Genomic DNA, 57,671 nt, shown 5'->3' on the forward strand with positions numbered 1-57,671 from the left:
GTTTCAAGATCTATTTAATAGACGAAGTACATATGCTCTCCCAACATAGTTTCAATGCACTATTAAAAACGCTGGAAGAGCCGCCAACCCATGTAAAATTCATTTTAGCGACAACTGATCCGCAAAAATTACCAGTTACCGTTTTATCGCGTTGCTTACAATTTAACCTCAAACATCTATCAGCAGAATTAATATGCCAACATTTGCAACTAATTCTCAAAGACGAGCAACTTGATTATGAAATCCAGGCCTTAAATATCCTGGCTCAAGCCGCTCATGGAAGTATGCGTGATGCATTAAGCTTGCTTGATCAAGCTATTACCAGCTGTGATGAACAATTGAAGGCCAATGATGTAAAAATGATTCTGGGATATACCCAACAAGATTATGCAATAAAACTCCTTCAGGCCCTGGCGGATCAAGACGCTGCTCTGTTATTAAGTCTAAGCCAGCAAATTGCCGTTGAAGGAGGGCACTTTCAATATGTTCTGGATGAACTGCTTAATTATTTTCATCAGATTACTGTCTATCAAAACATAGGGGATCACAATCCTTTAACTAGCCCGTCAGTAGAAATTAAATCCCTTGCAAATCAATTTTCAGCAGAAGATGTTCAATTATTCTATCAGTTTGCTTTGAAAGCCTGTGAAGAAATTCATCTTGCTCCCACATTAGATATAGGTTTTAACATGACCATTCTGCGTATGTTAACCTTTAGACCAGCACCTTGTGGAACCATACCTCCACTGGCTTTCCAAAAAAATAAGTCAGCAGGCCAAACTGTTATTCACGAGGCCTCTCAAGAGGAACCCATTGAAAAAGTAGTACATCCTCTCATTGATGATACCTATGAACATACAGCAGATACAAAGGAACAACGCGACAAGACAACCGCCTTTTTTATGGAGCAACCTACTCGTGCCAATAACAAAACAGACGATTGGGCCACAATTATACCTCAGCTGAAGCTAACGGGCTTGGCAATGAATGCAATTGAAAATGCCGAATTTATTTCTAAAGAGGGGCGCGATATTATTTTAAGGGTATCAAAAGGCCATCAGTCCTTATTTAGCCCAACAATCCACACTCGAATTGAAACTGCACTCGCTAGCTATTACAATGCTCCGGTAAAAATTATCCTGAACAGTGATGAAGCAGTGCAAGCAAGCCCCGCACAGCAAAAAGAAAGAGTAACTCAGGAAAAACAACAAAAAGCAGAGGACGCCTTATATAGCGATCCTTTATTTCAACAGCTTCAAAAAGAATTTTCGGCTGAATTGGTCAAAAATTCTATTGTACCACTCAAAGATGACTTATAATATTGTAGTTAACCCTAAATAAACGAGGCAGTAATGGATATTAATCAAAATCTTGGCAATCTGATGAAAGAAGCACAAAAAATGCAACAACGCATGCAAGAAGCCCAGGAACAGTTGAGTAAATTGGTAGTAAGTGGTCAATCTGGCGGTGGCATGGTAGAGATTGAAGTAAATGGTCGGCATGATGTGGTTAAGGTCAAAATCAAACCTACCTTGATGGATGAAGACGTAGAAATGTTAGAAGACTTAGTTGCTGCAGCATTCAATGATGCCGTACGAAAAATTGAAAAAGTCTCTAAAGATAAAATCAGCCAATTAACAGCTGGCCTTAATATTCCAACTGACTTAATGGGCGGCGATAAACAGGGGTAAGTCTGATCATGGATACTCTAAACCGTTTGGTAGAAGCACTTCGCTGCCTTCCGGGCGTAGGACCAAAATCAGCACAGCGTATGGTGTTTCATTTATTGCAACATCAAAGACAGCGAGGTTTAAACCTCGCGTCTTGTTTGGAGCAAGCAATGAACGATATACGCCATTGTGACCGATGTAATAATTTCACTGAAAAATCGCTATGCAATCTGTGTCAAAATTCAAATAGAGATCCTTCGGTACTTTGTGTGGTAGAAAGCCCTGCTGATGTATCAGCTATAGAACAAAGTAATGCCTTCCAGGGTAAGTATTTTGTTTTGATGGGAAAAATATCTCCTCTTGATGGACTCGGACCAGATGATATTGGCTTGCCCAGACTTAAAAATCTGATCCTTCAGGAAGAAATTAAAGAAGTTATCCTGGCTTTGAGTCCAGGCGTTGAGGGCCAAACTACTGTTCATTTTATTCATCAACTCTTGCGTGAAGAACCCATCAATATCAGTCAATTAGCTCATGGAATTCCTTCTGGGGGTGAGTTAGAGTTTTTAGATGGTAATACTATAGGAAGTGCACTCCGTAATAGAGCAACGATTAATGTTTAGAATAAGTTACTGGCATCATGCGATAAAGCACTTTGGCTTAATCCTGTTGGTTCTTTTTTTTACTGGATTGGCTCATGCTTCTTTTCATAAAAGTCTATGGCCAAAATGGGAAGTGAATAATCCACTCTCCAAGGAAGCCATTTCCCATCAAGCATGGCAAGACTTCCTCGATCGGTATGTAATCACCAATGAAGAAAAGATCAACTTAATTAATTATGCGCAATTAACTCGCCGGGATTTAGAGTCATTAAAAAATTATATAGAACAATTGTCGCAAATAAATATTGATAATTACAACCGTAACGAACAATTAGCATATTGGCTCAATTTCCATAATGCACTGACTGTACATACTGTTGCCAAATACTATACCGTTACTAATATCCAGGAAATCAATATCTCTCCAGGTTTATTTAGTGTGGGGCCTTGGGGAGCTAATCTGATAACCATTGATAATAGTGTTTTATCTCTTGATGACATTAATAATCGCATCATTCGCCCTATTTGGAACGACCCACGTACTCACTATGCATTGAATAATGCGACCATTGGCGCCCCTAATCTCAATAAACAAGCCTATCAAGGTAATTTAATAGAACAACAATTGAATGAAGCAGCTATTTCTTACATTAACTCACTCAGGGGTGTTCAAGTAATCGAAGGTCGGTTAATTATTTCTAAATTATACGATTGGTATGAAGAGGATTTTGGTGGCAGCAAACAAGACGTTATCACTCATTTACTACAATTTGCGCAGGAACCTCTGCTTAGTCAATTAAAACATACTAACAGCATTGATAGTTATATTTATAACTGGCATATAAACAGCCCTGCTATCAGTATTTCATGAAAAAAAAACATTCAGCCTCTTCTCACTTTTGTTTTTTTTTATTATGTAATGTATGTTTTTTTTTCTTACAGTTAATTTTAATTCATTCGCAAAATCGCGGATTTATTAGTGCAGTTAAACTCCCAATAAAGATTTATCTCGAAATTTTTGCGACAATAGGTATCCATCTCACTCTTTATATTCTCTTATCACTAGTCCAAACACTATTGCTGATTGGGGTACTCAAACGATCTTGGCATTATTTCTCTCCTGAGCAATGGCTAATTATTATCTGGACCTTATGTGTTTGTACCCTATTAAGTGCAAATGCTTATTTTTTCCCTCTTAGTGTATTCAGTAAATTACTATCACCACCGATTCCTGGGTTTTTAATTCTGACATTATTATTTCTCTCATTACTTGGCATAGTTATTTTAGTACTGAATAGTTTATTTTTTCGAGACAACCTGCGTGTACTTTTTTTATTTCTCCTGATTGTTTTTTGCCTTGTATTTCTAACCCACTCACCCCAACCCACTCGAAAACAAGCCCGCCACACTAAACCTAATGTTATTATCCTCGGTATTGATTCACTTAGCCCCGGGAGTATTAATACAAATAATATGCCTTTTCTAAATACATTATTAAATAACAGTACCCAATTTACTAATGCCATTAGCCCATTAGCTAGAACTTATCCTGCATGGACCAGTATGCTTACTGGCTTATATGCGGAACATCATCATGCAGGGGAAAATTTAGTTCCTAAACGCTTTATAAAGAGTAGGGCAAGTATTATTTGGACTTTGAATAAACTGGGTTATGACACTATTTATGCAACTGATGATCGAAGATTTAACAGTATAGATAAAGACTTAGGTTTTAAAAAAATTATTGGCCCCAGATTGGGAGTTAATGATTTTTTACTTGGTACCTTTAATGATTTCCCGCTAAGTAATTTACTCATCAATTCGAGGGTTGGAGCCCAGCTCTTTCCATACAATTACCTCAACCGAGCCAGCTTTTTTTCCTATTACCCGGAAACATTTAGTGGAAAATTGCAAAATGAATTATCGCAGCAGCAGCAGCAACAACACAATAAGCCTATTTTTTTAGCAGTACATTTTGCTCTTCCCCACTGGCCTTATGCGTGGGCCAGTACATCACCAGAAGAATTGAATAATGAGTTCAGTATTGAAAGGCGTGACCGTCTGTACCAGAATGCTCTGCAACGCGTAGACAAACAACTTTGCTCTTTATTTGAGTTTTTAAAACAACAACAATTTTTAGCCAATAGTTTGGTTATCCTATTAAGTGATCATGGCGAAACACTTTATTATCCTGATTCACGTCTGACAAATGCTCAAAACTACCAGGGATCCCCTCCAAGCAGGTTTGCTCAATACCTTAAAAAAAAGACGGCAACCGTATTAAATAAGAGCGCGGGGCATGGCTCAGATATCTTAAGTCCCGGTCAATATCATAGCGTACTGGCATTCAATATTTATGATAATGGGAAAATAATCACCTCAAATCATAAAATAAATCCGAGAGTTGCCCTGATTGATTTAGCGCCCACTATTCTGGATTTTCTTCATCTAAAAAATCAGCAGAATATGGATGGCATTTCACTATTACCAGCAATATTTAACTCACAACACAGCTTACCTGAACGAACCTTTTTTATAGAAAGTGGCATATATCCAAATCAAAAACCATCCAAAGAAAAAACCATGGAAATAGGAAAAGAGTTTTACGAAGTGAACCCCCATAGCGGAGAGCTTGAAATAAAAACTGATAAATTAAAATACTTTGACCAGCAAAAATTATATGGGATTATCGAGGGGAATTGGGTGCTGGCACTTTATCCAGATGATAAAACATATATCGCTGTTATCCAAAACCTGTCTACTGGCGAATGGACTGATGATTTGCATGACGCTTTTGCCAAAAAATCACCTGCAAATATATTGTATCAACAACTGCAACAGTTTTATGGTAAAAAACTCTTCCTTCCCCTGCCATAACTAAGCGCCTCCTTTGTTTCTTAGCGGTTGCAAGTTAGAGCCTAGCGGATTGAGTCTAAATGTAAGCACTCACTTTGTAGCCTCTTTAAACCCTTGAGTTGTATTTTCTATGTAGTTAAATAACTCTTCAACAGTATTGTTCAAGGTAACGGCTTCACTACCATAAAGGGCTATAATTCTAAAAACTGCGTCTCGGTTACGACGTCCTGTATGAATTTGCTGTTTCGCTGGGTCATAAGCATATGACTCTGCTGCTGCATGCCTGATTTTTAATGCCTCACGTAAGGCTTCCATAACACATTGTAATGCTTGAAATACACGAGTAATTGCATTCCTTTCAGTCGTATTGAGTGGAGGCAGCCAGTCGAACCCATTGCCTTTCTCAATAGAAAATAAAGTATATAGTAAATACCGGCTGTCATTATTGGCAAAATAACCATATAAATTGAGGCATTCAGTTGTGGGGAGCTGCTCATATAAAAGAACCATTTTCTGACGAAAAACGGACAGTTTATTATCTTCCGAAATATCATCTTTAACCAAGCGTTGCTGAAGCACCATTACTGCGTCAACTAATCGATTAGGATTAAACCAGAATTTATAGGCTCGTACCAGATCATGCAACCGCTCCATGGTTACCTGCTCTTCACTTTCATGAGTATATTGGACTTTTACCTTTTTAATTGCTGATTGAATGATCACTTTAAATTCTTCATCAACTTCTATCATTATCCCTTGAGGTAATTCCTCACCATGAAATAAGTAATCCACTTCGATAGTGTCGCTAAGCTCGTGATTGATTTTAGCCATCCATGGCTGAAATCGACTCGCAAACGCGACAAGTATGCCTCCGGCGGCCCTGGCCGTCCTGTGTCCGCTTGTTTTTTCACCCCATTCGGGGTTCAAAAACAACGCTACCCCAATGACTGACGCCTTTTCGGATGCCTTATATTTTGCCTGCGGCAAAACATCCGGCTCTAAGGCTACCAGGGACTACCAGCCTCGCTCGTTCCTCGCTTCCTTGGCTGGCAGCGCCGGTTTAAGTCCTTGTTGCAATGCGGTGCTGTATAAATTACTCTCTAATCGTTCAATGTAATGATGTAAGAGACCAACTCGCGCACGCACTGAAACCAACTTTTCCGGATGGATCAATTCGTTAAATAATTTATCGGGATACAATTTATAAAAAAACAGTGCATTTACTAAACTGACCAGGTCCGGTGCAGAAAAATAATCCAGAGCGCCTTGAAGCTGTTGCGGATTCCACTCATGAAATAAAGTCGATGGCTCCAGGCTTTGAACATTACTTTCATTCCAAAAATCAACAACTGCAATCAGCCATGACTGAAGCTCTTCTTGTCTGAATATTTTTTTAAAAAGTTCAGAGTTATTGCTGGTTGTAGATAGTAAAGGAGGGCGAGTTAATTGATTAAAATGATAGTAAAGAGAGGCAATTTCAGCTATTAATCGACATTCCTCTTCTAAAGAAGTCGTTCTGAATAATTGTTGCTTCAGATGCAAAATGAGCAGATATTGCTTATGCCAATTTAATGTTTTACCTGGCATGGGGAATTCGAAACAGGAATTATATTTACTCCCATCAATCAATTTTAAATATTCAAGATATTTATGAGCCAACGCATGGCATAGTGTATTTGCCTCAGGAGGACAAAATCCCTGCTCATTCTCAAGATTCAAATATTTATTGAGGTGGCTCTCCAATTTCTTCATTTGGAATTTAATTTCCGCGAGGCCTCGAAAATCATCTGTATCAAACCAATGTGATAAATCAGGTTTATTTTGAGTCATCCCTGTCTCCTCAAACAGCCCTTCTAATGAAAAAAACATACGCTCTAATTTAAACATATCATTAAAATAAAAATTTGCGCGATATTTATTGTTCAAAGTGGTCGAATATTTGAATATTCTGCAAAAATAGCCATACAAATAATTAAATTTATTTGCAACCATGAGTTAAACTTGGCAGAATTAAAAGTTTTTAGCTATAGGAGCAAATTTGATGTCGCAAGACCATTATTTGCTATTTATTGACGAAACACCTGTCAATGAAGACCTAAAGGATTATTTTTTAAAGTTTAATTTGGATATAGTACAGCAAAGTACTTTGCATCCTATTCATATCGAAAAAGGAATGCCATCAGCTATTTTGATTCATTGGTCCATTTTAAAAAAAGAACCTGAAACCATAAATCAATTTTATAATATTTATCCGGTTCCACTATTAATTATCAACGATATCCCAGATGAACATATTTGTATTTCCATGCTTGAAGCAGGTGCAGATGATTACCTCACCAAGCCCCTTTATGCTCGTGAATTACATGCTCGAATCAATGCAATTTCTCGTCGGGTTATTCGTGCTCAACAAAAAATAGAACATGGTAAAGATGTGATGATATTTACCAATTGGAGATTATATCCGGCATCTCGCCAGGTTTTTCGGGAAAACAATCAAGAATTACCATTAAGTGCGGGGGAGTATGACTTGCTGCTGACTTTTGTTCAACAGCCTCAACGGGTTTTAGACAGAGAATTTCTTTTACAAATAACGAAAAATAGTGACTTAAATCCCTTTGACAGAAGAATAGATGTACAAATAAGTCGTTTACGTCAAAAAATAGAACTTGATGCAAAAAAACCAGTATTAATTAGAACTATTCGTAATGGTGGTTATATGTTTACCGCCAGGGTAGTTACTCTTAAAGAAAGTGATACTGAATAGTGCGGATATTACAGGTAACTTTCAATTTGTAATTTTAATGCCAAATTGGTAAACTATTAACCTTGACAAATCACATCGCTGACGTAAACGAAGTTCATATGCCTAAAAAATTGAGAGTTGATATGGATCAGATGTTGTTTACATCTGATGAAGAAACAGTACTCATAACCAACGGGATTACTACCTGTATCGCTTTTATTGCTCAAGGATCTTTTTGGGATGAAGAAGAGGACGATATGGTTGACTTTTGTGGCTTATATCATTGGTCGGGCTTTAGACGTGTCGATACTCCTCTGGATCAGCAAGCTAAAAATGCCCTCCTTTATTTTTTTAAAACACTGACTTCCTATACAGGGATAGACCGTGGGGAAAAAATTACCATAGACACTCTTTGTTTTATTGGGGGTGAGAAAGAACAACGCGATAGTGATAACGGACTTATTGTTACAGGTACAGAAGCTGAAGTGTACCTCCTAAAACAAGCCGTTAGGGAATTTAATTTTGTAGCCCATCAATTTATAATAGCTAGTGAAAACATAAGCCATCACCATTTTTTAACTGAAGGCGAACAAAGTATTTCCATTAAGCTAACTCTGGATGCTATTAATTGCAAAGTAGAGAGCCCTGAACCTTACAACTCATCGGAGGAAGAGCTTCATCAAGAAAATTTAACAGGATCTAGTTCGCTATCCAGTACTTTAATGTAATGCAAACAGGCACCTATTACTTTTCAGAGGTCGGTTTCAATTTGGGCTATGCAGTAAATAAAAAATCAATAATTACAAGTTCTGTGATCGCCCCTGTGCAGGCTCTTCTTTTTAAGTTAACCAACCATTAACCACAACTTAAAATGCGCTATATTTATACAATTGAGGCGTTCTTGAAGTTAATAAAAATGATGACACAACGAAGGGGTTGGTTACCACCTAACACAACCAATATATTTCTAGTATAACGTTCTGATTATTTAATCAATTTTAGGACCTTGTTAAGGATGATTTATTATGATCGAAATAATATTGGTAATCCTATATTTACTTATATTAAAAAGAGATCTTACTCTATTAAACACCTACATCCAATTGACGACTACTAATATAATTAACGACTATTCTGTTGTTTTCTAAAACCTGGACTCTACAGTGGACCCCATTGTCAAGACAGCGATCCGTTTAATTTAAGATATAACTTTAATTGTATCCTGTCAGAATCGCCGGGTAAGTGTCTGCCACTGAGTCCGGATTAATCCGAGCCGCGCGCGTCAGCAAGCGGAATTCTTTAAAAATATTCAAAATACCTATTGACACGGTTTTTCTGTAAAACTGATGTTTTTCCATATCAAACGTAAGTCATGCAATATGCATGCCCTAAGATCCCCAAGATCACAATGTAGCCCCTTTCACTAATAAAACATCTCCCTCCTGAGGTCAGATTTTTTCTTAGCCCTTAGTGGCGTTAAAACTCGAAAAATGCGTTCAAAAAAAGTCATGTTATGATTGCCGTATCAGCATTAGTAACGCAGTGGTAGATGATGAAACGCCAAGAAATCAAACAAGTTTTAGATGAGTTAACAAAAGATATCGATAGTCTTGCCGACAAAAAGGCCGTGACTATCATTAAGGTATTGGTTAATTTGGTCGAAATGCTTGCCGAAGAAAATGCTTTGCTCAGAGAGGAAAACCAAGTATTACGTGATGAGATAAACCGCCTTAAGGGTGAACAGGGCAAACCTAATATTCGCGGTCAATCCAAAGGTAGCAATGGCGATAATACAGGCAATTCCAATCATTCATCTGAAGGAGATCGCAATAAACGTGGTAAAGGGAACAATAAAAACACAGGCAAAGACAAAAAAAACGTACGTATTGATAGACGTGTTACGATTGCTCTGGACAAAGCAACGCTGCCAGATGACGCCAAGTTCAAGGGTTTTGAGATTCGAATCATCCAGGATCTAAAAATCATCACGGATAATGTTGAATTCAAGCTGGAAACGTATTACTCACCATCTTTGAAAAAAACCTTTATTGCGCCGATTCCTGGCGAATATAAGGGCAGTGAATTTGGTCCTGGGGTTAAAGCGCTGGTCATCACATTATACCGTGATGCAGGGATGACGGAGAGCGCCATTGAGCGCTTTTTAAAAACATGTGGTATTCAAATATCACATGGTAAAATTGCTTCCATGCTGACAGAAGGCAATGATATTTTTCATCAGGAAAAAGAAGATATTGTCGATGCCGGTAGCAACGCAGGCTTGTACCAGCAGATGGATGACACAGGCAGTCGTGTTAACGGCAAAAATCACTACACCCATGTTTTATGTAATGACTTTTTTACAGCATACTTCACTCGTCGTAAAAAAGATCGCTTGACCTTATTGGAGTTGCTGTGTCGAGACCAATTAAAGTTTATGTTTAATCAGGAGGCTTATGAGTTAATGGATGAGTTTGGTCTCGCAAAAAAATGGTTGGATCAAATTAAACCAATGCTGCATGCACAACCCCTCACACGTGAATCAATCGATAGTTTGATGGGAACACTTTTTCCAAATCCAAAAAAACACAGCACGAATCGACGCATAATTCTTGAGTCAGCAGCTCTTGCCTATTATCAGCACTCGAAATACTTCATCCATTATTTAATGACAGATGATGCGCCTCAGTTTAATAAATTGGCCCTACATCATGCGCTGTGCTGGATCCATGAAGGTCGTCATTATAAAAAACTCACTCCATTCTCAGATATGAATCAGAATATATTGGCTGTATTTCTTGAGCAATTATGGGATTTCTACCATGCATTATTGACTTACAAGACGGCTCCATCTCAATCAATGGCCCAACAACTATCAATGCAATTTGATACTTTGTTCGCAACCACGACAGGCTATGATGTTTTAGATCAACGCATTGCAAAGACACGTGCTAAAAAACAAGCGTTATTATTGGTGTTAGACCATCCATTTCTGCCATTGCACAACAATGCCTCTGAATTAGGGACACGGTTTCAAGCAAGGATACGCGACATCAATCTCCAAACGGTCTCCCAAAATGGCACCAAATCAAAGGATACGTTTGCCACGATTGTACAGACGGCCAGAAAACTGAAAGTTAACGTTTATCAGTATATTTACGATAGGGTGACTAAAAAATTTGAAATGCCATCATTGGCTGAATTAATCTTACTTAAAGTGCGGCAGGTTCCATGCACCACATAAGCATCTCGAGATAATTCCGCTTGCTGACGCGCGCGGCTCGGATTAGTCCGGGCTCAGTGGCAGACACTTACCCGGCGATTCTGACAGGATACATAAATTGTTTCTCTATGTTTGGCAATATATTCCATAACTAATAAAACAAAGGTTCTGAAATAGGGAAATTGATTGAAAACATCATTGGGAAACTTGGGCTAAAGCATATTCCTTTATCAGAACTGGGGATGCCTATCGGATAGAACCGTCTAATCACTCGTGTGATGATGAAGCTGGCATTTTTTTGCTAAGACAGCTCAGTTAGTTGGCAAAAAAACAATAAGGAACTATAGTTTATTTAGGGTAGGTATACTAAGGGACTAATTGTGAGAGCGTTAGTTCAAACATTGTTTTTAATCTTATCTGTTGGGTTTTCATTTACTGCATTGGCCGCGAATATTCCATCGGATTGTATGGGTGCTAAAAAATACGATGCCATAAAATGTGTTGCTGATGCAACGCAAAACTGTATTAACAGTGTTTGCCTTACATCAAGTGAAAGAAACTGTCAGGGAAGTTGTGAAAAAATGGCACAACAAAAATGTCGGCAACAAGCCAATGAATAGCATCGCTATGGGCAAAAAAAATTTCTAAAGACTTATTATTAACTGTCTTGCCTGAACGTATTTTATGTACAATTTTGTAAGCTTTTCTGGTAGATTTAATAGCATGAGATTATAATGAACAGTGCTTAAGTCCGATTTCCTTTCTAAAAGCATACACTTGAGAAACGACAATATGAAATATCTTTTTATTTTACTTATTACCTTATTAATAAGTCGTATGTCCTTTTCGCAGCAACCCAAAGCCTATCAACCTGACCTGGAGTCAGTAACAATTGAGTCAATTCTTAGTGCTATTCAAAATCATCAACTTACTTGCCTTGATTTAGTAACTGCATATATTAACCGTATAAAAAAATATAACCTGAGTGTCCAAGGCCAGGCGCCAATCAATGCATTGAGTGAGTTAAATCCCTCCGCTCTAGAGCATGCCTACCAATTGGATACCTCCTTTAAAAAAACCGGTAAGATTTCAGGACCTCTCCACTGTATTCCAATTATATTGAAAGATAATATTGATTCATTTGACACAACTACAACTTCTGGATCATATGCATTACTTGGGAGTCAACCCGTTCATGATGCTTTTTTAGTGCGAAAATTACGTAGTGCCGGTGCCATTATAATAGGAAAAGGTGGCATGGACGAATTTGCCTGGGGAATGTTTGGGATAAGCAGCCGGAGCGGGCGAATTGGTAATGCTTATGATCCTGGTAAAAATCCTGGTGGGTCTAGTGGCGGATCGGCAGCTGCCGTCAGTGCCAGTTTTGCTTTATTGGGCATTGGTACTGATAATAGCGGGTCAGTCAGAATTCCAGCAGCATTTCACGGCTTAGTTGGATTGCGCCCAAGCACCGGATTGATCAGTCAACAGGGTATTTTTCCTATGGGAAATCTGGACGGTACAGCAGGTCCTATTGCACGGACTACTAAAGACCTGGCCATTTTGCTGGATATCATAGCCAAACCCGATCCAAATGATCTTAAAACTCTCGATATTCCCAGAGTAAAAACGTATACGAAATTTCTGAATATAAATGGATTAACCAACAAGCGCATTGGCATCGTGCATCATGTCAATGGCATCAATACATTTGAAAAGATGCCGTCTCATATTAAAAAAATAATACAAAAAGCAACTAAAGATATGCAGAAAATGGGCGCTATTGTTATAGATACTAATCTCCCACTTTTTAACAATGATCGTCAAAGCAACCAAGCTGGGCAAATTCAAGACGTAAATGAGTATTTAGCTTCATTTCCATCAACGCGGAAAAATTTTCGTGACATTTGTGAATCCAATCGAACGAGAACCTTTGGCACAATGACAGATTGTCTACACTTTATTAACAGGTCAGCGAGCAAGATCAGCAAGTCTTATCAACAAGCTCAAACAACTTTTGACAAAAATAAAATCTATGTGCAAAAGATTATGGAACATAATAATCTTGATGCGTTGCTTATCCCAATAACCACACAAGGAACCGCTACATATGATGGCATGACCGTAAATACTTGGCGTGCCCCGGTCTCATCCAACTCAGGACTTCCTTCCGTTAATTTAAATGTTGGTTATAGTGCTGACACATATATGCCTATTGGAGTTGAACTGGTGGGTAAACAATTTCACGAAGGTACGTTGATTGAAATTGCTTATGCCTATGAGATGCAAGCAACTAAAAAAATCAATCCAACTATGCCAGAGGAAAATTCAGCCTTATTAAATTTATCAGTCCCAGAACTTAATAACCTGTTTACTCTACTGGGTAAAAATGCCTATGAAGAAGTACTGATACATCTTATGGACTCAAATAACCTGTTTGGTGAATTAACCCCCGAAAAATTCAGGAAAATCACGGGTGACACAATTGAGAAATTCAAGGCAAATCTGAAATCGAATATAAAATAGGTTCTTTTTCCACTAAGATCGCTGGCGGTCTATAAACGCTCGGGTTCAAACTGGTTAAATTACTTTCGGATCAGTCAGCTTTCGTGTTTTCAATTAAACTCAAATCAATCTTAAATGATCTCGTATTTATATAACCAGATGATTTTAATAACTAATTATATAAAGAGCAACATGGTTTAGTGATTATTTTAGGGAATAAAAGGATGATAAGTTTTTTCTTTAGAAACCATGCCTGCAGTGTCTTAAAAATAAATATTTGTTTTAATGTGCTAAATTTAACATAATAGCCCCTTTTTCAATCGAACATCCTATGCCATCATTGCTTAATATCAGTTTGTTAGAAGATCTAGTGCGTATTGCCGAGTTAAATAAAGAGGGTAAAACCGCAGATTATATTCCAGAATTATCTAATGTGAATCAGGAGTTGACAGCTATTGCTGTGCAACAACTAGGTGAGCGTCCGCTTTCCTATAGCAATTACCCCCTTCCTCCAGTGACTTTGCAAAGTACTGCCAAGCTAATCCCTTTGATTGGGCTCCTTGAAGAATTAGGTGCTGAACATTTGTTTAAATGGGTTAGGGTTGAACCTTCTGGTGATGATTTTGCCTCAATCACTCGCCTGGAACAGTTTGGCCCTAAACCGTCAAATCCCATGCTGAATGCTGGTGCCATCACCTTATGTTCACGCATCCCAGGGACAGGTGAGCAGCAATTTGGCTGGTTGGAACACTGGGTTCAAAAATTATTTAATCAACGTCTTAGCATTAATCCCTTGGTTTTTGCTTCTGAAAAAAGAACCGGTAATCGCAATCGCTCACTCGCGTATTTGCTAAAAAGCAGTAATAATCTGGGAACTGATGTTCACGAAACACTGGATTTGTATTTTGCACTATGCTCTTATGAAGCACGTTTAGAGCAGATGCTTTTCCTTCCTACTTTGTTGGCTAATGGGGGGCAGAATCCTGACAGCGGGGAACAAATCCTTTCTACTGAAACCTGTAAAATTACTTTAGCAATTATGGCAACTTGTGGATTATATGATGAAACAGGCACTCATATGGTTAAAACTGGAATGCCTGCTAAAAGTGGTGTTTCTGGCTACACCATTGCTGTTGTTCCCGGTAAATCAGGTATTGTAGTTTTGAGCCCAAGAGTTAATCCTAAAGGAAACAGCATACGAGGTGAGCTGATGCTGGAAGGTTTATCCAGGGCCATGAATTGGCATTTTGCATTGCCCTGATTTGTTAACGCTATTAATTTGGCAACGAACAAGTGTGTAAAAGCAACGTTAGATTTAACTGGATTTTGCAAAAGTTAGTTACATCTTTTATACAAATGCTCACGTTGCGGTCTAAACTAAAGAGAAAAGATTAATTGATAATTTAGTTATTTAAGGGACTAAAAATAATGCCTATTAAAAACTTATTATGCGCTCTGTGTTTGATCTTTTGTTCGTCAGGTTATGCTACGCTTAACATTGGTACTCTTGTTTTTAAACCCCCCTTTATTTCTTCTCCTGGGAACGGGTTTGACATTGATTTAGTGCATTTAATTTGCCAGCGGCTCCAAGAGCAATGCAATCTGTGGCCCATGGATATCGACCAACTTTATCAGAAACTACAAGATGGTAAAATTGATCTTGCAATTGGCGGAATCCCAATCTCCTATTCCCTTCAGATTAAGTTTATTTTTAGTTTGCCTTATATGTTAAGTAAAGGGCAGTTTTTAGTTCTGAAAAAAAATCAAATGAATTCAATAAACCAATTACAAGGGCTAACAGTGGGTATCTTACATAATCCGCTCAATGGTGGCGTGTTTTATAAGTATCTTCTCGACCATTATAAGGGGCAATTCACGATTAAATTGTACAATGATATCGAAGATGTGTTAGCTGATTTAAATAATCAAATATTAGCTGCGGCATTTCTTAATCGATCATCGGTAAATTATTGGATTCAACAAAGTGGTGAGGAATTTAAGTCACTAGGCCCCGTATCTATAATCGGTGACGGTATAGCAATCATGGCAATACCCAAGAATAAGCAATTGATTGAGCGTATCAATAAGTTTATTCAGGCTATAGAAAAAGATAATACTTATATGAAGTTATATGATGTTTATTTTGCCAACGAATAAGAGAGAAGAAGACAATGAAGTGCTTAGCAACCACCTATTTTTGAGAGATGCTCTAAAATACATGCACAATAGAAGTCAGAAGTAAATGAAACAGGCACCAAAATTTAGTATAACGCATTCAATAACCTTGATTAATCTATCGAAAAATCACCCTTTAATATTGTTTAAAATTTTTTGAAATTAAACTAAAGTGTATTAATTCAAATGGGGATTGGTGATGGGTAAATTTTTTAAGGACAAAAAAAATAAGATTAACCTGTCAGATGAAAATTATGAGATTTTGTGTAAAGCACTAAACTCTACCAAATCAGCGTGTATTGCCAGTACCTCTGCATTAGTTGTCAATGACTTAACCGCAAGAGTCCATCCAGATAGAATGACTCAATATATAGAAAATAGTTTAATTGCGGTGAATGGAATAGGTAAAATAAGAACTTTTTTGTTTAAGATTTCAAAACATCTTGAGGAAAAGAACCTCGATTTTCTGGATGCGAAAATGCCAATAAAAAATATACTGTTGGCGAGTGGGGCCGGAATGATATGGGTCCGCATGTCTGGAACAAAATTAAGGAAAAATAAGAGCTATTCATCCATCATTTATAGTTAAAAATTCACTCAAATTAACCTATTTAAACCTACTCAATACCGTATGAATAGTGATTGCTACTACGAATTGTCTTAGGTCATTTTACCACAACTCTATCAGAATGACTTATCCACAAGTCCACAGGTCAGGAGAGCTTCACTTTCTCGTATAGGCCTGTGGGCCTTGTGGGTAAGTCATGACGCTCTCATTTAGGGTTTATGGTCTTTTCCGGCCATAATACACCTCTGCGGGCGTTAAATAATTAAAGGACTGGTGAAGCCTTCGGTTATTATAATACTCAAAATACTCCGTTAAGGCCAGCTCAACCTCTTCAATTGTATCAAAATCATACCGGTAGATTTTTTCTTGCTTAACACTACGCCACAATCGCTCGATAAATATATTATCTAAATAACGTCCTCGCCCATCCATGCTGATAGAAATGTGGTGAGATTTTAGCGTATTTATCCAATCTTTTGAGGTAAATTGAGAACCCTGATCCGTGTTAAAGATCTCACAACGCGAATGCAGCAAAGCGTTTCTAAGCGCCTCAATACAAAATTCAGCCTCCATAGTAGGTGAAATAGCCCATCCAATCACATAACGACTATACCAGTCCATAATAGCTACTAAATACACATGCTTTCCTTTCATGCGGATGTAGGTGATATCTGCGGCCCAAACCTGATTTGGTTTGGTGATATCCACCTCTTTTAATAAATAAGGGAACACCTCATGCTCCTTATTGGGAACGCTTGTATTTGGCTTTGGGTAAACAGTCGATAACCCCATCATTTCCATCAACTTTTTTACTCGACGTTTACCAACAGGATAGCCTACTTCTTTTGACAGCCATCTTGCCCGCTTAATTTTACCTTCACATGGATACTGCAGATAGTGCTCATCAAGTAGCGCCATAAGCGCTTCATCTTCGACAGAAATGGGCTTGGCACTATAATAATAACTTGAAACAGGCAAGTCTAATAGCAAGCATTGTTCACGAATGGTGAGCTCGGCAAGAGGATCAATCATGACGCGCTTTTCATCCAGACTAAAGTTCATGCTTTTTTTTTAGCCAAGATAGCTGCGCTTGAAGTCGACCAATTTCTTGATATAATGCCTCAACAAGCTGCTCTTGGGACTTGGCTTCTTTTTCATTAGCCCCAGAGAATAAATCGTTAATGGCTTTGATGGCCGATTGCTTCCAAGTTTTTACCTGCGTTGCGTGAACACCGTATTCACTGGTAATTTGCGCTTGTGTGAGTTTCCCCTCAATCGCAGCTAGCGTTATTTTTGCCTTCTTGGCCGCCGTATAATAAGCTCGCTTTTTAGACATTTTATTCTCCTCTTTGTATTAAGAAGAATAGCTCTTAAAAAACCTTTTTTTGTGTCCAGAAAACCGCGCCTATATTAGAAATTGTGAACATCAATCATTTTATTTAGCCGCATTACTTAGACAGGAAAATATCCCCGCAACTGTTTATGATATAGAAGACATTAATCATACTGTAGTGGTGACAAAATATTTTTTAATTGATCCATGGATGGGTCGTATTTTTTCGCGTAGTGGAACAGATCTCTTTGAATTCTATAATTCGTCGCTAGATATGAAGGCTTCATGGTTGAATAAACTATTAAGTAACAAAGAGTTCACCTACTCTGAAAGACTGAGCAAAAGAATATTAAAATATGATCTTGCTCATCAAGAAACAGACACAATAGCAAATGTTGGTTGCTGTATCATTTTTTAAAAAATTAAAGCATATTTGCTCACCACCTTTGACGAGCACCTGTTTGTGGAAAATCGCATCCTTTGGCTATTAGAATTAATTTCAACAAAATCACAAACGCCCTGTCTAATCTGTAATAAGGATATGATGAGTTCTGTTAATTGGTCTGAAGTTATCGTCCAAAGAATTGTAAAACGCCACATCGACTCTTTTTTGTTTCTGTCTGGATTAATAAATTAATGAAAATAATTTTTTTTTTTGAGATACAGCATGTAGTATGTAGGAGGCTAAAATAGAAAATGTTGGGGAATAACGTGGCATGGGAACCTGAACTATATCTGCATGGAAACTACTTTCAGAATGAAATAAGTGATGCATTTCGAAAATGTTTTAAGGTGAAACCATGTGGAACTATTTTAGATATAGGCTGCGGTGAGGGTCAATATACGAGTAGGGTGGCTGATACGATAAAACACAGTCACATTCTTGGCATTGATAGTTCTGAGGCAATGATAAACCATGCAAGTCGACAATGGGCTAGAAAAAATCTTTCTTTTGAAGTTCATAATATTGAAGAGTTAGAGTGCTCTCAGGTGTTTGATTTTATTCTCTCTTTTTGGTGTTTACATTGGACCAACATCGAGGCTTCTCTCCCTAATATTTTTCACGCTTTGAAAAAAGGGGGGAGAGTGTACGCCGTTTTTTCTTCATTCTCTGATAACAGTATTTTGCAAGTCTGGCATGAGTTAGCAAAACAGAATCGCTATGCAGATTTAACAGATAAGTATATTAATCCAATCCATCAACATACAAACTATTTTTATCATGTGTTTCATGTCCTTAATCAATTACCCTTTAAACAGGTGACAGTGAATTTAAAAACAGTCACTGTCTTTTTTCCAAATATAAATTACTTCAAGAATTTGCTGCTCACCATGCCATTTACGAGCACCTTTCCTGCTGAGATCATTGAGGGTTTTCTTGAGGAGATGGTGCAGACTTTTCAAAATATTTGTCAGCGTAAATATGGTGGTAAATTATATTATGAAACGCGCCCTATTTTTTTAGAGGCTATCAAATAGCAATGCAATTTTAGAGGGGATAAAATGAATTTGGAGACACAAATTGTTCCTGATATGAATGTGCCTGTGCTGATTGCTGCACCTGGTAGTAAAACAGCAAATCCAACTCAATTGTCAGAGCTAATCTCTGCGCGTCACGCTGAGATCATCGAGCAGCTTAATCGGTATGGAGCTTTTCTTTTTAGAGGTTTTTCTTGTACTGATGCGGACTTTTTTTCCCAAGCCATAGACCTATGTGGTCTTGGTAAAAGGTGCAGCACTAAAGACTATGATCTACCCAGAACAATACTGTCAAATGAGATATATACTTCAAGCGATTTCCCAGCCCATATTTCCTTACCTCTTCATCATGAAAAACCCAGGTCAAAAAATCCTCCTCATCACATCTATTTTTGCTGCGTTATCCCGGCAAAACAAGCTGGAGGAACGCTGTTTGCAAATGCTGCAGCTATTTGGCGCGATATGCCTATAAAGATTCAGGATAAGATTATTGAATATGGCGTGGTTTATAAGCAATTTTTTCATGGTAAGACAATGCAGGCCTCTGTGCTAAAAAAATTTTTAGATGCAAAATATGTTCGCAGCTGGTCTGAGTATTTTGGTACAGATGCGAAAATGCCAATAGAAAAAAAAATAACTCAGGATGAAGTGGACTGGAGTTGGGTAAACAAGGGTAATGATCTGGTTATATTAAATAAATTACCCGGAGCCTTAAAACATCCGGTTACCCATCAAACACTATGGTTTAATGCATCCGAATATTTAAATTATTATTCAAATTTACTCTACAGTGATTTAAATTCATTACCTTTTTATCAGTATAGCACTATGCGTTATCTGATTTTAAAAGACAGGTTACCCATGGTCTGTCATTATGGGGATGGAACCCCATTTACAGCTGAGGAGATAGTGAAAATTAAACGGATTATGCAACACCATACCTGTGTATTTCATTGGCAAAAAGGAGACTTCATGATAATCGATAATTATACCTTTATGCACGGCAAGGAACCCCATCAAGGCGAGAGGTTGTTATATTCGTGCATGACACAAAAGCAAGAGCAAACGAAGCTTGGTACTTAGGCTATAATAACAAGGAAAAGCACAAATAATGTTTTGCTGTGTTGAGTAAAATAATAGAGAAACGCATTTTGTTGATAAATCACCTTGATAATCCCGGGAAATTAGTCATCCTGAGTGCAGACAGGTTAACGCCAGTTTTCGGAGATCGCTCACTATGTTCGAGTTGATGTTTCAAGTGACATATAATTTGATTAAAGTGCCCCAATTGTTGGAGTAGAGCAAATAATTTTCGCCTCTAAAAAATTAATAGAGCAGAGGAATTCACTTTCCATGAAAGCAAGCAAGCTAAGAAAGATATATCTCTTTTTGACCAGGTTATCGCCTAAATTACGGGTGGTTCTGGTGCAGTGGCTTTATAACCGTTTCGCATCTAATAATAAGTCTGGAGGCTATGTTTTTTTAAATTATGGATATAAAGATCAGACCGCTATACCGTTAAATAAAGAGGATGAGCCTAATCGATATTTCATTCAACTCTATCAACGAGTTGTCAGGGATATTGATGTAGAGAACAAAGACATTGTTGAGGTTGGATGCGGTCAGGGGGCGGGGGGCGTATTTTTGTTACACTATAAAAATCCTCGTTCCTACATCGGGATTGACTTGTCAGATAAGGCAATCGACTTGTGTCAGCGTAATTCCAAATTTGCTAATGGGCAGTGGATGCAAGGACGAGCAGATGCCCTGCCCATTCATGACAGTAGTGTTGATATTGTAGTCAATATAGAGTCATCTCATTGCTATCATTCAATGGATAAATTTCTTTGTGAGGTGAAACGAGTACTTAGACTAAATGGGTATATGGCTTTTGCGGACTTGCGTCACAGTTCAAAGATAGACGAGTTAGATAACTCTATTAAAGCCTCTGGGCTGCATGTGCTTCATCGCAGTGATATTACTCCTCAGGTCCTGGATTCGTTAACTTATCTTTCGGATAGACGAAAAGCGCATATTAATGCAACATACTCTAATATATGGCGTCGTGCTGTTCGTGATATATCTGCGGTAAAAGGCTCAGTCACTTATGATGGGTTTATTAATGGACAACAGAAATATCTATGTTACCTGTTACAAAAGAGAAACGCAGAATAACTAATGAGAAGTACACTAATGGACAAAAAAAATCAAGAATATAATACAGTAGATACTTTGGATGAACCCATAGCTATTGTGGGGATGAACTGTCAGTTTCCTGGGGTTGACGCAGATATTGAAGATGTTAATGCCTTTTATGAGATGTTACTAAAAGAACAAACTCCAATTAAAAAAGTGCCTGAGAACCGCTGGGACATTAATCAATATTACGATGCTGATCGTCAGAAAGAAGATAAAATAGTGAGTCGTGTGGGTGGTTTTTTAGAAAATCCACAAGTGTTTGATGCCACTTTTTTTAAAATACTGCCTGTAGAAGCGAAACAAATTGATCCGCAGCACCGCCTGTTTTTAGAGGTTTCAATTAGGGCGCTAAACCACGCCAATATAACTCTTGAATCGTTAAAAAATTCAAATACGGGAGTGTTCTGTGGTATTTCTACCCACGACTACAGCCAACTAAATTATAAAGACAATATAAAATTTAACGCCTATACCTATATTGGTTCTGCTGATAGTGCTGCGGCAGGAAGACTTTCTTATTTTCTAAATTTAAAGGGGCCATGCATTACGGTGGATACCGCTTGCTCGTCCTCGTTGTCAGCACTATATCTTGCAACAACGGCATTAAGAAATCAGCAATGTGATATGGCCATTCTGGGTGGAGTTCATCTTAGTCTTTGTCCTGAAATCTTTATCGGAGTAACTAAGGCAAATATGCTATCCGCCCTTGGTCAATGCAGTAGTTTTGATGCTAAAGCCGATGGTTATGCTCGTAGTGAGGGTTGTGGCGTAGTTGTAGTTAAACGGTTAAGTGATGCGCTTAAAGATAATAATAGGATCCATGCGGTGATCAAAAGTATTGTCATGAATCAGGATGGTGGTGGGATGGGCATGGCTGCTCCTAATTTAGAGGCTCAAATTGAGCTGCATCAATCCGTGTTAGAGCAGGCTCATTTGGCAGCAGGTGACATTGATTATATTGAAACCCATGGAACAGGAACTGTTGTGGGTGACTCTATTGAGTTTAATGCAATTCGACACATACACCAAGGCCATCATTCTAAAGTCAAGCCGCTCATTATCGGTGCGGTAAAGAATAATCTGGGACATACCATTTCATCATCGGGTATGGCCTCACTTATTAAAGTGGTAGAAGTTTTTAAGAATGAAATCATACCCGCTAATCTACATTACTCAACGCCGAACAGCTCAATTGCTCCTGACAGCATCCCCGCATTGATACCTGTTAAAGCGACCCCCTTTACGAAACAAAAAAATAAAAAAAGGCATGCACAAGTATCCAATTTTGGTTTTACTGGTACTAATGTGAGCGCTATCATTGAAGAGCCACCTAGTATTGTAGTTCACGAATCCAGTGCCGAGAACGGTGAGCCATTATGCTTTGTCATTTCAGCAAACAGTGAATACTCATTGCAGCAAATGCTGATCAACCAACAAGACTACCTCAAGAAAACGTCGGTGAGCTTGCGTGATGTGTGCTATACGCTGCTAGATTGTCGAGATCATTACAAGTTTCGTTGTGCAATCATTGCAAAAGATAAAAAAGAATTAATTAATAAACTTGAGTCTAAAAATTACACGGTCAAAAAAGTAAGCATAGAAAAAGACATTATAAAAATCGGATCTGATGCAAAGCAGATTTATGAGTATTATCTGTCAGGAGTCAATCTAAGGTCAGATAAAAATAAGGTACAGTACAACCAAACTGACTTGCCACTGTATGTTTTTGATAGAAAATCTTATTGGCATGATAAAGAAAAATCAGACGAGACTCAGCTGCCTGAAGATTGGTGTTTCAACTTAGAATTGCTGTATCAGCCAATTGATATAAGTAATGAAAAAAAAACAGGTGGTCAGTGGCTTTTAATTGGTGCTAGGCAATTAGCTCCGGGGTTGATACAACAAGGATTACATATTGTTCAGGAAGAGGATAACTATTCCCTCAATGACCTGGATGGAATTATTTTTGCTGAGAGTCTTGATTCACCAGTGCCTAAAAATATCGATGCCCGCATTGCTTTACAAAAGAAAACTCTAAAAAAACTACTGGCTTTAGTAAGAGAATTAAATCCAAAGGCAATTAAGCTACGGCTACTAGTTCTGGCAGCACATGATACCCCTGAGCATCAACTGGATAGCAGCCCTCTTTATGGATTTTGCAAAACTTTGGTTTTAGAACTACCTCAATGCAAAACAATCCTCATCGATTTGGATAAAACCGAGGACAATTCCGTCATCCAGATAATGCAAGAAATAAATTACAATCACGGTAAACATTATGATCATGTAATTTCATATCGTAAAGGCGAACGATTGGTCTTTCGGCTAAAAAAAGCCATGCTACAGGGCAAAAAAAAATCATTGAACCCAGAGGGACGTTATCTCATCACCGGTGGTTGTGGCGGGCTGGGTTTAGTAACCGCAGAGGCGTTATTAGCTGCAGGGGCAACAGAGTTAATTCTGCTCTCAAGGACTATCGACACGCCCTCAATAAAAACAAACCTTAAAAAAATGCAATCTCTTTATCCTGACCGGGTTATTCGTTCCGTTAGTTTGGATATTACCGATAAGGAAAATTTGCACCAATTTTTATCAGAGTGTAATGCTGATGGTTTGTTAAAAGGAATCGTTCATGCCGCAGGAGCCTCCACTATTGCGCCCCTGCTTGAGCATCAAAATAAAGACATTGATTATTTATTTTCTGCCAAAGTACAAGGCGGTTGGTATTTACATGAACTTAGCCAGAACTTTGCTCTCGATTTTTTTGTCGTTTATTCCTCAATTTCCTCAGTATTTGGAAGCAATAAAGAATCAGTCTATAGTGCCACTAACAGTTTTTTGGATGCCCTGGTTACAGAGCGGCAACGTTTAGGACTCGTAGGTACTGCCATCCAATGGGGGCCATGGGCTGAAGTGGGTATGGCTAAAAAGCGATCGCGCGATCAGGGTATAAAACAGGCTTTGATTCATAATGAACAAGGACAGGAATTCATTCAAAGATTAATCAATGGCCACTCAACCCATACCACCATTATAGCGCCGGACTATCTCAAATTTATGCTGGACTTTGTTCCCAAGCCGCTGCCTGCATTTTATAAATGTCTGGCTGATGAGCTGAATTTAGTACAGAAATCGTCACACTCTGACCTGTCACCATGGCTGAGTGAGTATATTAGGACCGACGATGATAAAAAACTTGTAGCCTGTAAAGGCATGTTATCTGCAACCTGTAAAGAAATTCTGGGTATAGCAAAAGTCGATGAGTTAGATGAGTTCGAAGGTTTTTTTGAAATTGGCCTCGACTCATTAATGATGACGGAGCTGGCCACTCGCTTAAAAGAACAACTGACACCCGTTTTTAATGTGGTAGCGACTATTGCCTTTGATTATCCCTCCATTAACAAACTCTCAACGTATATTGAATCTGAACTTAAAAGCCATTTAAGTGAAATCCGAATGTTGCCATCATCAGCTGAGTCAGCTGATGACTCGATTGCTATTATAGGCATGAGCTGCTCGCTACCGAATGCACCTGATATTACTGCCTATCAGATATTGCTGGAGAATGGACTAAGTGGTATTAGGGATATTCCAATAGAACGGTGGGACAATAGCAGGTTTTATGATCCTGATCCGGATGCACCTGGAAAATCCTATGTTAATAAACTTGGTTTACTGGATGAGATTAAATATTTCGATCCCTTTTTTTTTGGAATTAGCCCCCGTGAAGCACCACTTATGGATCCTCAACAACGTCTTTTTTTAGAAAATTGTTACAAAGCTTTGGAACATGCAAACTATCCTCCCAGCTTTTTGCGTGGAAGCTTAACCGGTGTTTATGCTGGGGTAGGATCTTCTCATGAATACTATTCACAACTCGAAAAAGCAGGTTTATCTAACGATGAACTAGGTATGTTTGCGGTCACTGGTAAAGCTTTGAACATTATACCGGGGCGCGTTGCCTTTACCTTTGATTTCAAAGGTCCTGCATTAAGCGTTGATACTGCGTGCTCCTCGTCATTAGTAGCGATTCACTACGCCTGTCAAAGTTTAAAAAATCGAGAAATTGATTTTGCACTAGCTGGGGGGGTGAATGTCTTATTACGCCCGGAGAGCATTGTTAATTTATGCAAGGCAAAAGCTTTATCACCAGAGAGTCAATGTAAGACCTTTGATGAAAGTGCTGACGGCTATGTGAGAGCCGAAGGTTGTGGTGTGTTATTCCTAAAAAGGATCGCTGATGCTTTACGTGATAACGACACTATATTAGCGGTTATAAAAGGTTCTGCAGTTAATAATGATGGGAAGTCCGCAGGTTTAACGGTTCCAAATGGTAAAAGCCAGGAAGATGTGATGATGGCGGCTTTAGGTCAAACTAAGCTGGCAAGTAGTGATATTGGTTATGTTGAGGCGCACGGGACGGGTACCCCTTTAGGAGATCCTATTGAGATTCATTCTATAAATAAAGTCTATGGAAATGAGCGTGGTCAGGAAAACCGATTATATGTTGGTGCTGTTAAGACAAATATAGGCCATCTTGAAAGTGCTTCTGGTGTGGCAAGCATGATTAAAGTAATCATGAGTCTGCAAAATAAGAGAATTTATAAAAATTTAAATTTTAAGCAATTAAATCCTAAAATTAAGCTCGATGATACACAACTCGCTTTACATAATAGGGATTGGAATACCAATACAAAACTTAAATCTGCGGGTGTCAATGCTTTTGGTTTTAGTGGTACGAATGCTCATGTCATTCTTCAGGAATTTCCCCAAAAGACAATGCAAAGGCAAACCCCGCCTTCCAGGTGGAATGTATTGCTTATCTCAGCCAAGACTTTAAAGTCTTTGGATGAGTTAATAAAACGCTATCAACAGTTTTTAGAAACAACCCTATTTCATTTTAATGACTTGTGCTTCACTGCCGCTGCATGCCGAGATCATTACACTTATCGATTAGTAGTTGCAGCTAAAAATGCTCGCGAGGCCAGCCTCCTGTTAGAAAAGGGGGAGTTTGCATCATCACACGGAACAAAAAATTTTCTGGATTTGCAGTACGACAAAGAACTCAATTTCTTGGTTTCAGATTATTTACAGGGTAAAAATGTTGATTGGAGAGCCTATTATAAAGCGAATAATGATCCGCTAATTAAAGTGGATTTACCTGGCTATATCTTTGATCGGAGTATGTTTTGGCTGGAAAAAAAGGACATCAATATTGTACCCATTAACCCCATACATCCTCTTCTGGGCAGGATGCTTTCAATGCCAGGCAATGAATATGTGTTTAATCATCAACTGAATTTCAACAAAATAAATTATATTAATCAGTATCGTATTTTTGATAAAGAGATCGTTCCAACAGCCGTTTTTATAGAGTCAGGTTTAGCTGCTGCCCGAGCTGTACTGAAGGGGCAGTCTTTTTCCATTGAGCAATTCATTATTGAACGACCATTATATCCTACGCAAGGCATGGATTTTCAAGTACAGGTAAAACCAAAAGATACCCAAAGGTACATGATAAGTATTTACGCCAAACAAAATGATAATTGGCAAAAATATTCTGATATGGAAATGCAATCAACATCATCTGCGCCTGCCTCTGTTGATATTAATGTACTGAAATCATCTTTGACTAATCCTGTCGATCTTGCTCAATTCTATGAAGAACTAAAAAAGGGACCTATATCTTTTGGAGCCGAGCTTGCGGTTCTTCTAGAGGCGTATGCTTCATCCCACAGTGTATTGTCTAAAGTCGTGTTAGCTAAAACAAATAGTGAGCAAGGTTATACCTATCATCCATCACTACTAGAAAGCGCAATTCAAAGCCTGTTCCTGATCAACAAAGATCTTAAGTCTGATATCACGTATGTGCCTTATTCATTCTCGCGAATGACAGTATATCAAAATGCCCCAAGAACAGTCTGGATTCATTCAATAACCCGTGAGCCTAAAAATAGGAATGAGTGGTGCGCTGATGTACATTTTTATGATAATTCAGGTTTACTCATTGCTGACCTTGAGGAGCTCCAACTTCGCCAAGTCACTAAAAATCATTTTTTTTCTTATGAATCTGTTCTGGAGCATTTATATGATATTCAGTGGCGTGCTCTGAATGGAAACTTACAAAACCCAAAAAATAGACCAAGCCTCTGTGTTATTTCTAAAGATGAAGCTAAAACTCAAAAGCTGTTCGGTAATTTAAATTATCAGTTCATCGATGATGTAAATAAATTGGATCGTGTTGAAGATAAAAACATAGTTTTTCTTTATGAACAGGAGCAATTCAATGATTTATTTCATTGTTGTCAAAAAATGTTTCAATCACCGCCTGCCAGCTTTATATTAGTTACAGAAAATGCTTATGTCATTGATGACCGGGTCGATAAGGTGAATCCCTACCACACAATGGCCAGTGCTTTTTGGAAAAGCTTTAGAAATGAGCTTGATTTCGGTAAAAATTATACAATTGATCTTAGCGCCAACAGTACTCCGGCAGCCACGTTAGACTATGCATTTAATCCAGAAAATGAGGAAACCCAATTTGCAGTAAGAGATAAAATCTATCTACCCAGACTTGAGAAAAAAAAGCTGCCTGTAAATCCTGCCCCACAAGAAGCATTATTCGACAGGGAGGCAAGTTACCTCATTACTGGGGGTACTGGTGGTTTGGCAAAACCATTAATTGAGTACCTTATTCACCGAGGCGTAAAACATATTATTATTACCAGTCGTTCTGAGTGTCCATTAGATACACAGGATTTAATTGACAAAGCAAGAAAAAAACACGTTGATATTAAACATTATGTGGCTGATGCCAGTAACTTTCAGAAAATGGAGGATTTAGTTAAAACGATTGAGCAAGGCTTTAATCCATTAAAAGGAGTATTTCATCTTGCTGGTGTTATCCGCGATGAATTAATTATCAATCTCAGTGACGAGGCCATTCAAGAAGTATTAACCGCAAAAATAGATGGAGCTCTGACCCTGCATGAATTGACTCAAAATCTTCAATTGGATCACTTTGTCCTGTTCTCATCTTCTGCTTCAATCCTTGGTCCCAGAGGCCAATCTAACTATGTTGCTGCTAATGGATTTTTAGATGGCCTTGCACACCTACGCCAACAAAAGGGCTTGCCGGCACTATCGATTAACTGGGGCGCTTTTCACTCTCTTGGTATGGCGGCCAAGAATATAAACTCAATACAAAGGCGTGGGTTGATACCCATGGATAAAAAAAGCATCGATGTACTGGATGTGTTATTGCCCAGTCAAATGCCGCAAATTTTAATATGCCCTATTCATTGGGATGTTTATTGCAAAAACACACCAAAGCAAATAACGTTTTCCGAGCAGACTAAGGATACACTCTCACCAGACTATCACTTTTTAGCATTTCTTCGCCAAAAAACTGGGAAAGAGCGAGTCGCTATTTTATCCCGAGTACTAAGTGATATTGCTGCTGATGTTTTGAGGTTAGATAACATAGACCAAGTTGGAACCAAAAAAGATTTGTTTGCAATGGGGATGGACTCTCTAATGTCATTGGAACTTAGAAATCGAATACATGATAAATTACAATGCCCAACGCTTAGCTTACCGATAGAGTATTTTATTAACGAGCCAAGAATTGACAAAATTGCCAGAAATGTTGCAAATGAATTACAAATTTTTTTTGAACATGAACCAGATTATTCCTCGTCCCAAGCTTTTGTTGCAGAAGAAATCCCTCTTTGCGATACTCAGTATATATTCTGGATGATAAAAAAAATAGCCTCCAGTTTTAATTGTGCCATGCAATTACAACTACACGGTAAACTGAATAAAGAGCTCTTATCTGAAGCCATAGAATTTGCAATTAATCAAAATAGCGTTTTTTGGCTAAACATAAGCGAAAGTGCACCTGTCCAAATGCTAAAAAAACAGGGGAGATTCCGATTAATCTATGAAGATATTTCTTTAAATTATAATCGCGATATCCTGAATGAAGTTTTTTATGACAATGTAATGCAGATCATTCCCTTTACTATCCAACCCCTGATTAGAATGTATCTTTATAAATTAAATAATGAGCTTCATGAATTACACATTATGATCCCTCATATTATACTTGATGATTCTTCGTACCGAATTTTATTCGATCAATTCAAACAAAACTATGAAACCTTGATTCTTGGGAAGAAACTTGTATCTGTGCCTGAAAAATATACTTATCTGGATTATGTTAAACATAATAATGCGCTTTATGAAAAAAATCTCAAAATGAAAGTTGATTTTTGGAATGGATACAACAAAGATTTTCAAAGATTAAGTTTTGGCTCGGTCTATCATTTGCCTGATGCTTCCAACCAGCCCCAAAATTTATTTCATTATCCTATGGAGGTTCAGTTAATCGAGCGATTTAAAGAATGGCATCATGCAAAAAATATAAACTTGAGTACTGGGGTCATTGCGGTATGCCAAATTGTTTTTTACAAGATCAGTCTCCAAAAGAAAATACCCATTACGATTCTCCACACCGGCAGGGAAGGCAGCCGTTACAAATCAGTAGTAGGTTTGTTCACCGAATACAAAAGGATAAATATCGCTTTAAACGAGGGCTTCACCTTTATTGACTTTCTCAAGTCTATTGAGGAAGAGCTGACTAAAACAGCTCCTTACCAGAAATGTTCCCAACTCATTAAAAATGCAGGACTAAAAGACTCCAGATTAACACTTGGCCAGTATTTAACCTATCTCTTTAATAAATTGGTTCTATCGAGCCGGTTTAAAAAAAGTAAGATCAATCCAATTACCACAGACTACTATCTCAGACACTTGGCCCTGCTGCTATGGCGTAAAACAAAGATAAATATAAAGTACAGGCTGAATCAATTATTTCGATTAAATCTATTGATATCAAAACCAGACCGGTTGAGAGTGCTCATTAATATTACGGCCAGTTTTTTTATCAAAGAACCGCGAGATCTTAAATTTGCAGGTCTTGATACCACAATTCCGAATCACTATGGTAGCGTGGATCGCCCTATAGGAAATCAGACATTATGGTTGTACTTTACAAAAGATCAGTTCAATGAATATCGACTTTCAATAAATGGACCTTTAACAGTAGTCTGTAAAGATTTGATAGCCCAGGAATTAAAGCATGTTATGACCAAGGTGCTTGAGAATAACGAATTCAAGATCTCTGACTTACTCAGGTATTAGGGGTGTGACCATGCATTAATGTAAGAATAGTTCTGAGCGCCCTTATTTCTGACCTGATGCCTCAATGAAAGGTGTTGCCGAAGGACAAAAAAAGTACTGAGTCGTTGCCTCAGAATAGGTGTTGCTTTTGAAAGATTTTATTCCAGTTAAAAAATATTTGTTATTGAGCCTGGTGGGTATGTGGGCGAGAAGCCTGTGAGAGTGAACAACAGCTGTGGGTAACGTATTTTCGTTATCCATAGCTTTGTTCATACGTCCCGTAGGGCACAGGCTGATCCGAAGGACTCGTCCATCATTTCCACAGGCTTTATTTTTACTTTCTTCCAAGTTTTTCATTAAATGGCCTTTCTCTGTTTTGTATTTTGAACATTCACTAGCTTAAATAGTAATTTTAGCTTCTTTTGGATGGTTTTTTGTAAATCGAATGGGTCAAGTGTAATAAATTTATCCTGCAGCGTTTTTTTCTGCTCTAAAGTAAGGTCGCTTGATGTCATTAATCGTTGATAGGGAGTTTGCGCTTTGTCGTATTTTTTCTTAATGTTTGATTCAATACGTACTTTATCAACGAGTTTAATACAAGGTGTCATGGGTCACGATTACTAGCCCACCCTCTGGCCACTCAAAGTAGCCCACTTAGGGTAAATTTTTTTAACTCACTTGTCATCTACTAAATTAAATTTCGGTATAAATTTTTTCCTGTATGACTCCCCATCAAGAACAATTCGATAAGCTTTATTTACGATACGATCTAATGCTGCGTTTGCCATAACCGGATCATAAAATAGCTCCATCCATCCTTCTATTTTACGGTTAGTAGTTATAATTAGCATAGAGTTTACATGGATTGATATGGGTCCGCATGTCTGGAACAAAATTAAGGAAAAATAAGAGCTATTCATCCATCATTTATAGTTAAAAATTCACTCAAATTAACCTATTTAAACCTACTCAATACCGTATGAATAGTGATTGCTACTACGAATTGTCTTAGGTCATTTTACCACAACTCTATCAGAATGACTTATCCACAAGTCCACAGGTCAGGAGAGCTTCACTTTCTCGTATAGGCCTGTGGGCCTTGTGGGTAAGTCATGACGCTCTCATTTAGGGTTTATGGTCTTTTCCGGCCATAATACACCTCTGCGGGCGTTAAATAATTAAAGGACTGGTGAAGCCTTCGGTTATTATAATACTCAAAATACTCCGTTAAGGCCAGCTCAACCTCTTCAATTGTATCAAAATCATACCGGTAGATTTTTTCTTGCTTAACACTACGCCACAATCGCTCGATAAATATATTATCTAAATAACGTCCTCGCCCATCCATGCTGATAGAAATGTGGTGAGATTTTAGCGTATTTATCCAATCTTTTGAGGTAAATTGAGAACCCTGATCCGTGTTAAAGATCTCACAACGCGAATGCAGCAAAGCGTTTCTAAGCGCCTCAATACAAAATTCAGCCTCCATAGTAGGTGAAATAGCCCATCCAATCACATAACGACTATACCAGTCCATAATAGCTACTAAATACACATGCTTTCCTTTCATGCGGATGTAGGTGATATCTGCGGCCCAAACCTGATTTGGTTTGGTGATATCCACCTCTTTTAATAAATAAGGGAACACCTCATGCTCCTTATTGGGAACGCTTGTATTTGGCTTTGGGTAAACAGTCGATAACCCCATCATTTCCATCAACTTTTTTACTCGACGTTTACCAACAGGATAGCCTACTTCTTTTGACAGCCATCTTGCCCGCTTAATTTTACCTTCACATGGATACTGCAGATAGTGCTCATCAAGTAGCGCCATAAGCGCTTCATCTTCGACAGAAATGGGCTTGGCACTATAATAATAACTTGAAACAGGCAAGTCTAATAGCAAGCATTGTTCACGAATGGTGAGCTCGGCAAGAGGATCAATCATGACGCGCTTTTCATCCAGACTAAAGTTCATGCTTTTTTTTTAGCCAAGATAGCTGCGCTTGAAGTCGACCAATTTCTTGATATAATGCCTCAACAAGCTGCTCTTGGGACTTGGCTTCTTTTTCATTAGCCCCAGAGAATAAATCGTTAATGGCTTTGATGGCCGATTGCTTCCAAGTTTTTACCTGCGTTGCGTGAACACCGTATTCACTGGTAATTTGCGCTTGTGTGAGTTTCCCCTCAATCGCAGCTAGCGTTATTTTTGCCTTCTTGGCCGCCGTATAATAAGCTCGCTTTTTAGACATTTTATTCTCCTCTTTGTATTAAGAAGAATAGCTCTTAAAAAACCTTTTTTTGTGTCCAGAAAACCGCGCCTATATTAGATAGCTGCTATTAAATCATACAGATCAGTGGACTGTTCTGGCGATAATGCTTTCAGCCCGAAGTCATCTAAAATAAGCACATCGTATCGTGAGTAACGTTTAAAAAGCGCAGTCCATGTTTCATCCGCTCTTGCTTGGTGGAACTGATTTAACAGTTCATTCGCTCTTATAAAGCAGACTTTTTTATGTCGTTGACATGCCATTAGACCCAGGGCTTGAGCCAGGTGAGTCTTTCCGGTGCCAACAGGTCCCATGATGATGACATGGTTTTTTTCTTTGATAAACTTCCCTGTCATCAGGGTGCGGATGGCTTGTGTGACTTGTGTTGAATATCGAGCCAGTTCAAAATTTTCAAAACACTGAGGCTCCTCAAATCGAGCTTGCCTTACACGCCCAGCAAGCAATTTTTGTTGACGAGCCTCATCCTCATCCTGAAACAACATTGAGAGCAACTCTTCATAAGAGAGGGACGCTGCGCGAGCCTGTTCTACTCTTGCTAGCAGTGTGTCTGGGATCCCTGTCAAACGTAGTTTTTTTGCAAGCTCTAACATATTGATATCACTCATAATGAGCCTCCATCGTTGAGCTGTAATCACTTGCTGCGCGAATATAGGCAAAGTTCTCATGATTGGCCGAGCGCTTAGTGGAGAATGTTCTCGTGTCTTTTTTATCCAGGCCTTCCGTGAGGATTTTTTTCAATGATTGATGAGTATAATTATCAAATAAAATCGCGCGTAAACATGCATTTTCAAGGCGCTCATTACCGTATTCCTCAACCAAGCGGATGATAGCCTGGGCTTTTCTTAAGCTCGTTCTAGAGCCTTCAGCCAGTACCTTTGTGACCATTTCCTCCGTTGCCTGACCAATTGCTTTGGCCGCTTCAATACAAACGCCAGCAGTATTTTCTAAGTAATACTTTGCAGAATTATGGTAGTCATTGGGATCCGTTTCCCACTGTCCACGCCCGTAGTTACGAATATGGGTCTTAATCAAAGCATGATTCACATAGGCCTGAACGGTCTTCAAGCCAACTCTAATTTTAACCTTTGTCCCGATATGTATCGTTGGCACAGAATAAAAATTACCAGCAACAACAAAATGATGGTCACGATGAACTTGAGCATCCATCCAAATGGGCATATCAAAAGCGCCTGCTGGCAGTGGGTTTAATAAATTAAATTCTTCATTTTTAAATACGTCAATTGGCTTTTCACCAGTGGTACTGCAGATGACGTGCGATACCTTATTAGCGCACCAATCACGTGCAAAGGCGTTCATCGAGGCCAAATCATCATAGGTTATCCCCGCGATAACCTGTTCTTTTACCAATTGAACACTACGCTCAACCTTCCCCTTGTGCTCGGGCGTTCGAGCCTTCGCCGGATCGGCTATAAAGTCATAAAAGCGAGATAACTCTGCATAGGTTTCATTGACCGTTGGATCATAAATATGTGCTTTAATAATTCCCGATTTCAAATTGTCTAAAAGAATGCAGTTGGGCACGCCTCCAAAAAAATGAAAGGCATTGATATGGCTTTGCGCCCATGATTGCTGATTTTGAGAATGTACAAACTCAACATATCGATACCGACTATGTGATAACGTCATAATAAAAGCGTATGTTTTTTTATTATTGATAAACCCAACAAACGCATAGTCAACTTGTGCTTCATGCCCAGGCTTTGTTAACAAATGTACCGTAGCCTTAGGCAACGAGGGGAAATGACGTTCAATATAACGACTAAGACTTCTTCGACTGCTAACAAGACCATTATCGCTTAAAATTCGGTGTATCTGCATATGGGTAATCCACTTCTCAGTGAGGAGTGATGCTATTTTTTCGTGATGCGCCTCAAGTTCTTTTTCTGATTTATTGGGTCTGTTGTTGGCTGTAGTATTAACGATTTTATTATGTATCTGCAAAGCGATAACTTCGAGCTCATCATTGGAAATATCCTCCTGATAACCCAAATCCTTGGCCATTGAAACGTACTTGCGTATGCTCATTCGTGAAACGCTTAGAGACTTTTCAATATTGCGTTGAGTCATCCCTTTTTTGTGCTGATATAGCACCTCTCTAATTTCTGCCATTGTTTTAATCCTCATCTCATAACAAATCCGTTAGTTATTGGTAATGACCAAACTAACACTGTTTATTTGCTACTCAAAGTGGGACTCAGAGATGGCCATGGAGTGGGCCATTAATCGTGGCCAAACCCGACCTTTAGTGGGCTAGTAATCGTGGCCCATGACACAAGGGTAGAAAAAATTAAAAAGATGAGATATTTCATTAGCATATAAATCATTCATCAGTTTGACTAACTTAGGATTATCAAAGCGATGATAACCAAAGACTTGCCGTACGTGAGTCCAGTTTTTTTGTTCAACATGTGCATTATCGTTACTATGATAAGGTCTTGAGCGTGTAAATTGAATCGACCGTAGTTTTTCTGGGCGCTCAGTAAAATAACGAACAAGATGCCAATTGAGAAACTCTGAGCCGTTATCACAATCAAAACCTTTTATTTCAAAAGGTAAATGGGCTTCTATATCTTGAATCCCTACCATGATGATCCCAGTCGCTCCTTTGTTCCAAGCTGCACGCATCTCTGTCCAACCGCTGAAAATATCCGTTAACGTAATTGACCAGACAAAATCACCCATCAGTGAAGTACCACAGTGTGCGACAGTATCTGCCTCCATAAAATCAACTTGTTTGGAGTCCCACTGATTTGTACTAATCGGAATTTTTTTCCTTAGAAGGCTCCCGGGTTTAGTTCCACTTAAACCTTTCCCATATCGAATTTTAATGGGTTTTAGTAAGCGATCAATAGTAGCAGCACTCATTGATAGTAGTTGAGTCGATACATCTTCCGGTAAGGTCTCATGATGCTTCTCATAATGTGGTAACCACAAAGGCAGTGCCCTGTTTAAGCGCTTACCACACATCTGATCTGTAGCAAGCCATATCTTTTTAAGCGGCTCCAATAAGACATCAGGATTATAAGTTTTCTTTTTACCTGGTTTTTTAGGTTTTTTATCTGAAATGGGCGCCTGTCTTAGTAACCGCGCTGCTGCTTTACGATGATAACCATGGGTTTCGCAAAACTCATCCAATAGACGTTTTTTCACCGCACGATTACCACGACGATAACGACAACGCTGTGTTTTTAAATATAAATCCATGCAAACTGCTCCCATTTTGATTCTCCCTTCGGCAACAGCAATAATGAGGCAACGATGCAATTTACATACTTAGTTAGTACTTCCTTCGGCAACAGGTAATTTGAGGCAATTCGCTGATTAATTTTAAATCATGTGGATCTTTTTATTTTCAATTAATTCAAGTATAATTCTTTTTTAATATCCCAAGTGAATAGAATTAAGGCGAAAATATGCAATCCAAATTCGAGGAATTCGAGGAATTTAATGAATTACCAGCACAGACTAAAATTGAAACCGCTCAAAATTTATCAAACCGTGATTTACTAAACTTAGCTCAGACATCAAGATCTCATTCGCTTTTGTTTAAGCCTGTGATTGATGTTCGTAAATTATTGCATCATGTGACACGCGGGGAACATGATGCGGTTAAAGCGATGTTAAAGAAGGACACGCGTTTAATTTTTAAAAGGGGCGTTGTTACGGATTGTTCTGGGCGAGCATTTGATAACATCAGTGGCTTTGAATATGCGCTGTGGGCCCTGGATAAACACATGTGGGCAATGATGCTTGAGTGCATAGACCAGGATGAAGAAGGCAGAAAGGTATTCGAACAATTGATTGTTCAATACGACAAAGTAAACAAAAACGGAGTCACTTATAAGCTTAATGGGAACACAATCACTGAACAGCATTTTGATTTCAAAAATAGCATCATTAAAGAACTACAAATGCAAATTGATTCTATAAATGCACATGGGACTAAGGATTGGGATGCCATTGAAAAGCAGTGGCGAGAAGGTGTTGGTGGTGCACAAAAGAAATTTCCTATACATGTTGTTGATGAGTACTGCTCAGATCAAACTTTTTCTCCTGTACCGAAATTTACCTCGCAGCCGGAATCATCAAAGCAGTTTTATAATTGGACTACTGGCAATGAAGAAAATTGGTTTGGTCTGGACTCTAAATTGGGTGGGGATTTTGCTATATATAAAGGCCTAGGGTGTGACTGGCGCTCGTGTGTGGGTGAGGTGCGTGCGGCCGTGTTGGTCTGTGCCGTGGATTTAGGTGCCATGGTGGCATTATGTGAAATAAGAACAAATGATTTTATCAATCTCAAATCGCGACTTGGGGAGTTGATGACTGTTGATAAGCAACCCCAAATTTATCAAATGTGATTGATTTGCTCCAGTGCTGCGGTATTGGATCCGGATTTATCTATATTTGCTTTCACTGGAAGCCCGCTAGAATCAATGGCTTTTTTGAAAAAATTCAATACAACAGGGCGATCGCTCTTCTCTGACAGCATGAAATCAACGGTGCTTCCTTCTTTATCTACAGCACGATAAAGATAAACCCACGTGCCATTCACTTTGATATACATTTCATCCATTCTCCGAGCCACGGGCTTCTTCCTTTTGCTAAATTTAAGCACCAATTGTGGCGCAAAATGAATAACCCTTTTTGATCGAATGCTCTAAGTCAGCCCCCTCTCTCTTCAATAGCCCGATAGCTTAATGGATGAGCAACTTTCCATCTGACTGCCATTAATATTAAATCTTTTGGAAAATGTCGTCCTTTAAAACTAATCATCGCATTGCCTTCTTTCAGGGCATGATAGCTTATGTCTGATATTTTCGACAGAGTCAAAATGATGACATTTAAAACTTATCATCGTTGACCCATGCCTACTTTTAAATCCAGATCTTAACCTAAACTATATTTTTTGCGACAGAACCTTTACTACGCTTTCTTGTTGGGATATTGTTTAAGCTTATCATAAGCCACTATGGTTGATAGGGAAAAATTTTATGCACTCCAGGATGAATTGGTTTATTAGATTTTGGCTTGTTTTTTTAAGTCTACTGCTTATTGCAGCTGCCACACTTCTGTTGATGCAAAATACCTGGTTTTCCTCTTTCTGGCTATGGCCGAATGCCCCATGGCTGAGTGATGTCTTCATGGCAAGCATTTTTTTTTCGACAGCCGCGGCCTATCTGGTAACAGCCGTCCATGCCAGACTCCGTCCTTTACAAGCGATCTCCATTAGCAGTCTAATTGGCTTTGGTGGCTGTAGCTTATATTTATTACTAGAAGCGACACGTGCCACACAAAATGCAAAAATTCTGCTGCATTGGGGTGAAATTGGGCTACTGTATACCATTGTAAATTTTTTGTTTTTAGCAGCAGCCTATAATTCAAAAATTGTGTCAAAGCATCGGTTCCCTGTTTCGTTAATATGGATTCTGGGATTAGTGGTAATTGTGAATTTATGGGTAAGTTTGCGTCTGATTTTTGGAATTGATGCGTTTGCCTGGAGATTAACGGAACCTATGGCAATAATTTATGGCTGGACATTACTAGGGGCTGGTATATTCGCATGGTACATGATCATTGAGCCTTATTGGGAAAATATTTGGCCTTTATTGGGAGCCTTTATTGCGTATGGCTTCACGCTGACAGGACCTTTAATTTATTTATTAATTAACCCTACCATCGTACCAGTAATTTATTCTCGGGTGGTGGCCTACCTGCTTTTAGTATTGTTTACTTTTTTAAGTGCCTTGGTTTATGCAGTCAGGGGTTTCTATAAACAGATGTGATAAGATTAACGGCAAATGGGGTTACTTGTATAGGACGGTAGACAAGGAAGGTAAAACGGTTGATTTCATGCTTTCAGCCCTGCTGTATTGAATTTTTTCAAAAAAGCCATTGTTTCTAGCGGGCTTCCAGAGAAAATAAATTTTGATAAATCCGTATCTAATGCCGAAGCACTGGAGCAAATCAATACCTTACTTTTTATCCATGGACTATGGTATTTATTGAGTCCACATGAATTTGCAGCTCTTTGATGATGGTATTTGCGAAATCAGAATGCTGTTCAGTGATTGTGTCCCCGTTAAGCTTCTAAGTGACTCCGTCTGTGTTCACTTTGTTGTATTGAGCAATCATATGTGATTTTAAATTGCTCAAAAAAAGGACGCTCAGCATTATTCTTACATTAATGCGAGGTCACACCCAATGGAGAATGAGTGGTTGAAAGTTATTCGACTATCGCCGGTTGCATGTCAGCACATTAATTTGATTGGAAGATATGAATTTTATAACAAGAAGGGATGCCTTAATTTATATGATGTTATAAAAAAATTAGTGACTAACAAAAAAATCGATTTATTGGCTACAGACTAGACTAGCAAAGGGTTGTATGGGTGTTCCGGGAAATTGCGTACCTTCCTGCAAAGAACTTCTATTAGTTTGTTGTAGATCGAGACCAGGCTTGTCAGATAAATAGGCAATTGCGATATCCCTGATTAATAAATCGTCTTGTCAGCGTTCGCAAAGCAATACAGGCTGAGTTAAATTGAAATCCGGTCTTGGAACGTACCTTGGTACGCTCCATACTCCCCCATGCGTCACTTTAAATACGAACAAATTGCAGGTGAGGGATTTTCTTTACTTATTTCTACCTTCTTTGTTGGAGCCATCCCAGAAAGCTCACCCATGAAAAAGCGTATTTTAAATTCATAATTATATTTTCTTTTTTTAGGTTCGGTAGTTTCCGGAGATGAATGCTCAATTTTTCGTTTCTGTGATGGTGAGGATTTAGACAGAGGTATCATGTTAGAATGATTTGGTTTTTGCTCAATTTTAGGTCGACAAGCCGCTTGCTTTTGGGTAGTCATCTCATACATGACTCTCTTCGCTTCGACAGTAGCCAGAGTCTCACGTAGCTCAGCTAATTTGGAAATAATATCGTTAGAAAAATCATTTTTTTCGGCTTTTGCATTGCGTTTAAATAATGGGGCATATTGTTTTTTATCTTCTTTAGCTTGATTAAATATTTTACGTTCTTCCTCTGTAGGATTTCTCTTTCTTTTGACTTTGTCCTGGCTATGCAGGATACGCTCGAGAAAGTCTAGTTGTTCCTCTAGAGGTAAAAACTCCCTGAACTGATCCAGATGAGTATTGAGCGTCTTCTTTTGTTGGCGAGCAGCGCCTGCAAATTTATATTCATCTTTTTTTATAAATGTTAGCGTTTCCTTTTCGATTAATTGATTGCTTATCCTATTAAGACTTCCTAAAATTTGAGATAAAATCAGCGCTTTTTCTGATTGCAATGAATCCTCATGGAATTCTATGCTAAATGAAGTCAGTGATTTTAGGATGTGTTCGCCACTTTGTTTCCATCTGATGTAATCATTAAATTGTTTGAGGGTTCCTCTTTCAAATTTTTCCAGGTAGGGAAGAAGATGCGGTAAAGCAGGATCGTCTTTCATAACTTCTTTAAGGAGGTCTACTCGCTTGATAAGGCGTTCGTGGCTCAACGCTTTCTTTTTATCTGCACCGAGCAGACGACACAGGAAATTATCACTCTCAAGTAACTTGTTGAAAAGCATGGGCATGTTAGTTTTCATGGCCAAAAGATCCCTTTGCTTTATAAATGAGGGCAGTCTATGCCCATCTTTACCTAATTTTTGAGCATCAACTTGCATCAGGATCAATTGATTTACAATTTTTTCACCAAATTCTCGAACGATTTTCCCTGTTCCAACCACACTATTGTCCCCGGAGTTGTTTAATTTTTGAATTAATTCACGGTAATCACGTTTAACCTGTTTTAAGGTATGGACATAATCAGTTTTTAGTTGATTCTTGGTACTTATCTGTTTGGTTATTTCTAAAGTATGTTTCATATGATATAGCCAGGTGAGTTATTTTTCAGTAGTTTATCGACATTAATCTTAAAGCATTCCAGGATATCGAAACACCACCATAATTGATTTCTGGCATTATGACAATGACCAAGATAATGGTAAAGAGCAATTGCATTAAATTTCTCCGAGTTGCCTGTAATGAGCCACAATGAAAATGGAATTGAACTACAGCGCAGCGTTGTATAAAGATAATGATTTCATCACCTGTCAATTTCCTCATCAATCACAATACACTCCGCAGCTTCTGGCTGTCCAATAGGGGGGCGAGGGGTCCGGAAATGAGTCTTGTTCGCAAGGTTGTTATTCCAGCCCGCATTTAGTGAGGAGCGGGCTAGTACTATAGATAGAAACTGATACCTTGATTAATGCAATTAGAGTTGAGGGTACAAATGACCACTCCCATAATTTATTAGAATATCAGGTTCATATTCCGGAGCTGATGGTATTGGATAATGTTCCAATCCTTCACTCCCAAAGAACGTATTGCTGCCACCATATGTACTGGTTACATTTTCTGCTTTACTCAATAGGTGACTCATCGCCTGTTGCTGATTTTTTAATTGTTGTTCAATTGTAACAATGGTTTTTTCAGATTCACTAATTTGAGTAGTGAGCTTGGGAATGGTTGTTACACTCAAATCATTAGCTTGTTCCAATTGCCTTTGAATGGTGGTTTCATTTTCACGGATGGTTTGAGTATTGCTAGCAATTTGCTCTTGGGCGGTGAGTTTTTTGAAATGGTAGACTAGTGCAACTGTCAGGGAAATAATGGTCAGCAGAGCAAACGCACCTGGAACTGCAAAAAATAGGGGGCTAATCACCAGGGTACTGATTAAACCTGCACTTAAAAGGCCACTTCCGGTTCCGAAAAGAGAAGCATAAAGAGCATTGGTTCGATGATTGCCAGATGAGCCACTAACCAGCGTCAGGCTGTCATTTTGTTCGTTAAGGTCTCTATTTTCTTTTGCAAGGCTGGGTTCTGAAGCGATATAGCGTCGTAATTGCGTGTTGCTATCAATCAGGTTTTCCTGCAGCTTGTATAAACTATTTTGTTCCTCACTTATTAATCGAAGAATGTTTTGTTCTTGCTCTCTCATCGCCATGAACTGATTCATCATGTTTACTATCATCTTCAATGCTTCGCATTCATTAAACGAGAGTTTAAGACGGTTTGTTTGCTGGAGTGCTTGGTCAAGTTGCGTTACATAGAGGAGATAACTCGTGTCCACCGCTGTATTCATCAAGTGGTTTCTCTTGTTTTCGAGTTCATGGTTTTGGGTGGCAATTTGTTGCTTTAGCACTTCAAGATTTCTGTGAGAAAGTTGTTGAAGGTTGGGATCATTGTGACTTCTGGCATGCTCCCTGCTTAAGCGTTCTTTGCTTCTAATCTGGCGTTGTAATTCTTTATTAGGCAGATCAACACTAAGTTGCTGGTTAATTTCGCTGTATCGTACTTCAGCGCTTTTTTTTTCGTTAAGCAATGTATCTAAAGTTCGCTTTTCTTTTGTGCTCTCAGTATCTTTAGAATCAACAAGATAGGTAAGTCGTTGACGCTCTGTAATCAATCTGTTTTCTTCGCTAAGCAGTCCATTCAAAATCAGCTGATCCTGGAGAGAATATCTAGATGAAAATACATGAGAAACAGGGTTAGTATCCTGTCAGAATCGCCGGGTAAGTGTCTGCCACTGAGTCCGGATTAATCCGAGCCGCGCGCGTCAGCAAGCGGAATTCTTTAAAAATATTCAAAATACCTATTGACACGGTTTTTCTGTAAAACTGATGTTTTTCCATATCAAACGTAAGTCATGCAATATGCATGCCCTAAGATCCCCAAGATCACAATGTAGCCCCTTTCACTAATAAAACATCTCCCTCCTGAGGTCAGATTTTTTCTTAGCCCTTAGTGGCGTTAAAACTCGAAAAATGCGTTCAAAAAAAGTCATGTTATGATTGCCGTATCAGCATTAGTAACGCAGTGGTAGATGATGAAACGCCAAGAAATCAAACAAGTTTTAGATGAGTTAACAAAAGATATCGATAGTCTTGCCGACAAAAAGGCCGTGACTATCATTAAGGTATTGGTTAATTTGGTCGAAATGCTTGCCGAAGAAAATGCTTTGCTCAGAGAGGAAAACCAAGTATTACGTGATGAGATAAACCGCCTTAAGGGTGAACAGGGCAAACCTAATATTCGCGGTCAATCCAAAGGTAGCAATGGCGATAATACAGGCAATTCCAATCATTCATCTGAAGGAGATCGCAATAAACGTGGTAAAGGGAACAATAAAAACACAGGCAAAGACAAAAAAAACGTACGTATTGATAGACGTGTTACGATTGCTCTGGACAAAGCAACGCTGCCAGATGACGCCAAGTTCAAGGGTTTTGAGATTCGAATCATCCAGGATCTAAAAATCATCACGGATAATGTTGAATTCAAGCTGGAAACGTATTACTCACCATCTTTGAAAAAAACCTTTATTGCGCCGATTCCTGGCGAATATAAGGGCAGTGAATTTGGTCCTGGGGTTAAAGCGCTGGTCATCACATTATACCGTGATGCAGGGATGACGGAGAGCGCCATTGAGCGCTTTTTAAAAACATGTGGTATTCAAATATCACATGGTAAAATTGCTTCCATGCTGACAGAAGGCAATGATATTTTTCATCAGGAAAAAGAAGATATTGTCGATGCCGGTAGCAACGCAGGCTTGTACCAGCAGATGGATGACACAGGCAGTCGTGTTAACGGCAAAAATCACTACACCCATGTTTTATGTAATGACTTTTTTACAGCATACTTCACTCGTCGTAAAAAAGATCGCTTGACCTTATTGGAGTTGCTGTGTCGAGACCAATTAAAGTTTATGTTTAATCAGGAGGCTTATGAGTTAATGGATGAGTTTGGTCTCGCAAAAAAATGGTTGGATCAAATTAAACCAATGCTGCATGCACAACCCCTCACACGTGAATCAATCGATAGTTTGATGGGAACACTTTTTCCAAATCCAAAAAAACACAGCACGAATCGACGCATAATTCTTGAGTCAGCAGCTCTTGCCTATTATCAGCACTCGAAATACTTCATCCATTATTTAATGACAGATGATGCGCCTCAGTTTAATAAATTGGCCCTACATCATGCGCTGTGCTGGATCCATGAAGGTCGTCATTATAAAAAACTCACTCCATTCTCAGATATGAATCAGAATATATTGGCTGTATTTCTTGAGCAATTATGGGATTTCTACCATGCATTATTGACTTACAAGACGGCTCCATCTCAATCAATGGCCCAACAACTATCAATGCAATTTGATACTTTGTTCGCAACCACGACAGGCTATGATGTTTTAGATCAACGCATTGCAAAGACACGTGCTAAAAAACAAGCGTTATTATTGGTGTTAGACCATCCATTTCTGCCATTGCACAACAATGCCTCTGAATTAGGGACACGGTTTCAAGCAAGGATACGCGACATCAATCTCCAAACGGTCTCCCAAAATGGCACCAAATCAAAGGATACGTTTGCCACGATTGTACAGACGGCCAGAAAACTGAAAGTTAACGTTTATCAGTATATTTACGATAGGGTGACTAAAAAATTTGAAATGCCATCATTGGCTGAATTAATCTTACTTAAAGTGCGGCAGGTTCCATGCACCACATAAGCATCTCGAGATAATTCCGCTTGCTGACGCGCGCGGCTCGGATTAGTCCGGGCTCAGTGGCAGACACTTACCCGGCGATTCTGACAGGATACCAGGGTTAAATTGGAAATCAGGATAATGGTGATGCACGTTCCCTGGTGGGTATGGGATGTATGTACCGCGGAAATGAACCATTTGACGTTCTCGTTGAACCCGCTCGACTTCCTGGCTTACCTGGTCCAATCTTGCCTTATACTCTCTTAGCTGACTTCGAAGTTGCTCACAAGTTATTTGCTGATGAAGACATTTAAGTTCAAGTTGATTCATCCTTCTTTCTAATACAGGCAGTTCAGTTTTAAAACGTGATTCCAACAAATGGTCATTATTTTTTTCTTGCTCATCACTTATTGCTTCCTGAGTATCACCGTTTCTTTGAGCCTCACAAGCTATTTGGGTGAGCGAATTGATCAACATTTGCTGATCAGCACTACCGTGCTCAAGGAGGAGGGCATTTATTTTACTAGTTACGATTGATAGAGGTTTTCTTTCCAGGAGATATTGACGCAGGTTATGGAAGTTTGATTCGCAAATGGCCGTATTAGTTTGATAAACAACTAAATCTTTAATAATGATTTCTGATAACGCCATGACTCGTGACTCCTCAGGTAATTAAATTATTATCTAACGTGTGTAACTATTACAGAACCAGTTTATTTTAGGAAATTGGATGGCAGAACAGCTGCATGTCAATCCTGTTATTAACTAATGGATGCACCTCCCTCGGGTAGAGATTTAAGAATTGCCGGCATTATCTCAGACGAATGTTAAGGAATTGTTAAGTGAATGTTGCATAATTGTAAATTAACCTGTTTTCGTGATTGAAGTAGTTTGGGATGAGAGCATGATATCGTGGATGTTGATACCACATCAGTTTTTTTTATTGAACATTAGGAGCTTAAACTATTTTGAATGATCTTAAGAAAAAAAGTGTATAATTTATTAACAAAGGGTTTTTATAAAGGGAAGAAATGATTCATAAACCATCAAAAATCTACAGAGATGCGATTTTATCTTTATATCAAGGCTCTACTCGAGCCATTCCGTTTAATATACTCGTGGCCTCCTTATTACTATTTGATCTTATTTACAATCAGGTGCCGCTGTTTTTACTTGGAATTTGGTTCTTAGCTATTGTCCTTATTAGTGTCTTGAGATGGTTTTTTTGTTTTCTATGTCTAAAGAAAAAATACTTTGAACGAAAAATGCATCAAGGGTTACATCTTTTTACCATCCTCACGTTATTAATGGGTACGGTATGGGGTTCCTGTTATTTAATTGCTTTGCCCCATTTAAGTGAACTACATGAGTTTATTATAATTCTCGTATTAGGTGGTATGTGTGCCGGTTCAATTGCCTCTTTATCTATTTATTTACCCGTTTATTATGCTTATATATTGCCTATGTTTATACCCGTCATTGTTTACAATTATTCTGTAATGAATTTTGACAGAGCCGTTTTAGCAACGATGTTCCTATTATTTGTGATTATGGTGATCGTTTCAGCATTGCTGAATAATAGATTGTTAAATACTACATTGAAATTATTCCAGGAAAAAGAGTCATTAATTTCTCAATTAAAAACCATGTCTCTCACGGACTCGTTAACCGGTTTATACAACAGGCGACATTTTGAAGCAGTATTAAATAGTGAGTTTTACAGAGCGAAACGAAATAACTATCCACTCAATCTGGTGCTCATTGATATCGATAATTTTAAAGTGATTAATGACAGTTTTGGCCATCCTCACGGAGACATTATATTGATTAATCTTGCTGATGTATTAATTAAATCGCTACAACGTGCCTCGGAGATTGTATTTCGTTTGGGAGGGGATGAGTTTGCCATTATTTTTATTAATAACTCAATTGAGAATTCTTTGTCTATTTGTAACGTGATTAAAAATAATTTTCGGAATAATTTATTGTCCTATGACAAAGCAATTTTTAATCAACCTGAGTTATTAAATAAAATTACCCTAAGTATGGGGCTTGTTCATCTTTCCTGGGAGGAAAATTTCGATTTGCAACAAGTCATCTCTCTTGTTGATAAAGCACTTTATCAGGCTAAAAACCATGGGAAAAATAAAATAGTAATAAAGGAAATTGGATAAAACTGGCCTAATTTTTTATTATTTCATCTAGTCATGTTGCTTCAAAAAATCTAGTTTAACAAAGCGCAACTCAATTGCGGATGGTGTTCAATAATGGTGTTATACAAATTCATATTAGCTTCAATAATATGATTTCCCATTTTGGAGTCTGGATTCGCGTCTGCTTTACTGTTCAAAGCAACAACCGTTGTTACATTATTACAAGGTTGCCATAAGTACATGACTCGGAATCCCAATGTACTTCCCTGATAGGTCCAAAACCTTAGTCCTGATTCGATATCATAATAATATCCTACCCCTAAACCAAAACCTGAAGTATCGTTTTCAGTAACTGTAGGAATAGGTAAACCAGTTTTTACCGATACCACTGACTCTAATTCAGCCAGCGTACTTTCTCTATAAATGGGATTAATAAGACTTCCATGATAAAGTAACTGTACCCATCGTAGAACATCTTCGGTATTCGCAACTATCGCTCCAGCAGCTCCTGCCCAGGATAAATCATTACTGAAGGTATCGACTATTTTATTATCATCCGTATCAAAATAATAACCATGTATCTTTCGATCTGAGATTGATTCGCGCACTGCATTCCCATCAGGTCCTGCAGGATAAAAGGTATGATTTAAGGAATGGCTTTGATTAATTATTCGTTTTTTTAACTGATTAGCAAATGTATCATGAGTTATTTTTTCAATGACTAGTCCAGCAAGAATATAATTGCTGTTAGAATAATCAAATCGGTTCTTCTGATTTATTTCTATTGGTTTTTCCGGATGGGCGTAAAGAAGTAATTCTTCATCGGTCCAGACATGACCTAAATCCCGTTCCAGGCTCTTCTCAAATTCTGGATTACCAGAATAATTAGGGATCCCGCTGGTCATATTCAATAACTGGCGCAAAGTGACTCCGCTCCAATTAGAGTATTGTGGCAACCACTTACCTAGTGAATCATTTAAAGACAATTTACCTTCGGTTTGTAATTGCAGTAATATCAATGAAGTAAAGGATTTGGTGATGCTGCCAATATCAAATACATGCTCAAAATTAATCACTTCAGAAAATGGAGGATAACCAACTCGACCAGTCATTACTGTTTTAATATTATCCAGATTAATCGGTCCATTATGAGGGAACAGTACCGAAGCAGAAATAGCGGTAAATTGCTCTTTTTTACTGTATTTTTTAAAATAATCATCAACTACAGTTTGAATAATATCTTTTTTCTCTGAGTCTATAAGATTCGCTTTAGCATTTACCGTTGAAAAAATCAGGTGTACAGCCAGAATCAAGTGTAGCGTAGGTCTCTTCATAATTAAGACATCCGATAAGTAAATTATTCTTCAAATTGGATTTATATTATCCTAAATCAGGTTAAAAGGAAAACTTAATCTAGGCTCGATCATCCAAAAGATTCAGTCGAATGCTACTCGCTTTAATCGTATTGTGTTGCAGCAATGCAGAATAGAACATCTGTTGTTATTTAGTTTCAAGAACGGCTTTTAAATGTGGCCATACATTATCAAGAATTTTTTGTTGCGCTTGCTCATTTGGATGTAAGCCGTCTTTTTGCATCAGATTATCATGACCTGCTACACCTTCTAAAAACATAGGGACCAACAAAATCTTGTGGGTTTTGGCTAATTCAATGTACATATTCTTAAGTTGTTCACGATATTTTAGACCGTAGTTAGGCGGAAGGTCTATTCCGAGCAATAATACCTTAGCTTTGGCTTTTTGGCTCTCCTGGAGCATGACTTCGAAGTTATTTCTTATCTGACTGATGGGAAGACCTCGCAAACCATCATTTGCCCCCAACTCAATGATAACGACATCGGGTTTGTACTTTTGCAGTGCGGGTTTTAATTTCGCCAGCCCATTACTGGTTGTATCACCGCTGATGCTGATGTTGATGATATTAAAACGCCCTTCTGTTTGCAACCTTGTCGCCAATAGATTCACCCATCCTTTTTGAGTATCAATGCCATAACCTGCGCTTAAACTGTCGCCTAGGACGACAATATTTTTTGCTTGTAGGGGTGCTATTATTAATACTAACAACATTAAAAATAAATTCAGGGATTTCATGGTGATCCAGAAGGAAATTATTAAGCTTGAAAATGTCTACTATACCGTCAGCACCGGAGAGCTATGTTTATCTATATTGACAAACATAAGTCTTGAAATCAAGGCAGGAGTGACTATTGCCATTACTGGTGCATCAGGTTCTGGAAAAACTTCTTTGCTCAACTTGATGGCAGGCTTGGAACTGCCTTCGAGTGGGAAAATATTTTATAATACTCAGGATATTACCCTACTGGATGAAGATCAGCGAGCCCAGCTCAGAGCACGGCAAATTGGGTTCATTTTCCAATCGTTTCAGTTGCTTCCCAATCTTACGGCCCTGGAAAATATTATGCTTCCTCTGGAAATTATGCGCCTGGAGAATGCATTAGTTATTGCTAATTCATGGTTGGATAAAGTGGGGCTTCACAATCGTGCGAAACATTTTCCGTTGCAATTATCTGGAGGAGAACAACAGCGTGTGGCTATAGCACGAGGATTTGCTATCTCACCCTCCGTATTATTTGCCGATGAGCCTACTGGTAACCTGGATCCACAAACGGGTAAAACCATTACTGACTTACTTTTTGCCTTAAATGAAGAGCACCAAACTACTTTGGTTATCGTGACCCATGATGACACTTTGGCCCGGCGTTGCCAGCTTCACTGGCCATTAGTAGAGGGGCGATTAGTTTGCTAAGTTTACCCCTACCTATAAAAGCAATCATTCGGGAATGGCGAACGGGTGAGTTAACCTTGCTGTTTATCGCGCTAATTGTTGCTGTAGCTTGCGTCAGTGCAATGAATAATTTTACTGGAACGGTGAAGCATCAATTGGAGCAAAGTGCTACAAACATGCTTGGTGCGGATGCGGTTTTTACTAGTAAATCGTCTATTCAGCCGGAGTGGTTACAAAAATCCCAGGCTCTTGGCTTAAGTCAAACAATTAGCCTTAGTTTTTCCAGTATGGTTGAAGATCAAAATCAGTTGCAGTTGGCACAAATTAAAGCAATTTCAACTCCATACCCTTTGCGAGGCGTACTCAAAATAGCCAGAAATCTTAGCGAACCTTATGGAAAAGAGATTAATCGTGCTCCGGACCCAGGTACAGCATGGTTGGAACCTCGACTTTTTTCCCTTCTGGCAACTGAAATCGGTAAAACGATTAATATCGGTGCTGCCAGTTTTAAAATCACCGGTGTCATTCAGGATCAACCAGGGCAAACAGGTGACTGGTTCACCATTTCTCCTCGCATCATTATTAATTTTGAGGATGTTGCCAAAACAAAAGTTATTCAACGAGGCAGTAATCTAAGTTATAACTGGCTGCTAAATGGATCCAAAAAGCAATTGCGCGCGATGCAGAATTTTTTAAACCAAGAGGGAGCAGATAAGCAGCAGTGGCTGGATAGTCAAAATAGAAATCTAAGAGTAACCGAAACCCTCGAGCGGACTTTAAGTTATCTAAATTTTAGCACAGTATTAAGCATGATTCTGGCTGGAGTTGCAATCAGTATGGCTTCATTGCGTTATTGTCAACGTCATTTAAAGCAAGTCGCTCTATTGCGTTGTTTTGGAGCCTCTCAGTACCAGGTAATGCAACTTTATATTGCTAGTATCGGTTTATTGGGTATTGTTGCCTGCATTCTTGGCGCTGTAATTGGTTATGCATTTCAACCGATATTAATTAAATGGCTTGGTGGTCTTTTGCCCCGAGTAGAGCCGCAATTCACTCTCAGACCGTTATTGCTTAGTATGGTTACCGGAATGATGATCTTGTTTTGTTTTTCTATAGGAACTATTTGGCAGTTACGTAAAGTAAGTGCGATTACTCTTTTTCGGCAATACCAGATTATGTGGGAGAACACCCTTATTTTGACCTATGGAATGGCCTTATTTTTATTGACTGGTCTGGCCTATATCTATACCGATTCCCTTAAAGTGACGTTAAGCGTATTGACTGGATGCCTTGGATTTATAGGAGCAGCTCTAATAGGTCTTTGGCTGTTATTTGCAGGGCCAATTAAAACAAAAGCCCGTATTTCCTTGAGTTGGCGTTTTGGCTTCACCAATATTGCTCATAACCTAAATGATAGTGCGGTGCAGGTAATTGGTATTGGTCTTGCCTTAACAGCAATGCTTAGTTTAACCCTACTTAAAAATCACTTGCTTAGTGACTGGCAACAGCAGTTACCAGAACAAACAGCTAATTATTTTGTAATTAATGTAGCACCGGAGCAGACCACCTTCTTAAATCAAGTACTAGCAGCCAATCAAGTCAAAAGTGCCAGTTTTTATCCTATGGTACGTGGACGATTAGTAGCCATTAATCAGGAGTCGGTTAATCAACGATATGGTGAGGATGCCAAAGATATAAATGCTTTACAAAGAGAACTGAATTTATCATGGTCAAAGAAGCTACCCGATAGCAATCTGATTGTAGACGGTACTTGGGACGTGACAGACCCTTCTCAAAATTGGGTTTCTGTTGATCAGGGATTAGCTAAATCCCTGGGAATAAAATTGGGAGACTTTTTGCTATTTCGTATTGGTGACATAGAGCTAAGTGCCCGAATCTCCAGCTTCAGGCAAATTGATTGGAATTCATTTAAGCCCAATTTTTTCATGCTCTTCAAGCCGGGCCTGCTTAATCAATTACCTCAAACGATGATTACCAGCTTTTATCTACCACCTGAGAAGCAGTATGTGTTACTCCAAATCAACAAACAATTTCCGAACGTTACTGTAATTGATGTCGCCAATACGATTAATAAAATTCGAGCCATATTTACCAGTGCAGGAAATGCAATCACTTTTATTAGCCTGTTTGCTTTATTAATTGGTCTGGTTATTGTTACTTTGGCAATTTTGGCCTTTAGCAGCACCAAACTAGAGGAAACCAGAGTATTGAAAATTTTGGGAATGCGTCGTAAGACGTTATTATGGATACGCAGTAGTGAGGCGTTTTTAATTGGTGTCTATTCGGGAGTGTTGGCTACAGGTACCGCTATATTGATTAATTTATATACGGCTGAAGCCATTTTAAAGAGCCAGTTTTCCATTCCTTGGAGCCTTTTTATCGTTATCCCTATGACTACTGCTCTCCTGACGGTGGTCATTAACTTAATCATTCAGAGAAAACAATATCAAAGCCGCTCACCCGGGTGAGAAATCCTGTAAATTAAGAATTTCCTGTTGGTTTAATACGAAATTTAGTACAGTAACAATCTGGGAGCAGATTAGAAACTGTAGTAAAATTTAATGATATCCTTATGTTCCCTATCAGAAAGACTTCCCAATCTAAAGGAAAAAAAATGAACCAGACGATTTCTATGTACAACGCCTCAATTCCAATTTTTAAGCAATTATTGACCGCGTTAAATGATATTTTAATTAAAACAAAAACGCACGTGGAGAATAAAGCAATTGGGCCTCATACTCTGCTGCAAGCAAGTTTGTTTCCTGATATGTTCAATTTTATTCGGCAGGTACAAATTGCAACTGATTTTTCCCGAGGAGTTAGCGCTCGTTTAGCGGGTTTAGATGTCCCTGCTTATGAAGACAATGAAATCAGCATTGAGGATTTACAAGTTCGTATTGAAAAAACGCTAAAATTTCTCGCCACTATTAAACCAGAAGCAATAAATGGTAGTGAGGAGAAGGAAATTATTACTCGACCAGGAACACCAAAAGAGAAAAAATTTAATGGCCAAGCCTACCTGCTGCATTATGGACTTCCCCAATTTTTCTTCCATGTGACAACAGCCTATGACATCTTGCGCAATCATGGGGTTGAAATTGGTAAAAAAGATTATATGGGAGCCTATTAAGTAAACTAAGACTTCCTGTTCACTGGGTTTTGTTAATTTCCCTCAACCGTAGAGGGAATTTATTCTCAGGTGAGAAAATATAAAAAAAACACCGTTCCATTATGTTGATATGAATAGCTGCCCTCGGAGACAGCTACTTATTATTCGGTGAAAATTTCCTCCCAACGCCTCTATACAGAGCTAATTATTCGACCACCCCTTCTCTTCACAAATAAAGCTCAAATATAAGTCATCTTAATACTTTCTTAATCCAAATGAGCTAAAATTGGGGGAATTTTAGGTTTGAGAATTTATATGATTTTATATGTGCCATTTCCCCGGTCACAAGCAAGTGATTTGGTCGAACGCGTCGAAAGTTGGAAACATGAGCAGAGCAAGCTCTCGGATAATGGAATACATATTATTTATCATGGTGATGATGTTGATTTTGATGTAGAGCGAATATCGCCTTCGGTGATTTATATCTGTGCCCATGGATTTTCCGATGATCATCCTCTCGTTGTAGGTAATAATGTGGATTTTACAAAAACTGAGTTTCTAGATATTCAAAGAGTCTCTCATCGATTTAATCAGGATTTTGGATGGGTATTTAATCAAATTGAAGCGATTCATCTTTATTGTTGTGGAAGCCAAAGCAAGAATAAGAAAATGGCAGAAGAGCTGCTCACTGGTTTAATGAGAAAAGATATATCAATTCACAGTTATGCTGGTCATGTTACTACCCCTGACAGTAATGGTATACGCTGGAGTTTTAGTATTAACCAGAAAGTACCGGTACAAGATACTGAAAGTATTCTCCTTAAGCAAGATACCTGTGAAATACCTTCCCGAGTTGGCATTAAAGCAGAGACTATAGAGCGATTTCTTGAAGAGGCAAAGGAGCGCCGGAGATACAATTTCTTTGCTCGAGGAAAAGCTGCCAGGCAAGAGGAGCTGTATCATCGACGTATTATTATTACAATGCAAACGAACTCAACGAACCCTACTCCTCAATCTAATGATGAGATTACTGCTACTCCACCATGTTTATGAGTATAGTGGACCCCAAAAATGAGACAGTGGTGTAAAATAGAAACCATTGTTAAACGGGGTACCAAGTGGCTAAAAAAAAATTTACATCTGACTTCAAAGCAAAGGTAGCAATTGAGGCATTAAAAAGTCACAAGACGACCAATGAATTGGCATCTGAATTTGAGGTGCATGCAACACAAATCAATCTGTGGAAAAAACAATTACTGGATGGAAGCAAGCAATTGTTTAGCGGCAAGCATGACAAAGACATGGACTCCATCATACAAGAACGAGATCGATTATACACGCAAATAGGCCAGCTAGCGGTTGAGTTAGACTGGCTTAAAAAAAAGACCGGTCATCTAAGTTGAGCGTGCGGGAGAAGCGAGCCATGATTGATGTCAATCACCCTACACTCAGCATCGTACGCCAATGTGCATTGGTTAATTTGTCACGCGCTAGCTACTATCGCACTGCTGGCGAAGGAATATGTACCGAGAGCCCAGAGAATCTGGCTTTGATGGTCTTGATTGATGAGGAATACATGCGCCATCCTTTCTATGGAAGCAGAAAGATGCGTTCTTATTTACGTCGCCTTGGCCATGACGTTAACCGTAAGAGAGTGCAGCGTTTGATGCGGATCATGGGTCTGGTTTCAGTGGCACCAAAGCCGAATACGAGTAAAAAGAACAAGGAACAAAAGGTTTATCCCTACTTGCTACGTGGTTTAGTGATTGATCGACCCAATCAGGTTTGGTGCACCGATATTACCTACGTTAGGATGCAAGGAGGCTTTGTATATTTGGTGGCAATAATGGACTGGTATAGCCGCAAGGTGCTCTCTTGGAAGGTATCAAACAGCATGGATGATGACTTTTGTGTAAGCGCGTTGGAGAGCGCCATCAGGCTCCACGGCAGGCCTGATATTTTTAATACGGATCAAGGCTCCCAGTTTACCAGTAAGGCGTTTACCGATGTTTTAAAAGACCATGACATCAAAATTAGCATGGACGGGAAAGGTCGATGGATGGATAATGTGTTCATTGAACGGCTATGGCGTTCAGTCAAATATGAAGATATTTACATAAAAGAATACGGAACAGTTTTAGCACTACGAAATGGTTTAAGGGTGTATTTCAAGTTTTATAACGACGAAAGACCTCATCAATCATTTGGAATATACACGCCGTCAGAGGTTTATGCTGGCCTATATGAGGCTGCAGCGTAATGGAATGCCTGTGGATATGTGGACGCGTCCTGCGGATCAGCCATCGCCCTTCGGGACATGTGGACAAGCCATGGATAACAAAAAGACGTTATCCACCGCTTGACCACACTCGATGGCTTCGCGCCCACATACCCACAGGCTCAATAACAGGTGTTTCATTAACTGCTATTGTGGTTGACTCGTGTGCTACGCACCCTCGTCAACGAAAGAAAGTAGAATTAAAGGTATCCTGTCAGAATCGCCGGGTAAGTGTCTGCCACTGAGCCCGGACTAATCCGAGCCGCGCGCGTCAGCAAGCGGAATTATCTCGAGATGCTTATGTGGTGCATGGAACCTGCCGCACTTTAAGTAAGATTAATTCAGCCAATGATGGCATTTCAAATTTTTTAGTCACCCTATCGTAAATATACTGATAAACGTTAACTTTCAGTTTTCTGGCCGTCTGTACAATCGTGGCAAACGTATCCTTTGATTTGGTGCCATTTTGGGAGACCGTTTGGAGATTGATGTCGCGTATCCTTGCTTGAAACCGTGTCCCTAATTCAGAGGCATTGTTGTGCAATGGCAGAAATGGATGGTCTAACACCAATAATAACGCTTGTTTTTTAGCACGTGTCTTTGCAATGCGTTGATCTAAAACATCATAGCCTGTCGTGGTTGCGAACAAAGTATCAAATTGCATTGATAGTTGTTGGGCCATTGATTGAGATGGAGCCGTCTTGTAAGTCAATAATGCATGGTAGAAATCCCATAATTGCTCAAGAAATACAGCCAATATATTCTGATTCATATCTGAGAATGGAGTGAGTTTTTTATAATGACGACCTTCATGGATCCAGCACAGCGCATGATGTAGGGCCAATTTATTAAACTGAGGCGCATCATCTGTCATTAAATAATGGATGAAGTATTTCGAGTGCTGATAATAGGCAAGAGCTGCTGACTCAAGAATTATGCGTCGATTCGTGCTGTGTTTTTTTGGATTTGGAAAAAGTGTTCCCATCAAACTATCGATTGATTCACGTGTGAGGGGTTGTGCATGCAGCATTGGTTTAATTTGATCCAACCATTTTTTTGCGAGACCAAACTCATCCATTAACTCATAAGCCTCCTGATTAAACATAAACTTTAATTGGTCTCGACACAGCAACTCCAATAAGGTCAAGCGATCTTTTTTACGACGAGTGAAGTATGCTGTAAAAAAGTCATTACATAAAACATGGGTGTAGTGATTTTTGCCGTTAACACGACTGCCTGTGTCATCCATCTGCTGGTACAAGCCTGCGTTGCTACCGGCATCGACAATATCTTCTTTTTCCTGATGAAAAATATCATTGCCTTCTGTCAGCATGGAAGCAATTTTACCATGTGATATTTGAATACCACATGTTTTTAAAAAGCGCTCAATGGCGCTCTCCGTCATCCCTGCATCACGGTATAATGTGATGACCAGCGCTTTAACCCCAGGACCAAATTCACTGCCCTTATATTCGCCAGGAATCGGCGCAATAAAGGTTTTTTTCAAAGATGGTGAGTAATACGTTTCCAGCTTGAATTCAACATTATCCGTGATGATTTTTAGATCCTGGATGATTCGAATCTCAAAACCCTTGAACTTGGCGTCATCTGGCAGCGTTGCTTTGTCCAGAGCAATCGTAACACGTCTATCAATACGTACGTTTTTTTTGTCTTTGCCTGTGTTTTTATTGTTCCCTTTACCACGTTTATTGCGATCTCCTTCAGATGAATGATTGGAATTGCCTGTATTATCGCCATTGCTACCTTTGGATTGACCGCGAATATTAGGTTTGCCCTGTTCACCCTTAAGGCGGTTTATCTCATCACGTAATACTTGGTTTTCCTCTCTGAGCAAAGCATTTTCTTCGGCAAGCATTTCGACCAAATTAACCAATACCTTAATGATAGTCACGGCCTTTTTGTCGGCAAGACTATCGATATCTTTTGTTAACTCATCTAAAACTTGTTTGATTTCTTGGCGTTTCATCATCTACCACTGCGTTACTAATGCTGATACGGCAATCATAACATGACTTTTTTTGAACGCATTTTTCGAGTTTTAACGCCACTAAGGGCTAAGAAAAAATCTGACCTCAGGAGGGAGATGTTTTATTAGTGAAAGGGGCTACATTGTGATCTTGGGGATCTTAGGGCATGCATATTGCATGACTTACGTTTGATATGGAAAAACATCAGTTTTACAGAAAAACCGTGTCAATAGGTATTTTGAATATTTTTAAAGAATTCCGCTTGCTGACGCGCGCGGCTCGGATTAATCCGGACTCAGTGGCAGACACTTACCCGGCGATTCTGACAGGATACCAATTTATTGTCTTTTTTTTTGTATTAATTTCCACAGACTTAATTTAAAGTATGACAACCGCATAACAAGGAATAGTTAATGAAAATCTCTTTTGTAATGGAAAAACTGGGGGTTTATGATAGCAATAAAGGTTATGGCAGGATCCTGTTTAAAGCAGAACCTCATGTAAAAAAACTCAGTGCCTTTGTTCAAGAAATGGAACAAAATGTTAAAGATAGGAGACAAAAGTTTAACGAGCAGAAAACGCATGCTATAGAAGTGAACGTTAAACGAGAGAATAAATCAGATTTATTGTCTCCTGCCGAGCTCCTTTGTTTAGCAACCATATTGTTAGAGAAAAAGAGAAGAGATGATTCGCAACAAAGTAGTCAAGTCTTTCGGGCTCTCGCTAATGAGTTTGGTGGTTTTGAGGTACTTGAACTGCTGCAGAACAAAGAGAGATTAACAGAAGATAATCTTGTTTTTTTTGAGCGTAATTCAAGCCAGGCTAAAGAGATAGTGCCACTGGTGATGTCTTTAACACCAAAAATAGACGCATTAGAAATGCTCGTCCTGTTCAAATTATCTAAAAGAATGACCGATGCTGAGCGAGTATTGCTTTTTAAGTTTCTTAATGACTGCGATGAGAGCAAA

Annotated in this window: 47 protein-coding genes and 2 pseudogenes (2 of these 49 running past the window's edge); 29 read left to right on the forward strand and 20 right to left on the reverse strand. The window is 38.7% G+C overall.

Annotated elements, in window-relative coordinates; genetic code table 11:
- The 5 genes in view from dnaX to HRS36_RS16015 are tightly spaced (at most 33 nt apart) and all read left to right on the forward strand, a layout consistent with a single transcriptional unit that may run on beyond the window.
- Nucleotides 1-1,319, forward strand: the 3' portion of a protein-coding gene (dnaX, locus tag HRS36_RS15995; RefSeq protein WP_173238571.1) for a DNA polymerase III subunit gamma/tau. It extends 355 nt beyond the left edge of the window; only the last 1,319 of its 1,674 coding nucleotides appear in the window; its start codon lies beyond the left edge, outside the window; its stop codon occupies nucleotides 1,317-1,319.
- Nucleotides 1,320-1,352: 33 nt separating this feature from the next.
- Nucleotides 1,353-1,691 (forward strand): YbaB/EbfC family nucleoid-associated protein, encoded by a 339-nt coding sequence (locus tag HRS36_RS16000; protein WP_173238072.1) that lies wholly within the window; start codon nucleotides 1,353-1,355, stop codon nucleotides 1,689-1,691.
- Nucleotides 1,692-1,699: 8 nt separating this feature from the next.
- The gene (gene recR / locus HRS36_RS16005) at nucleotides 1,700-2,293 is read left to right on the forward strand and encodes a recombination mediator RecR (protein WP_173238074.1); all 594 of its coding nucleotides are present in this window, start codon (nucleotides 1,700-1,702) and stop codon (nucleotides 2,291-2,293) included.
- A complete protein-coding gene (locus tag HRS36_RS16010; protein WP_173238076.1) occupies nucleotides 2,286-3,143 on the forward strand; it encodes a DUF547 domain-containing protein in 858 nt (285 codons plus the stop codon). The genes recR and HRS36_RS16010 overlap by 8 nt, the downstream gene beginning before the upstream one ends.
- Nucleotides 3,140-5,149, forward strand: coding sequence for a sulfatase-like hydrolase/transferase (locus tag HRS36_RS16015; protein ID WP_173238078.1), 2,010 nt, complete (start codon nucleotides 3,140-3,142; stop codon nucleotides 5,147-5,149). Before HRS36_RS16010 ends, HRS36_RS16015 begins: the two co-directional genes overlap by 4 nt.
- Before the next feature lie 69 nt (nucleotides 5,150-5,218).
- Here the strand turns inward: HRS36_RS16015 and HRS36_RS16020 are convergent, their stop codons facing one another.
- A complete protein-coding gene (locus HRS36_RS16020) occupies nucleotides 5,219-5,959 on the reverse strand; it encodes a hypothetical protein (RefSeq protein ID WP_173238080.1) in 741 nt (246 codons plus the stop codon).
- Between the two features lie 183 nt (nucleotides 5,960-6,142).
- The gene (locus HRS36_RS16025) at nucleotides 6,143-6,958 is read right to left on the reverse strand and encodes a hypothetical protein (protein ID WP_173238082.1); all 816 of its coding nucleotides are present in this window, start codon (nucleotides 6,956-6,958) and stop codon (nucleotides 6,143-6,145) included.
- A gap of 211 nt (nucleotides 6,959-7,169) precedes the next feature.
- Between HRS36_RS16025 and HRS36_RS16030 the strand changes: the two genes are divergently transcribed.
- The 8 genes from HRS36_RS16030 to HRS36_RS16065 all read left to right on the forward strand — a co-directional run bounded on the left by HRS36_RS16030 (nucleotide 7,170) and on the right by HRS36_RS16065 (nucleotide 16,360).
- Nucleotides 7,170-7,892 (forward strand): winged helix-turn-helix domain-containing protein, encoded by a 723-nt coding sequence (locus HRS36_RS16030; RefSeq protein ID WP_173238084.1) that lies wholly within the window; start codon nucleotides 7,170-7,172, stop codon nucleotides 7,890-7,892.
- A 98-nt stretch (nucleotides 7,893-7,990) separates the two neighbouring features.
- Nucleotides 7,991-8,599 (forward strand): hypothetical protein, encoded by a 609-nt coding sequence (locus HRS36_RS16035; protein ID WP_173238086.1) that lies wholly within the window; start codon nucleotides 7,991-7,993, stop codon nucleotides 8,597-8,599.
- Between the two features lie 821 nt (nucleotides 8,600-9,420).
- Nucleotides 9,421-11,112, forward strand: coding sequence for an IS66 family transposase (locus tag HRS36_RS16040; RefSeq protein WP_173235423.1), 1,692 nt, complete (start codon nucleotides 9,421-9,423; stop codon nucleotides 11,110-11,112).
- A gap of 359 nt (nucleotides 11,113-11,471) precedes the next feature.
- On the forward strand, nucleotides 11,472-11,711 hold the full coding sequence (locus HRS36_RS16045; protein WP_226905504.1) for a hypothetical protein: 240 nt from the start codon (nucleotides 11,472-11,474) through the stop codon (nucleotides 11,709-11,711).
- Nucleotides 11,712-11,868: 157 nt separating this feature from the next.
- A complete protein-coding gene (locus tag HRS36_RS16050; RefSeq protein WP_226905505.1) occupies nucleotides 11,869-13,617 on the forward strand; it encodes an amidase family protein in 1,749 nt (582 codons plus the stop codon).
- 310 nt (nucleotides 13,618-13,927) lie between these two features.
- Entirely contained in the window at nucleotides 13,928-14,857 is a 930-nt protein-coding gene (gene glsA / locus HRS36_RS16055) for a glutaminase A (RefSeq protein WP_173238088.1), read from the forward strand.
- Between the two features lie 167 nt (nucleotides 14,858-15,024).
- Nucleotides 15,025-15,753 (forward strand): transporter substrate-binding domain-containing protein, encoded by a 729-nt coding sequence (locus HRS36_RS16060; RefSeq protein ID WP_173238090.1) that lies wholly within the window; start codon nucleotides 15,025-15,027, stop codon nucleotides 15,751-15,753.
- 217 nt (nucleotides 15,754-15,970) lie between these two features.
- Nucleotides 15,971-16,360 (forward strand): hypothetical protein, encoded by a 390-nt coding sequence (locus HRS36_RS16065; protein WP_173238092.1) that lies wholly within the window; start codon nucleotides 15,971-15,973, stop codon nucleotides 16,358-16,360.
- A gap of 195 nt (nucleotides 16,361-16,555) precedes the next feature.
- Here the strand turns inward: HRS36_RS16065 and HRS36_RS16070 are convergent, their stop codons facing one another.
- Nucleotides 16,556-17,401: an IS3 family transposase gene (locus tag HRS36_RS16070; protein WP_173235473.1), complete on the reverse strand. Its 846-nt coding sequence runs from the start codon at nucleotides 17,399-17,401 to the stop codon at nucleotides 16,556-16,558.
- Nucleotides 17,391-17,675, reverse strand: a complete 285-nt coding sequence (locus HRS36_RS16075) for a transposase (RefSeq protein WP_173235475.1) — start codon at nucleotides 17,673-17,675, stop codon at nucleotides 17,391-17,393. The genes HRS36_RS16070 and HRS36_RS16075 overlap by 11 nt, the downstream gene beginning before the upstream one ends.
- A 49-nt stretch (nucleotides 17,676-17,724) precedes the next feature.
- Between HRS36_RS16075 and HRS36_RS16080 the strand changes: the two genes are divergently transcribed.
- From HRS36_RS16080 to HRS36_RS16100, 5 genes are all read left to right on the forward strand, one after another.
- Nucleotides 17,725-18,090, forward strand: a complete 366-nt coding sequence (locus HRS36_RS16080) for a hypothetical protein (RefSeq protein WP_275940994.1) — start codon at nucleotides 17,725-17,727, stop codon at nucleotides 18,088-18,090.
- Between the two features lie 293 nt (nucleotides 18,091-18,383).
- The gene (locus HRS36_RS16085; protein WP_173238094.1) at nucleotides 18,384-19,151 is read left to right on the forward strand and encodes a methyltransferase domain-containing protein; all 768 of its coding nucleotides are present in this window, start codon (nucleotides 18,384-18,386) and stop codon (nucleotides 19,149-19,151) included.
- A gap of 24 nt (nucleotides 19,152-19,175) precedes the next feature.
- Entirely contained in the window at nucleotides 19,176-20,234 is a 1,059-nt protein-coding gene (locus HRS36_RS16090) for a TauD/TfdA family dioxygenase (protein ID WP_173238096.1), read from the forward strand.
- 270 nt (nucleotides 20,235-20,504) lie between these two features.
- A complete protein-coding gene (locus HRS36_RS16095) occupies nucleotides 20,505-21,326 on the forward strand; it encodes a class I SAM-dependent methyltransferase (protein ID WP_173238098.1) in 822 nt (273 codons plus the stop codon).
- 18 nt (nucleotides 21,327-21,344) lie between these two features.
- Nucleotides 21,345-30,554, forward strand: coding sequence for an SDR family NAD(P)-dependent oxidoreductase (locus HRS36_RS16100; RefSeq protein ID WP_173238099.1), 9,210 nt, complete (start codon nucleotides 21,345-21,347; stop codon nucleotides 30,552-30,554).
- Between the two features lie 42 nt (nucleotides 30,555-30,596).
- Here the strand turns inward: HRS36_RS16100 and HRS36_RS16105 are convergent, their stop codons facing one another.
- The 8 genes from HRS36_RS16105 to HRS36_RS16140 all read right to left on the reverse strand — a co-directional run bounded on the left by HRS36_RS16105 (nucleotide 30,597) and on the right by HRS36_RS16140 (nucleotide 36,064).
- Nucleotides 30,597-30,890, reverse strand: coding sequence for a hypothetical protein (locus tag HRS36_RS16105; RefSeq protein WP_173238101.1), 294 nt, complete (start codon nucleotides 30,888-30,890; stop codon nucleotides 30,597-30,599).
- On the reverse strand, nucleotides 30,890-31,141 hold the full coding sequence (locus tag HRS36_RS16110; protein ID WP_197933197.1) for a hypothetical protein: 252 nt from the start codon (nucleotides 31,139-31,141) through the stop codon (nucleotides 30,890-30,892). Before HRS36_RS16110 ends, HRS36_RS16105 begins: the two co-directional genes overlap by 1 nt.
- Nucleotides 31,142-31,207: 66 nt before the next feature.
- Entirely contained in the window at nucleotides 31,208-31,384 is a 177-nt protein-coding gene (locus HRS36_RS16115; RefSeq protein WP_173238103.1) for an ATP-binding protein, read from the reverse strand.
- A 281-nt stretch (nucleotides 31,385-31,665) separates the two neighbouring features.
- Entirely contained in the window at nucleotides 31,666-32,511 is an 846-nt protein-coding gene (locus HRS36_RS16120) for an IS3 family transposase (RefSeq protein WP_173235473.1), read from the reverse strand.
- On the reverse strand, nucleotides 32,501-32,785 hold the full coding sequence (locus HRS36_RS16125; RefSeq protein WP_173235475.1) for a transposase: 285 nt from the start codon (nucleotides 32,783-32,785) through the stop codon (nucleotides 32,501-32,503). Before HRS36_RS16125 ends, HRS36_RS16120 begins: the two co-directional genes overlap by 11 nt.
- 74 nt (nucleotides 32,786-32,859) lie before the next feature.
- Nucleotides 32,860-33,429 (reverse strand): ATP-binding protein, encoded by a 570-nt coding sequence (locus tag HRS36_RS16130; protein WP_173238105.1) that lies wholly within the window; start codon nucleotides 33,427-33,429, stop codon nucleotides 32,860-32,862.
- Nucleotides 33,422-34,969 (reverse strand): IS21 family transposase, encoded by a 1,548-nt coding sequence (gene istA, locus HRS36_RS16135; RefSeq protein WP_173235442.1) that lies wholly within the window; start codon nucleotides 34,967-34,969, stop codon nucleotides 33,422-33,424. The genes HRS36_RS16130 and istA overlap by 8 nt, the downstream gene beginning before the upstream one ends.
- A 126-nt stretch (nucleotides 34,970-35,095) precedes the next feature.
- Complete coding sequence (locus HRS36_RS16140) at nucleotides 35,096-36,064, reverse strand: integrase (RefSeq protein WP_226905507.1); 969 nt, start codon at nucleotides 36,062-36,064, stop codon at nucleotides 35,096-35,098.
- A 194-nt stretch (nucleotides 36,065-36,258) separates the two neighbouring features.
- Here HRS36_RS16140 and HRS36_RS16150 point away from each other — a divergent pair, with 194 nt between their 5' ends.
- Nucleotides 36,259-37,203: an F-box protein gene (locus HRS36_RS16150; RefSeq protein WP_173238109.1), complete on the forward strand. Its 945-nt coding sequence runs from the start codon at nucleotides 36,259-36,261 to the stop codon at nucleotides 37,201-37,203.
- On the opposite strand, the gene HRS36_RS16155 is transcribed toward HRS36_RS16150, so the two are convergent.
- Complete coding sequence (locus tag HRS36_RS16155) at nucleotides 37,194-37,430, reverse strand: DDE-type integrase/transposase/recombinase (RefSeq protein ID WP_173238110.1); 237 nt, start codon at nucleotides 37,428-37,430, stop codon at nucleotides 37,194-37,196. The two genes, HRS36_RS16150 and HRS36_RS16155, sit on opposite strands and share 10 nt — an antisense overlap.
- A gap of 418 nt (nucleotides 37,431-37,848) precedes the next feature.
- Between HRS36_RS16155 and HRS36_RS16160 the strand changes: the two genes are divergently transcribed.
- Together HRS36_RS16160 and HRS36_RS19090 are read left to right on the forward strand one after the other, a co-directional pair.
- Nucleotides 37,849-38,628 carry a hypothetical protein gene (locus HRS36_RS16160; RefSeq protein ID WP_173238112.1) on the forward strand — a complete coding sequence of 260 codons (780 nt, stop codon included), beginning with the start codon at nucleotides 37,849-37,851 and terminating at the stop codon, nucleotides 38,626-38,628.
- Nucleotides 38,597-38,719: a DDE-type integrase/transposase/recombinase gene (locus tag HRS36_RS19090; protein WP_173238114.1), complete on the forward strand. Its 123-nt coding sequence runs from the start codon at nucleotides 38,597-38,599 to the stop codon at nucleotides 38,717-38,719. Before HRS36_RS16160 ends, HRS36_RS19090 begins: the two co-directional genes overlap by 32 nt.
- 123 nt (nucleotides 38,720-38,842) lie before the next feature.
- Here the strand turns inward: HRS36_RS19090 and HRS36_RS18765 are convergent.
- From HRS36_RS18765 to HRS36_RS16175, 3 genes and pseudogenes are all read right to left on the reverse strand, one after another.
- Nucleotides 38,843-38,977: pseudogene (locus tag HRS36_RS18765) on the reverse strand (F-box protein); the annotation flags it as partial.
- Nucleotides 38,978-39,438: 461 nt separating this feature from the next.
- Nucleotides 39,439-40,719, reverse strand: a complete 1,281-nt coding sequence (locus HRS36_RS16170) for an RNA-dependent RNA polymerase family protein (RefSeq protein ID WP_173238116.1) — start codon at nucleotides 40,717-40,719, stop codon at nucleotides 39,439-39,441.
- A 392-nt stretch (nucleotides 40,720-41,111) separates the two neighbouring features.
- Complete coding sequence (locus HRS36_RS16175; RefSeq protein ID WP_173238118.1) at nucleotides 41,112-42,305, reverse strand: hypothetical protein; 1,194 nt, start codon at nucleotides 42,303-42,305, stop codon at nucleotides 41,112-41,114.
- A gap of 417 nt (nucleotides 42,306-42,722) precedes the next feature.
- Between HRS36_RS16175 and HRS36_RS16180 the strand changes: the two genes are divergently transcribed.
- Nucleotides 42,723-44,414 (forward strand): IS66 family transposase, encoded by a 1,692-nt coding sequence (locus HRS36_RS16180; protein ID WP_173235423.1) that lies wholly within the window; start codon nucleotides 42,723-42,725, stop codon nucleotides 44,412-44,414.
- A gap of 42 nt (nucleotides 44,415-44,456) precedes the next feature.
- Here the strand turns inward: HRS36_RS16180 and HRS36_RS16185 are convergent, their stop codons facing one another.
- Entirely contained in the window at nucleotides 44,457-45,041 is a 585-nt protein-coding gene (locus HRS36_RS16185; protein ID WP_173238120.1) for a DUF874 domain-containing protein, read from the reverse strand.
- A 380-nt stretch (nucleotides 45,042-45,421) separates the two neighbouring features.
- On the opposite strand from HRS36_RS16185, the gene HRS36_RS16190 reads away from it, so the two are divergent.
- Nucleotides 45,422-46,564: a GGDEF domain-containing protein gene (locus HRS36_RS16190; protein WP_173238122.1), complete on the forward strand. Its 1,143-nt coding sequence runs from the start codon at nucleotides 45,422-45,424 to the stop codon at nucleotides 46,562-46,564.
- 50 nt (nucleotides 46,565-46,614) lie between these two features.
- Here the strand turns inward: HRS36_RS16190 and HRS36_RS16195 are convergent, their stop codons facing one another.
- The gene (locus HRS36_RS16195) at nucleotides 46,615-47,877 is read right to left on the reverse strand and encodes a serine hydrolase domain-containing protein (protein ID WP_173238124.1); all 1,263 of its coding nucleotides are present in this window, start codon (nucleotides 47,875-47,877) and stop codon (nucleotides 46,615-46,617) included.
- A 166-nt stretch (nucleotides 47,878-48,043) separates the two neighbouring features.
- Nucleotides 48,044-48,652: an arylesterase gene (locus tag HRS36_RS16200; protein ID WP_173238126.1), complete on the reverse strand. Its 609-nt coding sequence runs from the start codon at nucleotides 48,650-48,652 to the stop codon at nucleotides 48,044-48,046.
- On the opposite strand from HRS36_RS16200, the gene HRS36_RS16205 reads away from it, so the two are divergent.
- From HRS36_RS16205 to HRS36_RS16225, 5 genes and pseudogenes are all read left to right on the forward strand, one after another.
- The gene (locus HRS36_RS16205; protein WP_173238128.1) at nucleotides 48,651-49,328 is read left to right on the forward strand and encodes an ABC transporter ATP-binding protein; all 678 of its coding nucleotides are present in this window, start codon (nucleotides 48,651-48,653) and stop codon (nucleotides 49,326-49,328) included. The two genes, HRS36_RS16200 and HRS36_RS16205, sit on opposite strands and share 2 nt — an antisense overlap.
- The gene (locus HRS36_RS16210) at nucleotides 49,283-51,796 is read left to right on the forward strand and encodes an ABC transporter permease (protein ID WP_173238130.1); all 2,514 of its coding nucleotides are present in this window, start codon (nucleotides 49,283-49,285) and stop codon (nucleotides 51,794-51,796) included. Before HRS36_RS16205 ends, HRS36_RS16210 begins: the two co-directional genes overlap by 46 nt.
- Nucleotides 51,797-51,942: 146 nt before the next feature.
- Complete coding sequence (locus HRS36_RS16215; RefSeq protein WP_173238132.1) at nucleotides 51,943-52,458, forward strand: DUF1993 domain-containing protein; 516 nt, start codon at nucleotides 51,943-51,945, stop codon at nucleotides 52,456-52,458.
- A 336-nt stretch (nucleotides 52,459-52,794) separates the two neighbouring features.
- Nucleotides 52,795-53,490: a hypothetical protein gene (locus HRS36_RS16220; protein ID WP_173238133.1), complete on the forward strand. Its 696-nt coding sequence runs from the start codon at nucleotides 52,795-52,797 to the stop codon at nucleotides 53,488-53,490.
- 65 nt (nucleotides 53,491-53,555) lie between these two features.
- Nucleotides 53,556-54,697: pseudogene (locus tag HRS36_RS16225) on the forward strand (IS3 family transposase).
- Nucleotides 54,698-55,013: 316 nt separating this feature from the next.
- Here HRS36_RS16225 and HRS36_RS16230 read toward each other — a convergent pair.
- Nucleotides 55,014-56,705 (reverse strand): IS66 family transposase, encoded by a 1,692-nt coding sequence (locus HRS36_RS16230; RefSeq protein ID WP_173235423.1) that lies wholly within the window; start codon nucleotides 56,703-56,705, stop codon nucleotides 55,014-55,016.
- 411 nt (nucleotides 56,706-57,116) lie between these two features.
- Between HRS36_RS16230 and HRS36_RS16235 the strand changes: the two genes are divergently transcribed.
- Nucleotides 57,117-57,671, forward strand: the beginning of a protein-coding gene (locus HRS36_RS16235; protein ID WP_173238135.1) for a hypothetical protein. 1,347 nt of this gene lie beyond the right edge of the window; the window shows 555 of its 1,902 coding nt (coding positions 1-555); it begins with the start codon at nucleotides 57,117-57,119; its stop codon lies beyond the right edge, outside the window.

Origin of the sequence: Legionella antarctica (assembly GCF_011764505.1) — a bacterium.
In the GTDB taxonomy this organism is placed as follows: domain Bacteria; phylum Pseudomonadota; class Gammaproteobacteria; order Legionellales; family Legionellaceae; genus Legionella; species Legionella antarctica.

Coding starts and splice junctions, on each gene's coding strand:
- HRS36_RS16000 (WP_173238072.1), top strand. CDS start 1,353: ATGGATATTAATCAAAATCTTGGCAATCTGATGAAAGAAGCACAAAAA.
- HRS36_RS16150 (WP_173238109.1), top strand. CDS start 36,259: ATGCAATCCAAATTCGAGGAATTCGAGGAATTTAATGAATTACCAGCA.
- HRS36_RS16185 (WP_173238120.1), bottom strand. CDS start 45,041: ATGGCGTTATCAGAAATCATTATTAAAGATTTAGTTGTTTATCAAACT.
- HRS36_RS16030 (WP_173238084.1), top strand. CDS start 7,170: ATGTCGCAAGACCATTATTTGCTATTTATTGACGAAACACCTGTCAAT.
- istA (WP_173235442.1), bottom strand. CDS start 34,969: ATGAGGATTAAAACAATGGCAGAAATTAGAGAGGTGCTATATCAGCAC.
- HRS36_RS16195 (WP_173238124.1), bottom strand. CDS start 47,877: ATGAAGAGACCTACGCTACACTTGATTCTGGCTGTACACCTGATTTTT.
- HRS36_RS16065 (WP_173238092.1), top strand. CDS start 15,971: ATGGGTAAATTTTTTAAGGACAAAAAAAATAAGATTAACCTGTCAGAT.
- HRS36_RS16100 (WP_173238099.1), top strand. CDS start 21,345: ATGGACAAAAAAAATCAAGAATATAATACAGTAGATACTTTGGATGAA.
- HRS36_RS16035 (WP_173238086.1), top strand. CDS start 7,991: ATGCCTAAAAAATTGAGAGTTGATATGGATCAGATGTTGTTTACATCT.
- HRS36_RS16020 (WP_173238080.1), bottom strand. CDS start 5,959: ATGGCTAAAATCAATCACGAGCTTAGCGACACTATCGAAGTGGATTAC.
- HRS36_RS16230 (WP_173235423.1), bottom strand. CDS start 56,705: ATGATGAAACGCCAAGAAATCAAACAAGTTTTAGATGAGTTAACAAAA.
- HRS36_RS16070 (WP_173235473.1), bottom strand. CDS start 17,401: ATGAACTTTAGTCTGGATGAAAAGCGCGTCATGATTGATCCTCTTGCC.
- glsA (WP_173238088.1), top strand. CDS start 13,928: ATGCCATCATTGCTTAATATCAGTTTGTTAGAAGATCTAGTGCGTATT.
- HRS36_RS16205 (WP_173238128.1), top strand. CDS start 48,651: ATGGTGATCCAGAAGGAAATTATTAAGCTTGAAAATGTCTACTATACC.
- HRS36_RS19090 (WP_173238114.1), top strand. CDS start 38,597: ATGCAGTCAGGGGTTTCTATAAACAGATGTGATAAGATTAACGGCAAA.
- HRS36_RS16015 (WP_173238078.1), top strand. CDS start 3,140: ATGAAAAAAAAACATTCAGCCTCTTCTCACTTTTGTTTTTTTTTATTA.
- HRS36_RS16010 (WP_173238076.1), top strand. CDS start 2,286: ATGTTTAGAATAAGTTACTGGCATCATGCGATAAAGCACTTTGGCTTA.
- HRS36_RS16120 (WP_173235473.1), bottom strand. CDS start 32,511: ATGAACTTTAGTCTGGATGAAAAGCGCGTCATGATTGATCCTCTTGCC.
- HRS36_RS16215 (WP_173238132.1), top strand. CDS start 51,943: ATGAACCAGACGATTTCTATGTACAACGCCTCAATTCCAATTTTTAAG.
- HRS36_RS16115 (WP_173238103.1), bottom strand. CDS start 31,384: ATGCTAATTATAACTACTAACCGTAAAATAGAAGGATGGATGGAGCTA.
- HRS36_RS16040 (WP_173235423.1), top strand. CDS start 9,421: ATGATGAAACGCCAAGAAATCAAACAAGTTTTAGATGAGTTAACAAAA.
- HRS36_RS16130 (WP_173238105.1), bottom strand. CDS start 33,429: ATGAGTGATATCAATATGTTAGAGCTTGCAAAAAAACTACGTTTGACA.
- recR (WP_173238074.1), top strand. CDS start 1,700: ATGGATACTCTAAACCGTTTGGTAGAAGCACTTCGCTGCCTTCCGGGC.
- HRS36_RS16160 (WP_173238112.1), top strand. CDS start 37,849: ATGAATTGGTTTATTAGATTTTGGCTTGTTTTTTTAAGTCTACTGCTT.
- HRS36_RS16125 (WP_173235475.1), bottom strand. CDS start 32,785: ATGTCTAAAAAGCGAGCTTATTATACGGCGGCCAAGAAGGCAAAAATA.
- HRS36_RS16095 (WP_173238098.1), top strand. CDS start 20,505: ATGAAAGCAAGCAAGCTAAGAAAGATATATCTCTTTTTGACCAGGTTA.
- HRS36_RS16105 (WP_173238101.1), bottom strand. CDS start 30,890: ATGAAAAACTTGGAAGAAAGTAAAAATAAAGCCTGTGGAAATGATGGA.
- HRS36_RS16025 (WP_173238082.1), bottom strand. CDS start 6,958: ATGACTCAAAATAAACCTGATTTATCACATTGGTTTGATACAGATGAT.
- HRS36_RS16110 (WP_197933197.1), bottom strand. CDS start 31,141: ATGACACCTTGTATTAAACTCGTTGATAAAGTACGTATTGAATCAAAC.
- HRS36_RS16140 (WP_226905507.1), bottom strand. CDS start 36,064: ATGGGAGCAGTTTGCATGGATTTATATTTAAAAACACAGCGTTGTCGT.
- HRS36_RS16075 (WP_173235475.1), bottom strand. CDS start 17,675: ATGTCTAAAAAGCGAGCTTATTATACGGCGGCCAAGAAGGCAAAAATA.
- HRS36_RS16200 (WP_173238126.1), bottom strand. CDS start 48,652: ATGAAATCCCTGAATTTATTTTTAATGTTGTTAGTATTAATAATAGCA.
- HRS36_RS16180 (WP_173235423.1), top strand. CDS start 42,723: ATGATGAAACGCCAAGAAATCAAACAAGTTTTAGATGAGTTAACAAAA.
- HRS36_RS16090 (WP_173238096.1), top strand. CDS start 19,176: ATGAATTTGGAGACACAAATTGTTCCTGATATGAATGTGCCTGTGCTG.
- HRS36_RS16060 (WP_173238090.1), top strand. CDS start 15,025: ATGCCTATTAAAAACTTATTATGCGCTCTGTGTTTGATCTTTTGTTCG.
- HRS36_RS16190 (WP_173238122.1), top strand. CDS start 45,422: ATGATTCATAAACCATCAAAAATCTACAGAGATGCGATTTTATCTTTA.
- HRS36_RS16170 (WP_173238116.1), bottom strand. CDS start 40,719: ATGAAACATACTTTAGAAATAACCAAACAGATAAGTACCAAGAATCAA.